At 40.5% G+C, this 57671-nt stretch carries 51 protein-coding genes (2 of these 51 only partly in view); 25 read left to right on the top strand and 26 right to left on the bottom strand.

The genetic code is table 11. The annotated features are described in order from the left end of the window. The 4 genes from AACU33_RS27350 to AACU33_RS27335 all read left to right on the top strand — a co-directional run. Positions 1-277, top strand: the 3' portion of a protein-coding gene (locus AACU33_RS27350; RefSeq protein WP_096595412.1) for an adenine phosphoribosyltransferase. It extends 242 nt beyond the left edge of the window; 277 of the gene's 519 nt are visible here — the last part of the coding sequence; its start codon lies off the left edge, out of view; its stop codon occupies positions 275-277. A gap of 139 nt (positions 278-416) precedes the next feature. Then, positions 417-1463: an ABC transporter permease gene (locus AACU33_RS27345; RefSeq protein ID WP_096592669.1), complete on the top strand. Its 1047-nt coding sequence runs from the start codon at positions 417-419 to the stop codon at positions 1461-1463. A 207-nt stretch (positions 1464-1670) separates the two neighbouring features. Next, positions 1671-1952 (top strand): hypothetical protein, encoded by a 282-nt coding sequence (locus AACU33_RS27340; RefSeq protein ID WP_096592667.1) that lies wholly within the window; start codon positions 1671-1673, stop codon positions 1950-1952. 136 nt (positions 1953-2088) lie between these two features. Beyond that, positions 2089-2724, top strand: a complete 636-nt coding sequence (locus AACU33_RS27335) for a hypothetical protein (protein WP_096592664.1) — start codon at positions 2089-2091, stop codon at positions 2722-2724. Between the two features lie 167 nt (positions 2725-2891). Here the strand turns inward: AACU33_RS27335 and AACU33_RS27330 are convergent, their stop codons facing one another. Beyond that, positions 2892-3428: a hypothetical protein gene (locus AACU33_RS27330; protein ID WP_339376320.1), complete on the bottom strand. Its 537-nt coding sequence runs from the start codon at positions 3426-3428 to the stop codon at positions 2892-2894. Between the two features lie 236 nt (positions 3429-3664). Between AACU33_RS27330 and AACU33_RS27325 the strand changes: the two genes are divergently transcribed. The 5 genes from AACU33_RS27325 (at position 3665) to AACU33_RS27305 (ending at position 11139) form a co-directional block, all read left to right on the top strand. Beyond that, the gene (locus tag AACU33_RS27325; RefSeq protein WP_096592659.1) at positions 3665-4744 is read left to right on the top strand and encodes an AAA family ATPase; all 1080 of its coding nucleotides are present in this window, start codon (positions 3665-3667) and stop codon (positions 4742-4744) included. Further along, complete coding sequence (locus tag AACU33_RS27320) at positions 4741-7467, top strand: ATP-binding protein (RefSeq protein WP_096592657.1); 2727 nt, start codon at positions 4741-4743, stop codon at positions 7465-7467. The genes AACU33_RS27325 and AACU33_RS27320 overlap by 4 nt, the downstream gene beginning before the upstream one ends. 332 nt (positions 7468-7799) lie before the next feature. Then, on the top strand, positions 7800-7994 hold the full coding sequence (locus tag AACU33_RS27315) for a DUF2949 domain-containing protein (protein WP_096592654.1): 195 nt from the start codon (positions 7800-7802) through the stop codon (positions 7992-7994). 25 nt (positions 7995-8019) lie between these two features. Next, positions 8020-9096, top strand: coding sequence for an ATP-dependent 6-phosphofructokinase (locus AACU33_RS27310; protein ID WP_096592652.1), 1077 nt, complete (start codon positions 8020-8022; stop codon positions 9094-9096). A gap of 459 nt (positions 9097-9555) precedes the next feature. Beyond that, entirely contained in the window at positions 9556-11139 is a 1584-nt protein-coding gene (locus AACU33_RS27305; RefSeq protein WP_096592650.1) for a multicopper oxidase family protein, read from the top strand. 5 nt (positions 11140-11144) lie between these two features. Here the strand turns inward: AACU33_RS27305 and AACU33_RS27300 are convergent, their stop codons facing one another. After that, positions 11145-11486, bottom strand: a complete 342-nt coding sequence (locus AACU33_RS27300) for a hypothetical protein (protein ID WP_096592647.1) — start codon at positions 11484-11486, stop codon at positions 11145-11147. A gap of 614 nt (positions 11487-12100) precedes the next feature. Here AACU33_RS27300 and AACU33_RS27295 point away from each other — a divergent pair. From AACU33_RS27295 to AACU33_RS27280, 4 genes are all read left to right on the top strand, one after another. Beyond that, positions 12101-12937: a DUF2382 domain-containing protein gene (locus AACU33_RS27295; protein ID WP_096592644.1), complete on the top strand. Its 837-nt coding sequence runs from the start codon at positions 12101-12103 to the stop codon at positions 12935-12937. A 300-nt stretch (positions 12938-13237) separates the two neighbouring features. Then, positions 13238-14143, top strand: coding sequence for a DUF2382 domain-containing protein (locus AACU33_RS27290; protein WP_096592642.1), 906 nt, complete (start codon positions 13238-13240; stop codon positions 14141-14143). A 250-nt stretch (positions 14144-14393) separates the two neighbouring features. Continuing rightward, positions 14394-15302, top strand: a complete 909-nt coding sequence (locus AACU33_RS27285) for a YsnF/AvaK domain-containing protein (RefSeq protein WP_096592639.1) — start codon at positions 14394-14396, stop codon at positions 15300-15302. A 119-nt stretch (positions 15303-15421) separates the two neighbouring features. Continuing rightward, positions 15422-16345: an ion channel gene (locus AACU33_RS27280; protein ID WP_096592636.1), complete on the top strand. Its 924-nt coding sequence runs from the start codon at positions 15422-15424 to the stop codon at positions 16343-16345. A 3-nt stretch (positions 16346-16348) separates the two neighbouring features. On the opposite strand, the gene AACU33_RS27275 is transcribed toward AACU33_RS27280, so the two are convergent. Both AACU33_RS27275 and AACU33_RS27270 read right to left on the bottom strand, forming a co-directional pair. Continuing rightward, positions 16349-16534 carry a hypothetical protein gene (locus tag AACU33_RS27275; protein WP_096592634.1) on the bottom strand — a complete coding sequence of 62 codons (186 nt, stop codon included), beginning with the start codon at positions 16532-16534 and terminating at the stop codon, positions 16349-16351. A 210-nt stretch (positions 16535-16744) separates the two neighbouring features. After that, positions 16745-17848, bottom strand: a complete 1104-nt coding sequence (locus tag AACU33_RS27270) for a PstS family phosphate ABC transporter substrate-binding protein (RefSeq protein ID WP_096592631.1) — start codon at positions 17846-17848, stop codon at positions 16745-16747. Positions 17849-18071: 223 nt separating this feature from the next. Here AACU33_RS27270 and AACU33_RS27265 point away from each other — a divergent pair, with 223 nt between their 5' ends. After that, positions 18072-19319 carry a serine/threonine-protein kinase gene (locus AACU33_RS27265; RefSeq protein ID WP_096592628.1) on the top strand — a complete coding sequence of 416 codons (1248 nt, stop codon included), beginning with the start codon at positions 18072-18074 and terminating at the stop codon, positions 19317-19319. A 7-nt stretch (positions 19320-19326) separates the two neighbouring features. Here AACU33_RS27265 and AACU33_RS27260 read toward each other — a convergent pair whose 3' ends face one another. Beyond that, positions 19327-19530, bottom strand: coding sequence for a hypothetical protein (locus AACU33_RS27260; protein WP_096592626.1), 204 nt, complete (start codon positions 19528-19530; stop codon positions 19327-19329). 169 nt (positions 19531-19699) lie between these two features. Then, positions 19700-20599, bottom strand: coding sequence for a beta-carotene hydroxylase (gene crtR / locus AACU33_RS27255; RefSeq protein WP_096592623.1), 900 nt, complete (start codon positions 20597-20599; stop codon positions 19700-19702). A 502-nt stretch (positions 20600-21101) separates the two neighbouring features. On the opposite strand from crtR, the gene pyk reads away from it, so the two are divergent. Further along, positions 21102-22868, top strand: coding sequence for a pyruvate kinase (gene pyk / locus AACU33_RS27250; protein WP_096592621.1), 1767 nt, complete (start codon positions 21102-21104; stop codon positions 22866-22868). A 51-nt stretch (positions 22869-22919) separates the two neighbouring features. Here the strand turns inward: pyk and AACU33_RS27245 are convergent, their stop codons facing one another. The 10 genes from AACU33_RS27245 to AACU33_RS27200 all read right to left on the bottom strand — a co-directional run bounded on the left by AACU33_RS27245 (position 22920) and on the right by AACU33_RS27200 (position 33070). Then, positions 22920-23387 carry a nucleic acid-binding protein gene (locus AACU33_RS27245; protein ID WP_096592618.1) on the bottom strand — a complete coding sequence of 156 codons (468 nt, stop codon included), beginning with the start codon at positions 23385-23387 and terminating at the stop codon, positions 22920-22922. Continuing rightward, positions 23384-23779, bottom strand: coding sequence for a hypothetical protein (locus tag AACU33_RS27240; RefSeq protein ID WP_339376319.1), 396 nt, complete (start codon positions 23777-23779; stop codon positions 23384-23386). The genes AACU33_RS27245 and AACU33_RS27240 overlap by 4 nt, the downstream gene beginning before the upstream one ends. 89 nt (positions 23780-23868) lie before the next feature. Further along, positions 23869-24939 (bottom strand): glycosyltransferase family 4 protein, encoded by a 1071-nt coding sequence (locus tag AACU33_RS27235; protein ID WP_096592615.1) that lies wholly within the window; start codon positions 24937-24939, stop codon positions 23869-23871. A 17-nt stretch (positions 24940-24956) separates the two neighbouring features. Continuing rightward, on the bottom strand, positions 24957-25874 hold the full coding sequence (locus AACU33_RS27230) for a glycosyltransferase family 2 protein (protein WP_096592613.1): 918 nt from the start codon (positions 25872-25874) through the stop codon (positions 24957-24959). A gap of 46 nt (positions 25875-25920) precedes the next feature. After that, positions 25921-26901 carry a glycosyltransferase gene (locus tag AACU33_RS27225; RefSeq protein WP_096592610.1) on the bottom strand — a complete coding sequence of 327 codons (981 nt, stop codon included), beginning with the start codon at positions 26899-26901 and terminating at the stop codon, positions 25921-25923. 19 nt (positions 26902-26920) lie between these two features. Continuing rightward, positions 26921-27358, bottom strand: a complete 438-nt coding sequence (locus AACU33_RS27220; protein WP_096592607.1) for a methyltransferase domain-containing protein — start codon at positions 27356-27358, stop codon at positions 26921-26923. Between the two features lie 206 nt (positions 27359-27564). After that, a complete protein-coding gene (locus tag AACU33_RS27215) occupies positions 27565-28785 on the bottom strand; it encodes a rhamnosyltransferase WsaF family glycosyltransferase (RefSeq protein ID WP_096592605.1) in 1221 nt (406 codons plus the stop codon). Next, positions 28782-31505 carry a glycosyltransferase gene (locus tag AACU33_RS27210; protein ID WP_096592602.1) on the bottom strand — a complete coding sequence of 908 codons (2724 nt, stop codon included), beginning with the start codon at positions 31503-31505 and terminating at the stop codon, positions 28782-28784. The genes AACU33_RS27215 and AACU33_RS27210 overlap by 4 nt, the downstream gene beginning before the upstream one ends. 20 nt (positions 31506-31525) lie before the next feature. After that, a complete protein-coding gene (locus tag AACU33_RS27205; protein WP_096592600.1) occupies positions 31526-32263 on the bottom strand; it encodes an ABC transporter ATP-binding protein in 738 nt (245 codons plus the stop codon). After that, on the bottom strand, positions 32264-33070 hold the full coding sequence (locus AACU33_RS27200; protein WP_096592598.1) for an ABC transporter permease: 807 nt from the start codon (positions 33068-33070) through the stop codon (positions 32264-32266). Positions 33071-33571: 501 nt separating this feature from the next. Here AACU33_RS27200 and petP point away from each other — a divergent pair. The 4 genes from petP to AACU33_RS27180 all read left to right on the top strand — a co-directional run bounded on the left by petP (position 33572) and on the right by AACU33_RS27180 (position 36489). Then, the gene (gene petP / locus AACU33_RS27195; RefSeq protein ID WP_096592596.1) at positions 33572-33766 is read left to right on the top strand and encodes a cytochrome b6f subunit PetP; all 195 of its coding nucleotides are present in this window, start codon (positions 33572-33574) and stop codon (positions 33764-33766) included. 71 nt (positions 33767-33837) lie between these two features. Further along, entirely contained in the window at positions 33838-34938 is a 1101-nt protein-coding gene (locus AACU33_RS27190; RefSeq protein ID WP_096592593.1) for a Get3/ArsA fold putative tail anchor-mediating ATPase NosAFP, read from the top strand. 131 nt (positions 34939-35069) lie between these two features. Further along, entirely contained in the window at positions 35070-36110 is a 1041-nt protein-coding gene (gene chlG, locus AACU33_RS27185) for a chlorophyll synthase ChlG (protein ID WP_096592591.1), read from the top strand. A gap of 91 nt (positions 36111-36201) precedes the next feature. Next, on the top strand, positions 36202-36489 hold the full coding sequence (locus AACU33_RS27180) for a hypothetical protein (RefSeq protein ID WP_096592588.1): 288 nt from the start codon (positions 36202-36204) through the stop codon (positions 36487-36489). 77 nt (positions 36490-36566) lie between these two features. Here the strand turns inward: AACU33_RS27180 and AACU33_RS27175 are convergent, their stop codons facing one another. The 4 genes from AACU33_RS27175 to AACU33_RS27160 form a co-directional block, all read right to left on the bottom strand. Beyond that, on the bottom strand, positions 36567-37520 hold the full coding sequence (locus AACU33_RS27175; protein ID WP_096592586.1) for an MDR/zinc-dependent alcohol dehydrogenase-like family protein: 954 nt from the start codon (positions 37518-37520) through the stop codon (positions 36567-36569). A 133-nt stretch (positions 37521-37653) separates the two neighbouring features. Continuing rightward, a complete protein-coding gene (locus AACU33_RS27170) occupies positions 37654-38241 on the bottom strand; it encodes a hypothetical protein (protein ID WP_096592584.1) in 588 nt (195 codons plus the stop codon). Between the two features lie 151 nt (positions 38242-38392). Beyond that, positions 38393-39199, bottom strand: coding sequence for an inositol monophosphatase family protein (locus AACU33_RS27165; protein WP_096592582.1), 807 nt, complete (start codon positions 39197-39199; stop codon positions 38393-38395). Positions 39200-39288: 89 nt separating this feature from the next. Further along, positions 39289-40722 (bottom strand): BCD family MFS transporter, encoded by a 1434-nt coding sequence (locus AACU33_RS27160; protein WP_096592580.1) that lies wholly within the window; start codon positions 40720-40722, stop codon positions 39289-39291. Positions 40723-40929: 207 nt separating this feature from the next. Here AACU33_RS27160 and AACU33_RS27155 point away from each other — a divergent pair, with 207 nt between their 5' ends. Further along, a complete protein-coding gene (locus AACU33_RS27155) occupies positions 40930-41877 on the top strand; it encodes an aldo/keto reductase (RefSeq protein WP_096595410.1) in 948 nt (315 codons plus the stop codon). Positions 41878-42204: 327 nt separating this feature from the next. Here the strand turns inward: AACU33_RS27155 and AACU33_RS27150 are convergent, their stop codons facing one another. Continuing rightward, on the bottom strand, positions 42205-43743 hold the full coding sequence (locus AACU33_RS27150) for a DEAD/DEAH box helicase (protein WP_096592577.1): 1539 nt from the start codon (positions 43741-43743) through the stop codon (positions 42205-42207). Positions 43744-43822: 79 nt separating this feature from the next. Then, entirely contained in the window at positions 43823-45142 is a 1320-nt protein-coding gene (gene rimO, locus AACU33_RS27145; RefSeq protein WP_096595409.1) for a 30S ribosomal protein S12 methylthiotransferase RimO, read from the bottom strand. Positions 45143-45809: 667 nt separating this feature from the next. Between rimO and btpA the strand changes: the two genes are divergently transcribed. From btpA to AACU33_RS27125, 4 genes are all read left to right on the top strand, one after another. Beyond that, positions 45810-46658, top strand: a complete 849-nt coding sequence (gene btpA / locus AACU33_RS27140) for a photosystem I biogenesis protein BtpA (RefSeq protein WP_096592570.1) — start codon at positions 45810-45812, stop codon at positions 46656-46658. A 118-nt stretch (positions 46659-46776) separates the two neighbouring features. Further along, on the top strand, positions 46777-47763 hold the full coding sequence (locus tag AACU33_RS27135) for a vitamin K epoxide reductase family protein (RefSeq protein ID WP_096592568.1): 987 nt from the start codon (positions 46777-46779) through the stop codon (positions 47761-47763). Between the two features lie 571 nt (positions 47764-48334). After that, positions 48335-50536, top strand: a complete 2202-nt coding sequence (locus AACU33_RS27130) for a CHASE2 domain-containing protein (RefSeq protein WP_096595408.1) — start codon at positions 48335-48337, stop codon at positions 50534-50536. Positions 50537-50641: 105 nt separating this feature from the next. Next, positions 50642-51811, top strand: a complete 1170-nt coding sequence (locus AACU33_RS27125) for a PAS domain S-box protein (protein ID WP_096592565.1) — start codon at positions 50642-50644, stop codon at positions 51809-51811. Between the two features lie 319 nt (positions 51812-52130). Here the strand turns inward: AACU33_RS27125 and AACU33_RS27120 are convergent, their stop codons facing one another. Beyond that, the gene (locus AACU33_RS27120; protein ID WP_096592562.1) at positions 52131-52373 is read right to left on the bottom strand and encodes a DUF7219 family protein; all 243 of its coding nucleotides are present in this window, start codon (positions 52371-52373) and stop codon (positions 52131-52133) included. A gap of 1423 nt (positions 52374-53796) precedes the next feature. Between AACU33_RS27120 and AACU33_RS27115 the strand changes: the two genes are divergently transcribed. Beyond that, complete coding sequence (locus AACU33_RS27115) at positions 53797-54063, top strand: hypothetical protein (RefSeq protein ID WP_096592560.1); 267 nt, start codon at positions 53797-53799, stop codon at positions 54061-54063. A gap of 224 nt (positions 54064-54287) precedes the next feature. Here the strand turns inward: AACU33_RS27115 and nadB are convergent, their stop codons facing one another. The 3 genes from nadB to AACU33_RS27100 form a co-directional block, all read right to left on the bottom strand. Beyond that, complete coding sequence (nadB, locus tag AACU33_RS27110) at positions 54288-55967, bottom strand: L-aspartate oxidase (protein WP_096592557.1); 1680 nt, start codon at positions 55965-55967, stop codon at positions 54288-54290. 153 nt (positions 55968-56120) lie between these two features. Next, positions 56121-56549, bottom strand: a complete 429-nt coding sequence (gene psbU, locus AACU33_RS27105; protein ID WP_096595407.1) for a photosystem II complex extrinsic protein PsbU — start codon at positions 56547-56549, stop codon at positions 56121-56123. Between the two features lie 475 nt (positions 56550-57024). Then, positions 57025-57671, bottom strand: the 3' portion of a protein-coding gene (locus AACU33_RS27100) for a DUF3120 domain-containing protein (protein ID WP_339376318.1). The gene runs 133 nt beyond the window's last position; 647 of the gene's 780 nt are visible here — the last part of the coding sequence; the start codon falls outside the window, past its right edge; the stop codon is at positions 57025-57027.

The following is a 57671-nucleotide window of genomic DNA, read 5'->3' as shown; positions in this document are numbered from 1 at the left end:
AAAAGGTAAGTTACCAGGAGCAGTGCATTCAATTGAGTATGAGTTGGAGTATGGTACAGACTCCTTGGAAGTGCATCAGGATGCGTTACACCCAGGTAGCCGAGTTTTAATTGTGGATGATTTAATTGCCACAGGAGGAACGGCGAGTGCAACTGCGAAGTTAGTCCAGAAAATTGGCTGCGAATTAGTGGGCTTTGGGTTTATTATCGAGCTACGGGATTTACAAGGACGTAAACATCTGCCAGATGTGCCGATTATTTCCCTGATTGAATATTAGTCAAGAGTCCAAAAGTCGATATGACATAGTCAAAAGTCTCGATTACAGACTTATGACTCTTGACCCTTGAACGCCAGTCATCTCAAGCCGGGAAACCCGCCCACGGTGCTGGCTCCCTTTGACCCTTGACTTACTGCATATGACATCTACAAGAATTTCTCTGGAGACAGGTCGGGATTGGCTAATTAGGCTAATCACGAGTGAGACTTTCATTTATGTAATGAAAAGGCTACTACAGGCATTGTTGACTTTATTTTTGGCGTCGGCATTGTCATTTTTCATTATTCAACTGGCTCCAGGGGATTATGTAGATACATTGCGGCAAAACCCCAAAATCTCTCCCGAAAGGATTGAGGAAATCAAGCGACAGTTCGGTTTAGATAAATCTTGGCCAGAGCAATTTGGATTATGGCTGTGGCGAATCTTTACAAAAGGAGATTTTGGTACGAGTTTTGTTTACCAACGCTCTGTGGCTTCGCTGTTGGGAGAGCGAATACCGACGACTTTGCTGTTAGCGATCGCTTCTTTAATTATTACCTGGGCGATCGCTATTCCTTTGGGGATTATCGCCGCAGTTAAGCAAAATAAGTTGGTTGACCGCGTATTGCAGGTAATTAGTTACACCGGACAAGGATTTCCGAGTTTTATCACTGCTCTATTTTTGCTGATCTTAGCTCAAGTCACCTCACCTCTGTTCCCAGTCGGTGGGATGACTAGCATTAATAACTCTGAACTTTCCTGGTTTGGCAAACTCCTCGATCTTGGTTGGCACATGATTTTACCAACGATCGCACTTTCGATTACCAGTTTTGCTGGCTTGCAACGCATTATGCGTGGCGAATTATTAGATGTTCTGCGTCAAGATTATATTCAAACGGCTCGTGCTAAAGGATTGCCAGAAAATCGAGTGATTTACGTTCATGCTCTGCGTAATGCTATCAACCCTCTAATTACCTTATTAGGTTTTGAGCTAGCTGGTTTATTAAACGGTGCATTCATTGCCGAACAGTTCTTTAACTGGCCTGGTTTGGGTAGGTTAACTTTACAAGCTTTACAAGCTCAAGATTTGTACTTATTAATGGCAAGCTTGGTGATGGGAGCAGTACTCTTAATTATTGGTAATTTAGCTGCTGACTTGATGCTGAAGCTTGCCGATCCACGCATTCGCTTAGAGAATTTGAATTAGTCATTTGTCATTGGTGAACCAGTGCGTTGCGGAGGTTCCCTCCGTTGTAGCAACTGGTGAACCCGAAGGGTCATTTGTCATTTCTTCCCTTCGGGTACTCTTCGAGAACTCCTTCGGAGAACGCCAGTCGCCTGCGGAGGGAAACCCTCCCGCAGCGCTGGTCTCACCTTGTCTCCCCACACTCCCACGTTTCCCCACCTGTTCGCCATGCTGTCGGAAGTATATTATCTGGTGCGCTCAAAATCTGATGGTCGTTACCTTACAGCTCGTCCTAACGCTGAAGCATCGGGTTATCTGTTGTTGTTTAAGGAAAACTTTGATGCTCTGAGCTATTTAAACACCCATGCCGCAGAGGTAGCAAACCGCTTTGCTGTAGAATCGATTCCTGGTACACAGGTGAGTAGTTTGCTCAAACGCTGGGGTTTTTACGGTATAGGGATTGTGACCGATCCTTTATTACCCAAAGTGGATTTTTTACAGCATGGTTAATATTTTTTAGGCAGTGAATTATGCTGTTTTGAAAAATAGCGATCGCTACTTAAAATATTGCTGTAATTAAAGCGAGTTGATATACCCAAGTGTTAGAAAAGACTTCAGAAACAATCTTGTCTTGAGGTGACAGGGTATGGATGAAGTTGTCAAAAAAGTTGCGGCTTTGGGTTTACCAGGTGTAATTTTGGTAATAACAATGGCTGCTACAGGCTTTACGGGTGCTGCTGCTATTACCGCAGCTTTAGCTTTTTTGGGCGGACCTGCGGGGATGCTGGGTGGAATTGCTGTGTTGGGACTGACGGGTTTAATTACTGATGCTTTAGCGAAAGTCAGCCTAGAAGATTTTCTCACAGCGGTTTATTGCCAACGCCGACAAACTGAACCACATGGCAAACTTTTAGAAGAGATTGATTCTTTATCGCTGTTTGACGGTGATATGAAAGACAGACTTAAGACGACTGTAACTGATGGATGCGGTTGTGCAACGGTAGTTACTGAGAATACAACAGATGATGCTAAAGAAGCGATCGCTATTTTAGAAAATGTCCCCGGTATGACTCGCGCCCACCACAGAGATTTTAAGAGTTCCAACCCGATTATGAGGCTAAGGGATGGCAGCGCCGTGAGAACTTGGAAAAATCCTCTTGGCGTTGACCATGTTTTTATTAGCGATCGCCATGACAGAATGATTTATGGTGGCTTTGTCGGCTGGATTCACAGCGAAGGTTTAAACCAAGCCCTAAATCGCATCAGGCGAGATTTTACTTAGCATCAGTCTTGACAACCATTTGAGAAGAGAATAAATGATCGGGCTAATAGCTAAATTCATCTAAAGACCACTGCTAAAGTTTTCAGTCCACTTGAGTGGACTTAGGCTATTAGCCTTGGAATTCATTCCAAGGCGAACGATGGTGCTAGTTGAGAATCTTGCAACATTTAAGAGCCAACATCCAAAGTAAAGTAGAAACTCTTATCAACAATTCTATTGCTGCCATCATATTTGATGATAGGAATCATGGCTTGATGTTGTCCTGGCTCAAGTTTCCAGCTTTTTTGAAAGTTACCGATATTGTGACAAACACCTGTATTAATTGGAAAGTTACTAGGAGTTAGCAGAACATCTTTATAACTCTCAACTCCATGTTTGAAAAGATAAGCTTTTGCTTCTACTTTATTAAGGCTGACTTCAGAATGTATGCAATAGCTAATATTCAACACCTTTAAACTATCCCCAGCTTTCAGAGAAATCCGTTGATGATTATTTACTTGCAGGGGTTCATCGCTATTAATTTGTACAGTGAGATTAGCAACACAAATTTTAGATGCAAGATTTGGGTTGCATTGTGATGTAGGAGGCTGAATTTCTGGCTTATTATGAGGGTTTGCAGTAATCCAGGCAGCACCCAAACTACCTGCGAAGGTTATCAGGGCAACTACCACGGGCACGATTACTTTATCCATTGATAATCTCATATTAATTTCTCTCCTCCAACTTACTTCTTAAGCAAAACTCAATATCTTTAGCATCAAAATCATAAAATTTTGCTTCGATAATGTCCCAGAAAGAGCTTTCCGGTTATTCTGAAAAATACTGGAAAAATTTTTCCGCATTTTCTCATAATCGGAAAAGCGCTATATTTAAATTCAGTTAAATTCAGCCTTGCGAGTGAAGAATCGTTTGCCAAGATGTTGGGGAGTATGGCAGAAATATGAACTCTTGGGAAAACTTTCTGGTCATGGAGGTATATCGTAAGTGGGGTTTAACTCCCAAAGAACAGGCGATTCTTTTGGCGAAATTTCCCGATGAGAATACTGTAAATGATAATAATCAGGTTGCAGAGCAATCATTAAAAAACCCTGAACTTCCCATCTCGGCTGAGACTGTGAGGCGGCAGATGTGGACAATATATAATGAGCGATTTTCTCCTCAGATAGACAGGGAAGGCTTCCCTGATTACGACCTGAAAAGTCGAGACAAAGATGTCAGATTTATAGCTTGGCTTAAACCTCAATATTTGGAATGGTTGAGAATCCAAAACAATAATATTGTTCCTCCTGTTATTGCTTACACAGATAACCCATTTATTCCCCTCAATGACATCATCACCGAACAGCATCTATTGTTCGGTCGGGAAAGAGAGATTACCAGAGTATTTGAAACCTTAAACAGTGGCAGTAGCGTAGCGCTGATTGGAGAGAAAAAAATTGGCAAGTCTTCTCTACTCAAAGCTATTTACCAACAGGCAGAACATCGGCTGCTCAAACCACGTAAGACAATTTATCTCAATTTAAGCCTACTTTTTAATGACGATGACTTTTATGATGAACTCTGTAATAAAGTGGGAATCGCTGTTAGCAAGGGTCGGCAATTAATTCGTGAGTTACAAAAACAGCAATTATTGTTGTTATTAGACGAAGTACAACAAATGACTTGGGATGGTTTCACTAGGGAATTACGCCAACAACTGCGCGGTTTAGCTGACGGACAAGCTAACCCACCTCTGCGCTTGGTGATTGCAGCTAGCGAACACCTGGATGTTCTGTTTCCTGATAGCCGAGATAATCCTTCACCGTTTCAAGGCGTTTGCATTGAAGAACTTATTCAGCCTTGGGACGAAAATATGGTTCGTGGGTTTATTGACAGTCGTTTAGCGAATACTCAGGTTAGTTTTACAGAAGAAGAAATCATTCAACTAATCCAAGAAAGCGGCGGACATCCCCAGCGACTTATGTATTTGTGTCATCGAACCTACTCGCGGTATATGGAGAGGATGAAAACTGTATTATGAGTCTACACCAGCCTGTACCGCGCTTAGACTTAGCACCCAAGTTGCGTCGTCCCCTCTCTCTATGGAACCCCTTGGATTATCTACGCTTGTTGTACTGGGTGTTTTTCTTTCCCCAGGCTTTGCGGTGGTATGTGGATACTTTCGGGGGTGTGAATATCGCTGAAAGTGAAATGAATTGGCGAAAGTTGTGGGAGTTGTTGCGCCAGAATCCTATCCAGCGTCAGTTACTTTACCAAGGATTAGTGTTAACAGTAGTTACACCAGCGGCTATATGTCTAATTATTGACAAAATAGGAAATGTTTACATTGACTGGTTCCAATTGGCGCAAGGCGTGGGATTCAGCGTGATAATAGGCGCGTGGTTCAGTATGGGGGGAGGTGCGTTGTTTGGCGTGGGGGGAGGTGTCTCAAAAGGCGTAGTGGTAGGTGTGGGGTATAGTGTTGCAGGAGGTGTAATGCGAGCCTTGATGGGAGGTGTGCCAAAAGGTGCTGTAGGAGGAGTGACAGGAGGCGTGGTATTCGGCTTGCTCCTCAGCTTGCTTTTTGGTTTGAAGGCAGGCCTGGCGAGAAGCATAGCAACAGGTGTAGTACTAAACGTCGCATTAGGTGTGGCAATAAGCTTGGCGGAAGGTGTGCTGGGAAGTGTGGGGTTTGGCGTAACGCTAGGCTTGGTGGGAGGCTTGGTATCAGCTGTGGTGGGAGGCTTAGCGTTAATACGTCCAGACAATTGGTTAATTGGCTTATCTTTAAGTTTAAAAAATATTCCCAATAGTAGTTGCCTACTTCCTCACATCACTCCGATTCCCATACTTCAGCTCCAAAAACGATTGCAGAATTGGCTACAGCAAGATTGGGAAACAGGCCTGCATAATACCAATGAATTGTTAGCATATACCCTACAATTTATTCCTGTTGTAAAAGCAGTTAATACAGTACTTGCCAAAACCTCATCAGAGCAAATTATTTGGTGTGTATCTCAACTTGCAGAGGCTCCTTTTGATTGGGAACTAGTACGTTTTGCCTCAGCTTCTCTGGATGAAGAACTAAAGTTAAAAGCTCAAGGTATACATAATGTTTTCTCTTTTTATCTTCAATTTAGACTCGAAAGATTCCCAGCAAGTTTCCTGACAGACATCCGCTTAGATTCTCCGGCTCGTGCATCTGCTGCTGGTTTTTGGTATCTCTATGAAAAACGACCAATACAGGCAAGAAAAGCTTTTGCTGTAGTGCGTTCTCTTCTATATGGTGAAGAGATGTACACTCTTGCCCAAACTCTAGCAGCATTTCACGAAGCTAAAGATGCACTCTCGATTGCTGCTGTGCAATTACCTACATTTCCAGCAGAACCGCTTTTACGTCCAGTCACTTGGAAAGCAATTGCTAGCCTACGTCGAGTTGTTGAGGATGTTCAGTTTGTTAATAGCAGTGTATCTCGTTCGGCTAAGTCTATGGCTTTCAATCGCGCTTTAGGTGAACTCGCTAACATCCTCAACCAAGCTGACAGTTTGCCGCAAGCACAAAAAGAGCTAATTAGAGAAATCGTTATAAATTGGGGAATGAGCCTCTTACAAATCGCTGGTGAGGTGGGGGAAATTGCCATCACTAAGCCTGTGCTTAATCCTTATATAGTAGGCGACCCGGTTCAAGGTAATCTCTTTGTCGGGCGAGAAGATATCATCAGACAGTTAGAAGAACTCTGGGTGACGGGTTATCAACTCCAGTCTGTAGTTCTCTACGGTCACAGGCGTATGGGTAAAACTTCTATCCTAGTAAACGCTGCTAATTCTCTAGGTGCAGGGATACAGCTAGTTTATGTCAACCTGCTGCGGTTGGGAGATACTCCGCAAGGGGTTGGCGAGGTGCTAATGGCAATTACTGATGAAATTTCCCAAGCTGTGAAAATTCCACCCCCAGCTGATGCAGATTTGCTCAATCTTCCCTACCGGACTTTTGAACGCTATTTGAAACAGGTAGAAGCACAGTTAGAAGGTGGGTTAATCATCGCCTTAGATGAGTTCGAGAAAATTGAAGAATTAATTGAAGCGGAAAAAATCCCCCAAGATTTTATGGGTTTTCTGCGGGGGTTGGTGCAAATGAGTTCTAAAATTGCCTTTGCTTTTGCTGGTTTGCACACCTTGGAGGAAATGACGGCAGATTATTTTCAGCCTTTCTTTGCTAGCGTCATTATCATTCATGTAGGCTTTCAGGAACGTGCAGCTACTAGACAAATTCTAGCTAACCCAGATGATGACTTTCTCCTCGACTACACCCCGGAAGCGCTAGATGAAATTTATAATTTAACATCTGGTCAACCTTATTTAGTCCAACTTATGGGATTTCAGCTAGTGCGCCGCTACAATGATTTTGTGTTTGAGCAAGGACGCTCCCGCAGTCCGGTTTTTACGGTGGAAGATGTAGCAGCAGTTATCAACGATCCTGAGTTTTTTAAGCGGGGACGCTACTATTTTGATGGGGTTTGGGGTCAGGCGATGCGGGGTGCTGATGGTCAGCAAGTGATAATACAGGTACTTGCACCGCACCCAGAAGGATTAAGTTTTGATGCTTTAGCTGAGTCTACGGCTTTGGGTAGCGAACAGCTACAAGCAGCGCTCGATATGTTAATGCGCCATGATGTAGTTGCACAGACTGAGGGATGCTGGCGAATTATTGTAGAACTGTTTCGCTGTTGGGTTTTGCAAAATCATCCACTGTCGCGAGAGTAAGGCAGAGGGCAGGAAGCAGAAAGTGTGAAAATTCTTGTTAATTTGTTGGATGATATCATGTCCGGTTGAATACTTGTCATTGCGAGCGAAGCGAAGCAATCCTAAAGGTGTTGGGATTGCTTCGTTCCCCTCGCAATGACATATTGCAACTAATTTAGCGGATATGATATGAGACATTCATCCCTTAAGTTAGCAACACTGAGAAATTCTATAAAACCAAAATTTAAAATTGATATGCGTTACGATCTCCTGTAAATAAAATTATCCAGTCCTCACAAGTTCCTCAGATTTTTTACCTAATCTCTTCCTATAGCCAAAACAGGGTGATAACTATGGAAACCAAAAGGTTGGCAAAGTTCCTCCGCTTTTTGCAAGAAGATTTGGCAATTCCGGCAGATGGTTTGCAACTGGCGTTGCGACATCCCGAACAAAATCCTAGTGTATTACCCATGATTCTTTGGCAGTATGGGCTGGTGACATTAAGCCAGTTAGACCAGATTTATGATTGGTTAAATTCGATTCGTTGAAGAGAAGCTTTTTAGCTGAAGTCCGATGAAAACACAAAAACGACTGGGTATTCTTACCAGTGGCGGTGACTGTCCGGGACTGAATGCGGTAATTCGTGCTGTTGTCAGCCATGCTACCTTGACCTATGGCTGGCAGGTAGTGGGGATTCCTTATGCTACAAGAGGCTTGTTAGAGGTAAAGGCAATTCCGCTTTCTCTCCACGGTTTAGACTTGCGTGGTATAGATCCTTTATTAAGCATGGGTGGTACTATCCTGGGCAGTATCAACAAAGGCGATACTCTGGCTTATGTCGATGAACTTATGGCTGGCTACCAGGCCTTAGAACTGGATGCTTTAATTGGGATTGGGGGAGACGGTAGTTTAGCTATTCTCAACCAGTTGCGAAACAAGGGAAATTGGCAATTCATTGCTATTCCCAAAACTATAGATAATGATGTGGCGCTTACAGAAAGAGTAGTAGGGTTTGATACTGCTGTTAATACAGTTGTGGATGCCCTAAATCGTCTTACCTTTACCGCTTCCAGCCACGATCGCGTGATGATTGTAGAAGTGATGGGACGCACAGCTGGTCATTTAGCCCTACATTCTGGTATTGCAGGCGGTGCTGATGTAATTTTGATGCCGGAAATTCCCTATACTATTAAGGATACTTGCGCACATCTAGCAGAATTACGCGATCGCTGGGGACGCAGATTTGCGATTGTCGTGGTTGCAGAAGGCGCTCATATTCCCGAAGATTCATCTAACTATGCATCCTGTGAAAAGCCATCCTGCGGTATTGGACAGTTGATTGCCGATGAACTCAGCAATTGCAGCCACAAGCAAATCGACATTCGAGCTTCAGTTTTAGGACATATCCAACGTGGTGGGATTCCTTCAGCGTTAGACCGTTTAGTAGCCACAGCTTTTGGTAAAGCCGCTGTAGATTTAATTGCTAGTGGGAAAACGGGACAGATGGTAGCTTGGCAAAATGGCGAAGTTGTAGCCGTTCCTTTAGAAGCCGTTTTAGCTAAAAGTCCGTCACTTGTAGATCCTCATAATTATCTGGTAGAAACAGCGCGATCGCTTGGTATTTATGTTGGGAATCATGCTGCTGCATAGTACTTATATTTGATTTGTAAACTTATTTATAGATGTAGAAACAACGGAACAAGCTAAGGGCCATTTCTTTAAAAATAAAGCAGCAAAGTACTTCTAAAGCTAAAAATAGCAGTGTTTAATGACTACTAAATTACCTTCAGAAATGATATGACCTACTAGTAGTGTTAATTTTTTATATTTATATAAACTAATTTTTAGAAAAAATCATAAATTACTTTCTATATTCAGTAAATAGATATTCAGATCTATTGTTGGCGTACTCCTGAATGCATCAAGGAAGACAAGATTAAGTATAGTCAATTCCAAGTGTAGATCAGCCCTTATTTACACCAATTAAGAATTGGCTATACGGGCAACCTTAACATCTTCAGTCTTCCTAATGGCTTGATTGCTTTAGTTAAGAGCGAAATTTTCTCTGAGATGCAGCGGAAATGATGGGTCATTTATGGGAAAAACAATATGAATATTACCAGACGCGAAGCGATAAAACTTAGTTTAGCTGGTGGTGGAGTTTTACTCTCACCCTTTGGATTTCCAAGTATTGCTTCTGCACAATTGAGTCCGCAAATTCTGCGTTTTCAGCTTCCTTTTAAAGTACCGCCAGTACTTAAACCGCAACGCAGCGATGACACCACCGATTATTATGAAATCAAAATTCAGAAGTCTGCAATTGAAATTTTACCTGGGCTGAAAACAGAAATTTGGGGGTATAACGGTATCAGTCCAGGCCCAACAATTAGACAACGAGGCGGTAAGCGCAGTGAAGGCGGACGCTTCTCGAAAGTTCGGTTTATTAATCAGCTAGATAGAGATGCTCAAGGGCGGTTAATTAATCATGTTATCCATTTACACGGCATGGCATCGTTGCCACAGTACGATGGCTATGCGATTGATTATATTCCTCCCCAATACTTCAAGGATTACATTTATCCCAACGATCGCGCTGCTACTCTGTGGTATCACGACCACACTCTCGATTTCACTTCCCGCAACGTGTATATGGGTTTAGCAGGGATGTACATTGTGGAAGATGAGTACGAACTCAATTTACCTTTACCTAAAGGCGACTATGATGTCCCGCTAATTATTCAAGATAAGCGATTAGCTAAGGATGGCAGTTTAATCTTTGATGACAACAATCAAAGAAGCGTTTATGGAGATGTAATTCTCGTTAATGGAGTACCTTGGCCGCAAATGCAAGTGGCTAATCGTAAGTACCGCTTCCGTGTTTTAAACGCTTCTGCATCTCGGAATTATCGACTGATTTTAAGCCAAAAACCAGATGCACAAACTAGCGGTGAAAGGTTAATTGTAATTGGTAGCGATGCAGGTTTACTAGACGCGCCTGTAGAGTTGGTTGCGCCATTGCAAGGTCTACAAATTGGCATGGCAGAACGCTACGATATCGTCATTGATTTTTCTAAATATCCGATCGGTTCCCAAGTCTACTTACGAAATGTTGGCTTCTCAGGCACTATTGATAATGATGTGCGCACGCACGCTATCATACGCTTTGATGTGGTACGCCAAGAACAAGATGACAGCATTATTCCCAATCAATTACGCCCTGTAGAATCCTTAAGAGATAAGCCTATTGCTAGAACCCGAAACTTCCGCTTTGAACGCAACAACGGACAGTGGAAGATCAATAACCTGACCTGGGATTCTCAACGAGTAGATGCTAATCCCCAACCAGGTGATGTGGAAATTTGGGAATTGGTTAATCCTGGAAGTGGCTGGGTGCATCCCGTCCACATTCATCTAGTTGACTTGCAACTCCTTGACCGCAATGGCTTACCTCCTCGACCTTACGAACGGGGTTGGAAAGATGTTTTCTTGGTTGGTGAATTTGAGACAGTCCGCGTAATTGCTCAGTTTCGGAGCCGAGATCAACGGGATATTAAAGGTAAATTTATGATGCATTGCCACAATCTCGTTCATGAAGACCATGCAATGATGACTCAGTTTGAAGTTGGTCAAGGTGGCCCTGACCCAGTGACAACAGCACCTGCACTACCGATTTCGCAGATCGCAGCGCTGTAGTAACCCTAGTTTCCTGCTCCATAAACTTGCTGATTATATTGCTCGATCGCTTCTATATCGTAAGGATTAGGAGATTGAGGACGAACAGTATTAACAGCCGATCGTTTTTCTGGAGCAGGATTTCGATCGTCTGTTTTGGTTTGGGTGGTTTCGCGATCGCTCTTTAATTCATCAACTTTCGGCTGTGGTAATTCTGGAGATGGAGTTACTTCAGGTGAAACAGCGTTCACAGTATTTTCAGCAACCCATGCATTCCCTTCAATCCAAGTATTAGCAAAGGTTGTTTCAGCAATCAGTAACACTGATGCAATCAAGAATATCAATGTTAAAAACACAGTCTTCCACATACAACATTTCCTACCTTGATGAGTAAGGTTTTATCTTCACTCTAAACCAACTGCCAATTTAATCAATCAGTAGAAATAAATCAACACAACTTTGTTATATATTTCCGTTAAAAATCATCTCTTTATGAAGTTGGCGATCGCCAATATTCCTAAGATTAACCGCCTAGTGTATGATTGCGTGAATTAGAAACTTCAATACAGTTCAGATAAACCTTTTACTCTTTCCTGACTTACCCTACTTGCCTCAAGCGGTCAATTCTCCGAGCTTCAAAGAGAATGCTTTGTAATCTGTCTGCAACAAATTGATGAAAATCTTTACTGTAATGTTTCCTTACTTCTATTTTGTGGTTAGTTCCCAACTCATACACTACGGCGTCAATCAAGCCCTTGATAATTCAGACTTTTGCTAGTAGCCTCATACCAGAGTTAGAGATAGATTTAATAAATTAAATTTATATATAACTTAAGCTATAGATCGAGTTCGCTTTCAGTTCTTAAGTATGAAGTATAAATCCTAAATTTGATGAATAAACTTCAGTCGCCAGCAGGAGGAAAATAACTTCAATACTTCATAGGCTAATGCATAGATATTTGCAGCCATTTTGGAATAACTTATGCCTCTCTACAAACTTGAAGATTTTGAACCTAACTACCGAGAAATTTTTGGTGGTGATGATGTTAAAGCTTTAGAACTCTACACCCAAGGAGGAGTAAGAGTTGGATCGGTTGCCGATGCTTTAGTTGACGATAATGGTCGTTTCCGCTATTTAGTAATTGATAGCAGCTTTGATGGTAGTAATAAGAAAATCTTACTGCCTATAGGTCTAGCTCATATTAATTATCCTGAAAACCGAGTATATGTTGATGGTTTGAGTAAAGAGCAGGTAGAACATTTACCTGAATATAACGAAAACATTGTAGTTAATGAAGACTACGAACAGAATGTCCGCAATATTTACCGTTCGCCTAACAGCCAATTAACTTCTGAACAGGGAACATTTAGTTACCAAGCACCAGAATTATATGAATTGAACGCTCAAGATCAACAAACTATCAAACTATATGAAGAGCGATTAATTGCTAATAAAAATCGGATTAAAGCCGGAGAAGTTGCAATTGGTAAGCACATTGAAACAGAAACTGCACAAGTTTCCGTCCCCATACAAAAAGAACGCGTAGTAATCGAGAGAGTGACGCCAACGACTGAAACTGTAGTAAATGCAGAAGACTTACAGTTCCAAGAAGGAGAAGTCGCTCGCATAGAAGTTTACGAAGAAACACCTGAGATTCGTAAAGAAACTGTTGTGCGCGAAGAAGTCCGAGTTAGGAAAGTAGTAGAAAGCGATACTGTTGCAGCAGAAGAAACTGTGCGGCGGGAAGAGTTAGATATTAATACTTCCGGTAATTTGGATGTGAACGAAACAAATCCGCCGAGAGATACAGCTATTTAATTAGCTAGATTACTGTTTGATAATTTAGGCGATCGCTGCAAACTAAAATCTGTGAATATTCAGGGGTATCTATTCCCACTTATCGTAATTATTGCGCAGGCAAAGTAGATGATTATCTTTGCCTGCCTTCTTGGCGTGTTAAATAAAATTAAAATAAATAATTGGCAAAAATAATTAAAAAATAATGTATCTACTTCTTCAGACTAAATTTAATTCAGTCGTGAGAAAGATGAAAATCACTTAATAAAAATCTAGTTTAGTTATTAGCGGATGAAAGTAAAAATTTGAGGGAAAAATATAATGGCACTTTACAAATTAAATGATTTTGATCCTAACTACCGCGATACTTTTCAAGGTAGCGATATTAAAGGGCTTGGTGTTTATGCAGAAGGCACCGATGAAAAGATTGGTACTGTCAACGATGTTTTAGTAGATGATGAGGGACATTTCCGCTATCTAGTTGTTGACTTAGGCTTCTGGATTTTTGGTAAAAAAGTATTGCTACCTATTGGACGCGCTCGGATTGATTATAACGTTGACCGCGTCTATGCCATTGGTATGACCAGACAGCAAGCTGAAGATTTACCAGAATTCAACGAACGCTCCGGAGTTGATTACGACTATGAAGAACGGGTACGTGGCGTATACCGTCGTCCTCTAGATGCAACAGGCTCTGTAGATACAACATCTGCTGTAGACACAACAGCACCTTTAGATACAAGCTATCAGCCATTGACAACACCAACTTATCCTACTTACAACCGCGATACTTACACTTACGACAACGAGCCTGGTTTGTTCAACATCAATGAGCGTGACAACCAAACTCTAAAATTGTATGAAGAACGGCTAATTGCGAATAAGAGACGCCAGAAAGCTGGAGAAGTAGCAATTGGTAAGCGCGTTGAAACTGAGACTGCAAGTGTAGAAATTCCTTTGGAAAGGGAGCGCGTAGTAATTGAGCGTGTAACACCAACAGATGCAGGCCGTCCTGTTGCTCCTGGCGAAGCTAATTTCCGTGAAGGTGAAGTAGCTCGCGTAGAAATTTATGAAGAAACTCCTGACATTCGCAAGGAAGCAGTTGTGCGTGAAGAAGTCAGAGTCAAAAAAGTTGTAGAGCAAGAAACTTCGGAAGCTCAAGCAACTGTGCGTCGTGAAGAATTAGATGTAGATACTACTGGCGGACTGCCAATTGATGAACGCTAATCTACATAGTTATTAGCTAATAACTAATAACTAATTAGACATAGTACAGGTAAAGCTGGCAATAGCTTTGCCTGTACAGATAATTAAACAGTAATAACTATTCTTTAACAACCAGCAACAAATTCGACCTGGAAAAATTAAAGCAATCAGACTTTACTAAGTATGAATTACAGATTGCTATAGGATAGATTTTTAATTTTTCTTGTTTTTAACAAACAACGACTAAAAGCAGTTAGTAAATTTTGCCTGTATGAATAGCCAAACTGTAGCCAGAAAATCCGAGCTAGCAAATCCAGCAGATATTAATAAACGAGTGAGCAAACTGCTAGATAACTTAGGAAGCAAAGTCAGAAATTTTGCTGTGCTTGATAAACGGGGTCAACTGATAGGCGAAGTCAGAGAGCTAACTTTAGATACAGAAAATCGACTAAACTTAGTTATATCTCAACGGTTAAATCAATACAATGTAGAATTTAGTGACGCGCAATTGCATGATAAATATAAGCTTTTAAAATTGCGAAGTCAAAGAATTCAAAAAATTGATAATCCTACACAATCGATTTTTGTAGATTTAGAAAAATCGGAAATAGAGAATATGCCTGAAAATTCAGAATCTAACCAGCCAGTTGGGCAGACGTTATCAGATAGCTCAAATGGGCAAATAATTAATCATCAAACTGTAAATGGCAATCTAGAGAATAGCAATTTAACAGAGGTTACTGAAGAGAAGATTAAATTACTAGAAGAAAGATTAGTTATTAATAGTAGTAAACGTAAAGTTGGCGATGTAATTGTTCGCAAAGAAATTGAAACTCGGATGGTGCAAGTTCCTGTCCGGCGTGAAAAACTGATTGTAGAACAAGTCAGCCCAGAACACAAACAACTAGCAGAAATAGATTTAGGGACAGAGGAAATAGCTGGTATTGATTTGACTGGAACAGAAATACCTGAAACAGCAAACCTGGATAATGGTTTAACTGTCAGCGGCTTGTTTACCTCTCCTAAAATTGCTAGCTTACTTTTGAATGCGATCGCTCTGGAAAAGCAACCTGGTTGTCAGCAGGTAAGAGTGTCAATTGTTGTAGACAATGAAGAATATCGTCAACAATACCAAGAGTGGTTCGATCGCTGTTCTCAAGGTCAACCACCAAAATCATAAAAATTAGCTTTTATTTTAGTCAGCTAGTATTAGGGTGAGGAATGCTCATCCTAATTTTTTATTAAAGGACTGCCAAACCTAGTTATATTAACGGAAAGCAGTTCTTTTGGCTACTCCCAATGAGATTTCGATTGCAGAAACTTTTTCGGAAGCACAAGCCGCATCGCTCCCAGCGAGTTTATATCAAAGTCAGGGACGGACAATTCCATATTGTCGGCTTGGGTGCTTGGTATTCTTACTGGCGCGATCCTTATCATCTGCTGTTAACAATTCCCTGGACTGGCTTTTTATTACTAACTGCTGTTGCTTATATAGCTACTAATGCCATATTTGCTTTAGCTTACCTTGCAGGCGGAGACTGTATTGAAAATGCTCGACCCGGCTCTTTTTTAGATGTCTTCTTTTTTAGCGTACAAACCCTAGCATCTATTGGCTACGGGGCGATGTATCCTAAAACAGCTTACGCTAATACAATTGTCACCGTTGAAGCGATGGCAGGTTTGATGGGAATTGCCGTCACCACAGGACTAGCGTTTGCTCGATTCTCCCGTCCCACTGCGCGCGTGCTGTTTAGCCGTGTTGCTGTCATTACACCCCATGATGGCGAGCCAACTCTCATGTTCCGCACAGCTAATCAGCGTCGCAACCTAATTCTGGAAGCACAAATGCGAGTGTACCTCATGCGGGACGAGATCACAGCAGAAGGACACTATATACGTCGGATTCACGATCTCAAACTGCGCCGGAATCAGTCACCTAGCTTTACATTAACTTGGTTAGCGATGCATACAATTGATGAGTATAGTCCTCTGTATGGGCTGACTGGAGAATCGTTAGTTGAGACTAATACTACGCTTGTAGTTACAGTAAGTGGGATTGATGAAACAGTGGCACAGGTTGTTAATGCCCGTCATACCTATAGTGCTACTGAGATTCTATGGAATTATCAGTTTGTGAATATCATGCACGACACAGAGGATGGGCATCGTTATATTGATTACCAGAAATTCCACGAGGTTTTAGCGCTGGATGAAATGAGTTGAAGGTTAATCAGCGGTTTTACTGGGTAACGGCTTGACAACAACTCGACCATTTTCAACCACAGTACAATTTTTAACTACACTTTTGCTGTGCTTGTCTGGAGTATCTTGGCACTGCTTTTGATGAGAAATATTTTGCTCCTGTTGTTGATTAAGAACAACGACACAACAGGGGCATGGCGTTGAAGACATATAAATTATATTGAATTCTTACTCTCTATATTAATTATCGCCCTACTAATAGCATTTAGCATAAAAATTTGCTAGCTAGAAACGATGCCTTGGGTTGCCCTAGATAATGCTGGATTTTCCCATGTAAATTATGGATATTTTGCGGCACAATTTCCGATGGTTAGCCTTTATCTTATTGTCGTGAACAAACGAAAAAATACTACTTTAAATTTACTTGCTTTTGGCTATTGGCTCCTGCTTCCTTTCTGGAATTAAGCCAGCTTGCTCAATTGCCTTTTGCCCCTGTTCAGTGGCTAAAAGTCTGAGATAGGCTTCTCCTACTTGTTGTTCTTTACCCTGATTCTGCTTAATCACTACAAATAATTTAGAGGTAATGGGATAACTACCATTTTTGATTGCTTCCGTGTTCAGTTGATTGCGCTTTTGCGGACACTCGTTTAGCGGTACAAAGGGTTCTTGATAGGGAGAAATTAGCTGTGCAGTATTTATACCTAAAGGTAGCGGCTTGACCGTACATTGATGCACCACTCCCCGCGCAGAAGCGTAATATATTCCTCCAGGAGTTTGGTTGAGACGGCGCAGTGCTTCTGTTGTGGAGTAAACATACTGAACATTAGAGCCAAGGGTTTGCTTATCTAAAGCCTGCTTGCCAGATATTAATACTACATCAGCATTTTCTGGATGTTGAGAGAACGGAGTAATAGCCAAGTCTGGCCCGCCTACTTGTTTCCAGTTGGTAATTTGTCCCAAATAAATTTGTTGTAATTGCTCGACAGTTAAGCCTGATACTTTGAGTGCTGGGTTGACTACTACTGCTACCCCATCAATCCCAACTTGATGTTCTGCAAGTATGAAGCCTTGCTTTCTAGCCCGATCTTTTTCTTCATCTGTGAGAGGACGGGAAGATTCAGCAAAATCCAATTTTCCATCAAGCAACATCTGAATTCCAGAACCAGACCCAGGACTGATAGTAGTAGGGTTAACGTAGCGCAACTGTAGCTCCGGACGAGCAATTTGAATCTGAGAGTCTACAAGCTGCCTAATTGGTGCCCAAGCCGTGCTACCACCGTAGTTGAACGATCCTATAGGAATATTAGTGACAGTCTGAAAGTTTGAAGTTGCAAGTGCAGAAGTAGTTGCTCTACCTCGACCAGAGGCAGCGAAAGCATCGTTATCGACTTGAAGGCGTGGTCTGAGCCATAACCACAGTCCACCAATGATGGCAACCGTCACCAGTTCGCCAATAATCAAACCTCTAATTATCTGTACGGCATCTTGGCTGAGTGGAACGCTTTTTTTGCTATCATTAGTCATCTTGCTTATCTTCCTGTCATTTAGCAGATTTTCAGTAAGATAGAATCAGGATTATCTCCTATATTTTCTAATTTTCTGCCAACTGCTAAATGCACTCTTCATAAAGTTTAGATAAGACTTCTGGTAAATTACGGTGAATTTCCTTAATAGAACTATATATTAATTTATATAAAGATACTTTTTACGTAAAATCACTGAACACAACCGTCAGGGATACCGTAACATGTTAAATAGCAAGTTACTAGGCGATCGTTACCAGGTTGTTGAAGTTTTGAGTCAAGGAGCGTTTTGTCAAACCTACAGAGTCCAAGACACCTATCTTCCCAATCATCCTACCTGTGTCGTCAAACATTTTTTACCTAGCAGTAAATATGCAATTCCAATCGAAATTCGCAGACGGCTATTTTCGCGAGAAGTAGAGGCCCTGAAAAAACTGAGCAATTATGATTTAGTGCCTCATCTTTTAGCTAATTTTGAAGACAACTTTGAGTTCTACTTAGTACAAGAGTTCATTGAAGGACATCCCCTCAGCGCGGAACTTTCACCAGGTCATTGCTGGTCGGAAACCAAGGTTTTTCAACTTTTGTATGAAGTCTTGACTATTCTCAATTTTGTTCACAGTCAAGGACTAATTCATCGAGATGTCAAACCGAACAATATTATTAGGCGGAAGCAAGATAATCGTTTAATTCTGATTGATTTTGGTGCTGTTAAGCCAATTTGGAATCAACTGATTAGAGGTCAAGAAGAAACTGCGATATTTACCCCTATAGAACAATACACTACGATCGCGATCGGTACTCCTGGTTATATGCCGTCAGAGCAACAACGAGGCAAACCGCGCTTAAATAGTGACATTTACGCTCTGGGAATGATTGGTATTCAAGCGCTGACAGGGGTACATCCAACACAATTGCCAGAGGATTCTAATTCAGGTGAGATAATTTGGCAAAACTTGGCACAGGTTAGTAGTGGATTGGCTTCAGTACTGAATAAAATGGTGCGCTACCACTTTCAAGACCGATATAAGTCAGCTAAAGAAGCATTAGAAGCACTCTTAGAACTAAGCAATTTTTATGTTTCTCCAGCATCAGTCAACATTCAATTAGAATATCAACTAGCCTTTGGTGCGCAGGAACACGATCGAGTTTCTGGTGATGAGATATTTACACCATTGATTAACGACGAATCGACCGATATTACACTATCAGATACGCTGTCACCGACAACTAATATCTACTCGCAAATAAAAAAATCACAAAATTCCTCATTAGTAAAGGATCGTAGTACCCAGATTAGCAATGCTACTGTTTCTCTTTTTTCTAGAAAACCTGCTTTGTTAATTGGCTTAGTAGTAGGCGTGTTCTCTGGATTAGTTCTCATGATTGTTAGCTACTGGTCTTTACAGCTAGTTAATCCTGAGCCTCAAGTCCAAGATTTGCGTCTACAAATACCAGAGGAACAGCGTTAAGCTTGATTTATTGTTGCCTTTGTTGGCTTGCAGGTTGATTAGGCTGATATTGCACGCTATCTCTGTGGATCAAAAACGCAACAATCCCAACTACAACTAAGTTAGTCATTAGCAGACCAATAGCGCTCCATATCCAAATTTTTATTTTTGAGCTATTTCTCAAGTCCGTTGGCTTATCTGCTAAGTCAGTTGAGGAAGATTTGCGGTTCATGGTTTTGTCCACAACAACCTGTTTTATAGTACCTTATTTTACATCCATTTTAATGGTAGAATCTCAAGCCATAAATCAGCATTGAGTGGAAAAATTAATTATGAAGTCAGACAATGGTTAATTGATTGATTAACAGTCCTTTAACCATTAGTCTGTCTGTGATATTTTGTTAGTTCTCAGTTGGTTTTTGATGGTGAAACCGAATGCCTAAAAATATGTCGTAAACAAACTCAAAAAAATCTTTTCTTTGTAATAATCCTGAAGTTTGATAACAACCTTTTTCATCTAACAGCGGTTTCATTAAATGGTATGTAGGTTGGTAATTATACCAGGGAATGGAAGGCCATAAATGATGAATCAGGTGATAATTTTGCCCCAAAATCAAGATATTGAGAATGGGGTTAGGATAGACGCGAGCATTTTTCCAGCGATCGCGCTCGACAAAAGGACGATGGGGCAGATAATCAAAGAATAATCCCAGTGCTATGCCCACAATAAATGCTGGTATAAACCAAAAATTGAGAATATAGCCCAAAAAGTGGTACTGGACTGAAATATAAACAATTGACACAACAATCAAGCGGCTAATAAACCATTCTAGTAGCTCATATTTACGCCACAGTTGCCGTTGAAAGAAAAATACTTCATGGTACAGAAACCGCACCGCAATCAGCCACAGCGGCCCGCCAGTTGAGACATAATGATCTGGATCGTCTTTGGGATGATTAACATGGGCGTGATGCTGCAAATGCACTCGCGTAAACACTGGAAAAGCAAAAGCTAGCATCAACGCACTACCATGCCCTAACATCGCATTGATGACTCGGTTGCGATGGGCAGCTTGATGACAAGCGTCATGAATCACCGTCCCAGAACAATGTAACGCTAGAGTATTAATGCTAAAGCAAAGCCAGTGCGGCCATTCCCACAACCAGTAACCAAAGTTAGATAACACTAGCATCGTCACTGCTGCAAAAAACAGTAGCAGTGTAGGGTTAAAATCACCGGGAGGTGCTAAAAATTCCTTGGGAGGGACTGTCAGTGGCTTCCTTGCCTCCGACGTAAGCATTCTAATCTCCTTCTTTATCAAACATTACGAATATACGACAAAGATTAGTAAAAGATAAACTTTTATAAAATTTTGTATAGCAACCTCAATCGGCAGTTTTGCGGATACTGTAGATAAATCAGGCTATGATTCCAAACATAACTTGAGTATTTGCGAAAAGTAGTGGTGTAGCAATACCAAGAATTGGAGAGCAGGATATCATCCCTGAGATGGATGGAACCAAGATTAGTGTACGATAACTAGTCTATCCCACTGCTTTGAAGCCTCCGCTAGAGGAAGTCTTTAGAGTTTCACTACTAATGCAGCTTGGCGCAAATAAATATACTATTCAAAACAGGACAAAAACTGATAATAAAAGGTTTTTGGCTTTTGAATTCGCGCCGCAGTATTAGCCTTTATTCCCCTTTCTAACTGCTGCCATCTGATTGATATAGCAGTGACGGAAATGAAAATGCCCCTTAATTTACGATGGTTTCCTAGATAGATCCTAGAATCAGCCCCTATGCAATTAAGAGATTCTCTACGCCGCACAAAAATTGTCGCTACTATTGGACCTGCAACTAGCAGTCCAGAAATGCTCAAAGCAATTATTGAAGCGGGTGCAACGACACTAAGGCTAAACTTCTCCCACGGAACTCATGCCGACCATCAGCGCAATATCCGCTTAATTCGGCAAACTGCTTTTGAACTAAATCAGCCAGTGGCAATTCTCCAAGATTTGCAAGGGCCAAAAATTCGCTTGGGGCGGTTTGAAAATGGGTCTATAGTTGTAGCAAAAGGCGATCGCTTTACCTTGACAAATCGCCCAGTCATCGGCACCCAAGAAATTAGCTGCGTTACCTACGACTACTTAGCAGAAGAAGTCCCTGTAGGTGCCAAAATCCTCCTCGATGATGGACGAGTAGAAATGTTAGTCGAGGACATCAACCGCGATAAAGGCGATCTGCATTGTCGTGTCACTGTAGCTGGTAAACTTTCTAACAACAAAGGCGTCAACTTTCCGGGAGTTTACTTATCTATTAAAGCTATGACTGACAAAGACCGCGAGGATCTAATGTTCGGTCTAGATCAGGGCGTAGACTGGGTAGCACTTTCTTTTGTTCGCAATCCTCAGGACATCATCGAAATTAAAGAGCTAATTTCCAGCACAGGTAAGAATGTGCCAGTAGTAGCCAAAATTGAAAAGCACGAAGCCATTGAACAAATGGAAGCAGTTCTAGCTTTGTGTGATGGTGTGATGGTGGCTAGAGGCGACTTAGGGGTTGAACTACCAGCAGAGGATGTGCCGGTGCTGCAAAAGCGGCTAATTGCTACAGCAAATCGCTTGGGGATTCCGATCATTACCGCTACGCAAATGCTGGACAGCATGGTGAGTAACCCCCGTCCGACTCGTGCCGAAGTATCAGATGTGGCAAACGCGATTTTGGATGGTACAGATGCAGTCATGCTTTCTAACGAAACGGCTGTAGGTAATTACCCAGTAGAAGCTGTAGCAACGATGGCTAGAATTGCCGAACGTATTGAACAGGAAGAACGGCAAAACGCCAATCGTCTTTTGAGAGATACCAGGCGTTCTATTCCCAATGCCATTAGCCAAGCTGTAGGACAAATTGCCGAACAGTTGGGTGCGGCGGCAATTATGACCTTAACCCAAACTGGAGCAACAGCTCGTAATGTGTCTAAGTTCCGTCCCCAAACACCGATTTTAGCTATCACACCCCACGTCAATGTAGCGCGACAATTACAAATGGTATGGGGAGTCAAGCCGCTATTAGTTTTAGAACTACCTTCTACTGGTCAAACTTTTCAAGCTGCTATTAATGTCGCTCAAGAAAATAAGCTATTAACTGAAGGCGATTTGGTGGTGATGACAGCTGGTACACTGCAAGGCGTTTCCGGATCGACAGATTTAATTAAAGTTGAAGTAGTAACGGCGATTCTCGGCCAGGGAATTGGACTGGGACAAGGTTCTGTCAGCGGTCGTGCAAGGGTTGCCCACACGGGTCTGGATGCAAGTAACTTTAATCCTGGAGATATTTTAGTTGCATCCCGTACCAGTGCGGATTTTGTCGAAGCGATTCGCAAAGCTTCAGGAATTATTACAGAAGATGAGAGTCTTAGCAGCCATGCAGCAGTAATTGGCTTGCGTCTTGGTGTACCAGTAATTGTTGGGGTGAAGAAGGCGACGCAAGTAATTCGCGATGGGGCAATTTTAACGATGGATATGCAACGGGGTTTGATTTACTCTGGCGCAGTGGGAACACCTTAGAAGTGTAAAGGATGAAGGATGAAAAAAGATTTCATCCTTCATCCTTTCAGTTTACAGGCTAATATCTCTCCAGATTTTGGCCTCAGTAAAGCGGCTTAAATGCTTGACATTAGTAGTGGCGATCGCAACATAACGACCAGGAAATTCTTCTTGTAACATTTGCCAGTGGCTACAAATAATCATATCAATATTAAGGCTTTTGGCATCCGCATTAGGAAGACCTTGACTACGAGCAACAGCCCAAAGAGCAGATACTTTTTTCACTAATTCAGCAGTTATTGGTAGGAAAGTTATAATTTCTTGCAGCCGATCTAAATTGGGAATGTGATTAAAAAAAGGTTTTATCTGAGATTCCAGTATCATGCTTCTTCTCACTTCAAAATCACAAATTTGAGAAGAACAAACATAGACACCTTTTGCCAGTAATCTATAAAGCCATTCCCGACAGTCGCGCACTTCACCAGCCCTATTTGGGTTAGCGAGAATCCCTAGCACCCCTGAATCTATAAAAACTATCATGATTCTGAATATAGCTTCTGTCCCTCTGGCCTTTCAGCATCCATTATTTGTTTAAACCTTTCAAAAAATTCCTGTCTCTCCATAGCTTCTGAGTCAGATATATTGTCGTCATGTTCCATGCGTTTTGCTAAAAGTTCCATAGCTCGTTGATTTTTCAGTATTTGTTTGTCTTTGTCCCATACTGTTTGATTAGTGCTAGCTGTATTGTCTTTATCTAATTCCAAAAATTTTTTCAAAGCCTGAGCATCTGATGATTCTAAATTGATATGGTGAGGATATCCTTCTAAAATCAGGTGATAACTGCTATCGGCACTATTGGTAACTGGTATCAGCGCAATAAAACGAGCAATATTCAAGATTTTGCCAGTAGGTAGTTCTATTGATGTAGTCATACAGCATATTTTGAACGTTTACATATTAATTTTACTGTGCGATCGCTTGTGGATTTTCTTCAATGCCATTTCTATGAATCCGCAGCAACTTATAAATAGCGAGATAAAACTTCAGCGGTGGCTTCTCCGGTTTTTTCCCAACTAAATTGCTTGGCTCTAGCGATACCTTGAAGTGAAAGATGCGATCGCAAATTTGCATCATTCGCCACAGCCTGCATAGCTGCTGTAATTTCCCCTGTATTGTAAGGATCGATCAAAATCGCCGCATCACCAGCTACTTCTGGAAGGGAGGAGATATTAGAAGTAATCACTGGAGTACCGCAGGCCATTGCTTCTAAGACAGGTAAGCCAAAGCCTTCCCAGAGGCTAGGAAAAACTAATGCGATCGCACCATTAATAATTTTTGGTAATTCCTTGTAAGGAACATACTCCAGAAATTTCACCCGATTTGTAATACCCAGTTCCTCAACTTGTACTTTTAAAGTTGGGGTGTAACGGCGATCGCTAGGCCCTGCTAACCAAAGTTCGTAATTACTATTGTTAGGTAAAGCAGCAAATGCAGCAATTAATCGAGCAGGATTTTTGTGAGGATTATGTCTACCTAAATAAAGGAAATAGTTTTGCTTTGGTAAATTTAAAAAACAAAAATTTTTGCTGTCATATCCTAGTGTAATAGCACTAATTCTCTCTTCAGAAACTTCTAAAAAACTAGTTAAATCTTGAGCCGTAGTTTTGGAATTACAAATTATATGCTTTGACTGTTCGATAACAGCAGCAACATAATAACTGCAATAGATTCTTTGACTTAAAGAAAAATATTGTGGAAACCTTAAAGGAATTAAATCATGAACAGTAACAACATAAGAACAGGATGAAAATAAAGGAGCTTCTGGAATAGGAGAAAATAATAATTTATACTTAAGCTGTTGATAAAACTTTGGCAAATGAAATTGTGTCCATAGTAAGCGTTTTAAATGCCCTTGTATCCCAAACTCCGTTGTAATATTTGCTGGAGATTGGTGACATTTGATTCCTGCAATTTCAATTGGGCTTAATACCTCTATATCTAAAGCTTTTAAGGCTGGTAATAAATTAAAACTATAACTTAGCCAACCTGTTGGTTGTGTAGGAGCGAAAGATAAATTGGCTAATATAGTCATAAAAACAAAATCAATTATTAATTAGGTAAAGATACTTTAAAAGTAGGTTTCTTGAATGTAAATAATAAAATAATAATTTTTAAACAATTAGGATTAGCTGTAGCGATCAACTCTCCAAAAAATTTATAAAAAAGATATAGTCGCAATACTAACTGCTCCCATAAAGGACGATGTTTTTGATAAAAGTAAATTTGACTACGCCTATATTCAACAGCCATTAAGTTGGCAGCTTTTTGTATTGAGTATGCTTTTAAATGAATCAAAGATACATGAGGCGTATAGATTATTTTATATCCTAGATACTGCGCTCTTTGACACAAATCTGATTCTTCAAAATACATGAAAAAGTTTTCATCAAACCCGCCTAATGCTTGAAATAAACTGGCTCGGATAAAAAAAGCGGCACCTACAACAATATCTACCTCTTGTATTTCTTGAAATTTCTGCTCAATAAAATTTAAGTTAGAAGCTTTTTGATAAGCTTGGTGCATCTGACGAGCTTGGTATTCACCTTTAATTCCCAACGCTGGTGACACAGAAATTTGCAAACTTCCATCTGGATTTAGCAGTTTCGGCCCGATAATTCCTACTTGGGTATCTGCCTGCATTAAATCAATTAGATGTGGCAGAATATTGCTAGTAAGTACCGTATCAGTATTTAATAAAAATAAAAACTCGCCAGCAGCAATTTTAGCACCAGCATTATTCCCTGCTCCAAAGCCAAGATTTCTGGTCTGTCTAATTAAGCGAACTTGAGGATATTTTTCTGAAACTAATTCCCAGCTACTATCAGTAGAGGCATTATCCACAAGAATAATTTCGTAATTAGGCGGTTGAAGAAGTTTTTCTAAAGAGCTTAAGCAATTTGGTAAAACTTCTATTCCATTATAGTTAACTAAAATAATAGATACTGCGATCGCTTGTGGCTGTGTCATTTATTTTAATTCTTATTCTTATTGACTGAAAATACTGGCAATAAAATCAATATATATTTATATATTTTAATTTTTTTATATCAAATAAAAACTTAAAGATCCAAATTCGCAGCGCTATACCCTCAGCACGATAACCTGTTTGTAAACTTTGGTAGCAAAGCTTGAGAATACTTAAGCCAAAATCTAATTTCTGTTCATCAAATGGATTAGACCAACTTGCATCTAATTGTTGATGAAATCGAGTATAAAATGCTTTATTCAAGTTACAATGTGTGAAATAACTTTTACCAGTAATGCGATATTTTTTACTAATCCATAGCATTATCTCACTGTGCAAATTTCCTGCGTTTTGCATAGCTCCTACTGTATTCGTACCGTGAAGCCGATAACGAACTAAAGGTTGGCGAATATGAATTATTTTTCCCATTTGCATAGCAGCTAGTGCTATCCACCAGTCATGGTGTAAGCCAACTTCATTTTGTTGGGGAAAAGGCAGAATATAAGGTATAAGAGAAGTACAAAATAACAAAGAGCATCCTGTGACAACATTGCGAAGCAATAATAACTCCACCGTAGCTTTTTCAGGATTGCGTCCTTCAAAATTCCAAGTAGAAGGATTGATAGTTTCGTCATCACTGTTTATTAGCTTCATATCGGAATGAACTAATAGTGCGTGTTCGCAGCGTAATTTCTTTTGCAATACTTCTAGCTTCTCTTCAATCCAAATATCATCTTGATCGGAAAAAGCGATCGCTGTAATTGTAGGGTCTTGAATACAGTATTGCAAACCACGCTCAAAATTATAATAATGTCTAACATTACGGCTGTGGAAATGACAAATGAAGCGTGAATCATTTCCGACCGTGTTTTGGATTACAGTTTGATATTCAGGCTCAGAACAGTCATCAACAATATGACAAATCCAGTTTTGCCAAGTCTGGTTTTGAATAGACTGAATTTGTTTTTGGAAATACTCTATTTGCGGATTAAAAGTCGCTAAAATAATACCTATTTTCTCTTTTTTCATCCATTTTATGTAAGTAAATTTATAAGTTTAAACAACGAAATGTTGTGCTTAGATAATCCCCTACACGGAGTTTATTGTAAGCATTCTCTAAAGCTAATAAAACATTGCTAACATATTCAATTACATGACAAGCAACTATAAAATCTAGGCTATTATCTTCAATTCCTTCGAGTTTTTCTAAATCAGTAATCAAAGTTGGTTTAATTAAATTATGAAAATTTTGTCCAGGATATAATATATCTTTAATTGTTGTTTGAGGACATATATCTGCATATTCAACACTACAATGTAAAGGTATAGGAAAAGGAGAGGCAGCTGCTCCAACTTCAATCCCCTGATCAAAAAGCCTAGATGCAGCTATTTCCCGCATCTGTAAATTACTGTTTTTTGTTGGATTTTGCCAGTCTGCAAATGACCAAAAATGTGGTGTTGAGCGAGCAGGCAGTAAATTGAGCAAAGTTTTATCACTGACTATTTGAATATCATCAGGCCAATTATAGCCATGATCATTTATCCAATCAATCTATGTCTGGCACATAGTGACGATATCCATTTCTTACATAAAAGACCATTGAGCCGAAAATACTGCCATTAGATTGCATTAAAACGCCATTAGATTTAATTTCGCTCTTGTTAGGTTTAGTTTCACGATTGAGGATAAAATTATAAATTTTTTTCAGGATGGAGAATAAAATTATAAATTTTTTTGATTTCAACATCCCAATCTTCATGATTATTAATGATTTCTTGAACAGCACTAATTCTAATATGTTCTAAATCTTTATAGCGTTCAATTGCTTCTGAGATTGTTTCAGTTATGCATGTAGCACTTGGATAGGATAAAAGACAATTTTGCCTATCTTTTAATAACCATTTTGTACTATTATTAATATTTGAAACAACTAATACACCACATGCCATCATCTCCAAAGGCAAGTAAGATGGATGCTTAGTCATCATCATGGATAGTCCAATATGACAGGAACGATATAGATCTCCTGTCGCTTGATAACTTAGTAAGCCAAGATTTTCTATCACTCCTTGTAACCCGTAGTCTTTAGGGTTCCAGTTTGCACCAGCAGATAATATTTCGATACCAGAACCGTAACGATTTTTGAGTTGACGCATAGCTGTAATGGCTAGCTCAAAAGCGTTCCGAGGATGTCCGGGACGACCATAAAAAAAGATACGTTTAGGATGATCTTTTCTGTAATTCTTATCTGCATAGAAAACTTTAGTATCTACACAAGGAGTAAAATGAATACATTTTCCTCCATATTCACTTTCGTATATATTTTGTAAACTGATAGTATTGGCAATTCCATAAAATCCAAATCGATATGTTGCTTCAGCTTGAGCATAGGTTGAACCAGCTGGATAAAATAAAGGTTCAAAATCTTGAATAAAATAAAATTTCAATCCCGTATTTTGAACTTTTAGCAATACATAAGCAGTTGTCCAAAGTGTAGCTATAGAAAAGTCAGCAGGCTGTATATTATTGAGTGCTTCCGCGGTGTTAAGAATTATTACTTCACAAGTTTTTAACTCTGGAAATGCTTTAATAATATTTCCGAAAATAACATCAGCTTTTGCATCCCCACAAATTAAAAATCTTTGATGCATTCCTCCTTTTTGAAGTAAATAATCAGCTGTACGTAGTATTGTCATCACTCCGCCATAAAAAGCGTTTTCAAAAGATGGTAAATACCAATTGACAATATGTGCTCCAGATGAAATAACCCTTTCTGGATGTTGTTGAACTTGAGAAATGTCGCTGGATGAAAAGTCCATGACTGCGGCTAATGCAGTCGAATCTTGAGTAAACTTATCTAAGGGAATTAAATTTTTTTTAATTATGTTCTTGGTAAATCTTGGAAATTTCATGATAATCTTTCATATTTTACTTTTAATTTCAAAGGTACTACAGAGCCAAATGCAGGATGAAAATAAGGATCATCTGTTAATGAGTCATCAAACTTTGGCGTAATGTTATCCGGTAAATCTACCAAGAATGCTCTCGCATGGGGATTTACCAAACCACGTTTATTAGTAGCCCGACTAGCTTGACAAAGTTTGATCATTGCATCCTGAACAGAATAAGAATCTGTGGATAATCCTCCTAATGATAAGTAATGTTCGTAACTGAAAGCTAATGCCCAAGGAGAGCTAGCGCTACAGTTCCTATACCATAATGCTCCACCAAATATTTCCCAAGAATATAACGTATTACCATAAAATAATGGAGAGCCATTGCCATGTTTATCAACAACCAATCCAGCTTCAACAACTATATTTTGATTGGTCAGAATAAGAGCTGAAGCAAATCCAATATCTGGATGATTAAAAACCCAACCACTTAATTCTTGTATCCATCCCTCTTGAAATCTAACGACTTGACCTGATACAAATAAAACTACATCAGCAGTATCCTGTCTCGCCGCATCTGCTAAAGTTGCTAATTTAGAATTACCTTCACTTACTGGTAGCCAATCAATAGGTAAATTAATTTGTTCTGTAAGAATTCTTAGTTCATTTGCTTGTGAATAATAATTAGATTCTGGTAAAACGATTTTGGCTTTATGTAAATTGGGGTCAGCAAATTGCGAAATAGCACTTATGCAAGCTGATAAACAGTCCCAAGAGATTTCACCATCAACAATAATTGATACTTTTGCAGGTGGGGTTGTCCATTCTAATCGAAAACCACATTCTGGATGTGGTGAAATTGTTGCTGGTAGTTGTATTCGACTCAGATGATCTTGAAGAGACTTCATCTGTGCTTCAAGTGCATAGGGTTTAGAAGCTATACCCAAAGAAGTTGAGCCTTGTATAATGCGCCAATGGTAAAGTACAGAATTAATTCGCGCAATACGTGATGTTTGTTCTGTAACACGTAAAAATAAATCCCAATCTTGTGCCCCATCAGTTTCTGGACGAAATCCGCCTATACGATTCACAAGATCTCGCCGAATGACACACAAATGGGTCAAATAGTTAACGGAATATAAAATTTCTGGACTCCACTCTGGCTTGAGTAAGAGTCGAGACCTAACCATACTGTTTGCACTAATACAGTCTTTATCTGAATAAATAAAATCTAAATCAGGCTGCTTGTTTAGTTTATTTATTACTTCATAGAATGCCCAAGGTGATAATATATCGTCATGGTCAAGTAAAACTATAAATTCTCCAGTAGCCATTGCTAGAGAAACATTAGAGTTGCCAGAAATTCCCTTATTTTCTGAGATGATATCTAGCTTGAACCGTTTATCTTGCAAACTTAATTTTTTTAAATATTGAATTGTTTGTATGTTACTATCTGCATATGTAACACACAACTCCCAATTGCTATAAGTTTGTTGAAATACACTATTAATTGTTTCTTTTAAGATACTTAAAGGTAATTTATAAACTGGAAGTATTACACTTAAAACAGGTTGACAATCAAAATTTGAAACTTTAATTTTTTGTTGCTTTAGTTCTTCATCTGTAAATTCATAGTTTTTAATCCATTGAGTATATTCTGAATAATCAGACAAATTCTGTAAAACTTTTGCTATAACTGTATCTAGGAAAACAATCCTAGTCTGGAAGCTCATAAGTTGAGGTTGAAAAAAATTTAATGTACGTTTGGAAAATTCCCGATAACCTTCTTTTTTGATTAGGGCAATACTTTTAATTGCAAGTTTAAATAAAGGTAGATTTATAATATCCGTGATTTTTTCTTTTAAATTCAGATATATTGTTCGTAACTTCCAAAATTTACTAGTCTTCATCCAAGATACAAGATTTTGCAATTTTCCTAAATCTGCTTGAGTTGCTTGTAGTTGAGATTGAGTATTTTCTAATTTTGCTTGAGTTGCTTGTAGTTGAGATTGAGCACTTTCTAATTCTGCTTGCAAATAATTCACTTTTGATTGGAGAATTTTTCTATTGTTAATCTCAGTTGTTAAGCTATTACAATGCAATTCGTTTAGTTCTATAAGCTTATTAATTTCGTTAATTTTATTTTCTATTTTGCGTAATAAAATACCATGAGGTATTAAATCTAACATGTTAAAATTGTAGTCAGGAATAAAACCATGTTCTAAAAATATTTTAAGCCAACTAATACGAGGTAAAACTGTTAAATGAGATGGTTCCGCGAAATCATCAGCACTAGAAGAAAAAAATATTACTTTGCCATATTGACACATATTTTTAATTGCATATAATGCCTCATCTCGTGGCATATGTTCAACTACTTCAATACATGTTATTAAATCATAAAGATCTTGATTTTTATGGAAAGCACTTGAATCAGTAGCAGAAGCAACAAACACAGAAGATTTTAAATCTTCTCTCACACAAGATATTGCGTATTCAGAATAATCAAAACCATGTACCAAAACACCCCGGTTGTAAAATGCTTCCACCAAGAAACCTTTGGCACAACCGACATCTAACACAGAAATTGGTGACACATAATTTACTAACTTATCGGCAACTGCATTAAAAAAACGTAGCCAATGTCCATCTTTGGCTGTTCTATCATAAGGAATACCAGGAACCATATGTAGATAATAATTTTGATCGTAAAAATTTTGATAATTCAATTTGGTCATCTTGATTGGTTCCTATATACTTATTTATTTACTGTATTTAAATAATGTTGGACTGCTTCTTCAGGATTACCGATAAATTTGACTCTTCCTTTATCCAACCAAACTAAACGGTTGCAATATTTTCTCAGAAATTCTAACTCGTGTGACACTACAAGCACTGTTGCATTTCCATTCCAAAAATTATCAATTCTTTGCTTACACTTATTTCTAAAACTTTCATCCCCTACCGATAGTACTTCGTCTAATATCAAGATATCCGGTTGTACATCAGTAGCGATCGCAAATCCTAATCGCGCTATCATACCTGAAGATAATCCTTTCACTGGTACTAATGCATAATCTTCTAATTCTGCAAACTCTAATATTGAAAGCGTTCTTTCTCGCATTTCTGCTCGAGAATATCCCAGCAATACACCATAAAGGATAATATTATCTATCACAGAAATCTCCGAATCAAACCCTGCTCCCAGCTCTATCAGAGGCGCAATTTTTCCACGCACTCTTACAACGCCATGTGTCGGTTGTAAAATCCTACAAATTACCTTAAGCAGTGTTGACTTCCCTGAACCATTAGCTCCAATAATACCTAATTTTTCACCCGAGTTTACTACTAAATTCAGGTCATCTAGTACTAATTTCTTTGCCGACCTGCGAAATTTACCTTCAACAATAGACAACAAAGTTTTCTTAAGATCGTAAGAAAACTCTTCTTGTGTTCGTCGCCAAAGCGAGACTCGATCGAGACGAATTACTTCCATTTACAGCAAATCCATAAAGTGATGTCGCCACAAGTGAAAACAAGTCCATCCTAGTGACAAAATAATTATGCCACTCAATAATGAATAAGAGATTAAACTTAAGTCTGGTGAACTTCCTGATAAAGTAATCTGACGTAAACTTTCGATAATTGGCGATAATGGATTTAATCCTAAAAATTGCTTTACCTGCGGTGGAACAATAGCTGCTGGATAAAATACAGGGCTACTGACCCACGTTACAAACACAACTAACTCATAAAAATAGGGTAAATCTCTAAAAAATACGTACAAAGCGCTTACTAAGAAGCCCACTCCTGAACAAACTAAAACTAGTGCTAAAAATGGAAAGCACAGGGCTAAAACATTTATTACACTTTGAGACTTAACTAAAGTAATCACTACCAGTAATGGAAAAGTTCCCACTGAGAACTGAAAAACATTGGCTGCAATCATCGATACCGGAAAAATGCTGATTGGCAGATGAATTTTATTCAAAAGTGAGCCATTGCCAACTACACTAGTTAAGGCCTGGGTAGTCGATGCTGAGAAAAAATTGATTACAACCAGCCCTGTGAATGCTGCTAATACATAGTTGATTAATGAATTACCATAATAGGACGCAAACGTCGCACCAAAAATCGCAGTATACAACCCTGTCATAATTAAAGGGTTTAACAGTGACCAATAAACTCCCAAAAAGGAACCACGATAGCGCACCTTTAAGGTTCTGGCTACTAAAACCTGTAACAATTCCCCGTATCGCTGTACTTGGAACCAAGTTATATTACCTTTAAGCGAAAAGTTCATCCCCGAACACCACTACATATTACTAGGCAGGTTAACCGCGAATTCTATCTTATCGGAGCGCAATTTTCGCATATATGTCAAGCTAAAGGTTGATCTTAATATTTTAAACTCATAAGCATACTTTACTCTTCATGCAAGACTAGTTGAGTTATCAATTAGTTCCTAACGCTCTGTAGCTACAAATAGGTAATCTGTGTTATCTACTCTATTTACCATGAAAAGTCAATAATATTTTTTGGCTTTTAGCTAAGTTCATCAAGTCTAAATATCTAAGAGTCTAAGCCTTAAGTTTGTCTCACTTCAAAATATCAGAATCAATTCCTAGCGAGCGCACAAAGTCTGCCCATCTCTCTGCCGCTTCTGCTTGGGTTGCTACCTAGCAATCATAAACCTGTTGTCTTGTGAATTTTGAATTGTTTGTTCCCCCGAGCGCAAATCTATTACAGGTAAGTCACGGATTCAGCTAAACTTAGACTTGGTTTATTGCAATTGTATCTAGGCATGGAAATCGGACAGAAGGTTAAGGTTTATCGTTTGCGCGATCGCGTATCTCCCCCTGTTGTCAAAAGATTAGGACAAGTTGGCACCATTCTCGGCTACAAAATGACAGATGGTAGCGGTGTTGGTGTAGTGGTGCAATTTGATGATAAATTCTCCACTTGGTTTTTTGAAGATGAACTTAAACTCGTACAGTAGGCGGAAGCTGAGAAGATTTGCCGAGTGCTAAGTTGGAATTGACAACATCGGCGGTAACTGGAAATCAAGTAATGACCCTAATATTGACATTTTTGGGCAAAGGCGGCATTGCTCGTACCAAAATTGCGATCGCCGCCGCCAAGCTATTAGCTAGTCAAGGCAAGCGCGTACTTCTAGCAGGACATGCTGAACCAGCATTACCTCTCCTGCTAGAAACGACTCTGACTTCCGATCCGCAAGAAATCGCCCCTAATTTACAAGTAGTACAGTTTCAAGCTTCTGTACTACTAGAGCGTAACTGGGATGAAGTCAAAAAACTGGAAGCGCAATACCTCCGCACGCCAATCGTGAAAGACGTTTATGGTGAAGAATTGGTGGTATTACCAGGGATGGACAACGCCCTTGCTCTCAATGCAATCCGTGAATATGATGCCAGCGGCAAATATGATGCGATCGTCTACGATGGCACAGGTGAAGCTTCTACCTTGCGGATGCTGGGATTGCCAGAGTCTCTAAGTTGGTATATGCGGCGCTTTCGGCAATTATTTGTGAACTCCGATTTGGGGAGAACAATTGCAGAATCGCCCTTGATTCAACCGCTGATTAGCACTTTGTTCAACTTCAATTGGACAGCAGATAACTTCGCTCAACCTACTAATCAAGTTAATAATTTTCTAGAAAAGGGTAAAGCTGCCCTGGCCGATCCTCAGCGCGTTGCTGCCTTTTTGGTAACTACTCCAGAACCAATTGAGGTAGCAAGTACCCGTTATTTGTGGGGTAGCGCACAGCAAGTCGGTATTACAGTAGGCGGCGTTATCCTCGTCTCTTCTCAGTCTCACCACAGTCTCGCAGAGGAATTTATTCCTTTACCTGTGAGTGTAGTTCCGGATGCACCAAGTGGTGATTGGCGATCGCTTATGGATGCTTTACCCAACTTTGCACAGCAAGCATTACAAGCTCCCAAACCCATTGAAATAGATACCCACAACCGTCAGGTACGCTTATTCCTGCCTGGATTTGACAAAAAGCAAGTCAAACTCACCCAGTACGGGCCAGAAGTGACAGTCGAAGCTGGAGATCAACGGCGTAATATTTCCCTACCTCCGTCTTTGAGTGGCAAACCCATTACTGGAGCGAAGTTTCAGAATAGTTATTTGATAATTTCGTTTTAAATTCTAGGTAAGGGAGACTAGGGAATAGGGGCTAGGGATTAGGAATTTTAGATTGACATCCAATCCAAAATTGTTTCCAATGCCCCACACCCAATCCCCAATGCCCGATGCTCAATTCATAAGTATTTCTTATGTCTGATTCAACTCCCATTACCCCCAATTCCAACCCAGAGGAAGCACTAAACGCGGTTAATACCAGCGAAGAAATCACAGCAGTTGCCGATCGCAGTGCGAAAACTAGGCAGTTGCTGGGGATGAAAGGTGCAGCACCAGGAGAAAGCTCCATTTGGAAAATCCGGTTGCAACTGATGAAGCCGATCACTTGGATTCCCCTGATTTGGGGCGTAGTTTGCGGTGCGGCTTCTTCTGGAAACTATACTTGGACATTAGAAAATGTGCTGAAGGCAGCAGCTTGTATGTTGCTTTCGGGGCCGCTGCTGACGGGTTACACTCAAACGATCAATGACTTCTACGATCGCGAAATTGATGCGATCAATGAACCTTACCGTCCTATTCCTTCAGGAGCCATTTCAATACCTCAAGTAGTGACGCAAATAGTTGTATTGCTGTTGTCAGGTATTGGTTTAGCTTTTGTGCTAGATTTATGGGCTGGACATGACTTCCCCAATGTCACAGTACTGGCTATTTTTGGGACTTTTATTGCCTACATATATTCCGCACCACCGCTGAAACTGAAGCAAAACGGTTGGTTAGGAAATTATGCCTTAGGAGCAAGCTATATTGCTTTACCTTGGTGGGCAGGTCATGCTTTATTTGGCGACCTGAATTGGAAAATTATTGTTCTCACCCTAATTTACAGCTTGGCGGGATTAGGTATTGCCATTGTCAATGACTTTAAGAGTGTAGAAGGCGATCGCCAACTCGGATTACAATCGCTACCTGTCATGTTTGGTGTCACCACTGCGGCCTGGATATGTGTAGTAACGATCGATTTATTTCAAGGATTAATTGCTGCCTATCTAGTTAGTATCCATGAGAATTTGTACGCAGCAATTCTCGTATTATTAATCCTGCCGCAAATTACTTTTCAAGATATGTATTTCCTGCGCGACCCTTTAAAGAACGATGTGAAGTATCAAGCCAGCGCCCAACCATTTCTAGTTTTAGGAATGCTTGTGACTGGTTTAGCGCTGGGTCATGCTGGGATTTAGGTTATATTTCCTGAGCTAGAAGTTAACAGTAGGGGGTTAGGAGTTAGTATTACTTCTAGCTCCTCATTTTTAACTATTATCAGAAATTGCCATGTTAGAACTTATATCTTCCCTGATTCATGGAATTCAATTTTTCTTAGTACCTATTTGCTTTGTCACAGCTTGGTCTGTAATCATTCTCTGTGCTTGGAGTTTATGGTCAGCAGCGAGAGATAGTGTTAGCAAAGCCAAGCATATGCATCAAATTCCCTGTACTGGTTGCCAATTTTTTACCGCCGATTACCGCCTGAAATGTACTGTACATCCTTCCCTAGCAAATACAGAAGAAGCTATTAATTGTTCTGATTATCAACCCAAAACAAACCCCATGCTTTATTAAACAGATCGGGGGATGAGCTAGCAGAGGAAGCAGCGCAGACAAATGACTATTGACTGTGGACTTTTGACTAATAACTATTAACTAATTTCTAATAAAACTTTTAAAACACCTCGACTCTGGGCATATTGAAAAGCTGCAAGACCATCGCTGAGGTGATAGCGTGCGTGAATTAGTGGTTCTACGTCCACTTTTCCTGCTGCAAGCAATTCGAGTGCAGGTGCAAAAGGGCCACAACGGGAACCAATAAGAGTGATTTCATCTACCACCAAAGATGAAGCATCTAGACTGAGATTGCCTGCATAAGTACTTTTAAGCACCAACGTACCTCTAGGACGGAGGGCGCGATGGGCGATCGCAAATCCTTCGGGATTACCAGTACACTCTACTGAGATATCGAAATATCTATCTGTGACAGCATTGGCTAAACCCGTTTGAATACCACGTGCTTCTAGGTTAGCAAGTTTATCTGCATGACGTCCCACCACCAAAAGTTCGCAACCTGTGAGCGCTATTGTTTGTGCTACTAGTTGTCCTAGTTTCCCATCTCCAACAACAACTACGCGATCGTTAGCACCTAACTCTACTTGTTGCTGAATTTCTAGTGCTGCTGCTAACGGTTCGGTAAATGTTGCTACTTCTGTTGGTACATTTTCGGGTACGGGATGTAAGTTCTCTATTGGCAAACAGAGATATTCAGCAAAGGCTCCGTGGCGATTAACTATACCAAGAACGGTACGGTTTTCACAGTGTGTAGATTGATTGTTACGGCAAAATCGACAATATCCACAAACTGCATTAATTTCTCCCACTACCCGCTGGTTAAATAGGTTATCTGGCCCTTGTTCCACAACACCAACAAACTCATGCCCTAAAATACCAGTGTAGGGATAGTAGCCTTTTAGCAGTTCTAAGTCAGTATTACAAATACCAGCACGCAAAACACGCACAAGAGCTTCTCCTAGCGGCGGCTCTGGAGTTGGTATATCTGTGCGTAATTGTAATTGGTTGTTTTCGAGCCAGAGTCCTTTCATGAGTCTTTGACGAAACAATACGATTCCAGAGGAATAGCGCTCTCACTACAAAGCAGTAAAAACTATAATTTTACTTTTGAGTTAGCATAAAATATTGGTATATAATATTACACATTAATAACTAACTAGAGAATTACTCGATATTTGTCTCAGCAATGGCAATGGGAGTTGTATTTTTGGAATCTGGCTGAGTTTTGCTTAACCATGTTACTAGGTCATCTGCGTGTACTGCTATCTCATTCCCTAGCGTTTTAATATAGAGAAGTCCGTCACTAATAGTTAAATCTCTGATGGGATACCATGCATTTCGCGTGCGAATCAGTAGCTCCAAGGGAATCCCTAATTGTAAAGCATATTTACGATATTTCCACCAAGCACGCCATAAGTAAACCGATTTGGTGCTATGCATCTTATATCCGTTCGGTACTTGGCAGTAACGATATTCATAGAAACCCCGACGATCGATTTCACCTGTGAGAAGGTAGCTATAGTCTGCTAATACTTCATTCATGACGTCCCAGTAAGATGAAGTTGCATTCACAGAGAATACTGATGGTGCATGAGAGAGTTCTGAAGTAGCAATGACACCTTCGATTTTGGCAATTACTTGATTACTTTTATATACTGTTTGCGCCGTCAAAAAAGGGTTTGACAGTAACACTTCTTGTTTCTGGATGGAGCTATAAACAAAAACTCGCATCAAATCTAAATTGGACAACATAGCTATTTTATACTCAGTGCCCCACTGCGACATGATGGGGTGCCAACATAGTATAAATTAGCTGTAAATAATTAACTCAACTTTCAACATAATGAAACCCTTGTTAGACATGGGTTTCATGTGTATATTTTATTACATTTTTTTGATTTGTTTAAATTTTTACACGTTCTAAAAACGGTGTAAACACTGGAACCAATTCGGAACGGCTAACTACAAGGGTAGGAAAAGAGCGATCGCTATAATCTTCTCCTGCTACTAAAGGAAATGGCTCAGATTTTAGAGATAACCAAGTACCGCCAGCCGCTTGGACAATTACCCAAGCGCCTGCCAAATCCCAAACTTTGGGTGTCGCTTCAATACCACCCAAGGTAGCCCCGGTTGCGACTGTTAGGAAGTTATAGCTAGCTACACCTAGCATCCGAATTTTACAGGGAAAGTCTGGTTGTACAGCCGCCGTACTGCGGGAACAGAGATTAAAAAAGTGATTATTGCTAGGAGCATCAGGACTGGTGTGGATCGGATGATGGTTCAGAAAAGCCCCAGTGGGTGTTGCTAATCCAGAAGAACCTGCCCAAAATCCATGAAATGTTTGGTTAAGTGGTGGCGCGTAGACAAACCCAAAAACTGGTGTTCCTTGATACAGTAATCCTAAAGAAATCGACCAGATAGGAATGCCCCGTGTAAAGTTAGTTGTACCATCCAAAGGGTCAATTACCCAGCACCATTCTGTACCAGGAAAAATCCGATCCGCCTCTTCGCTTAAAATGCCATAACCAGGGAAAGTAGAAGCGATCGCATCTCGTAGTGTTTGGTCTGCCCATTTATCAGCTTGAGTTACCAAGCTGCCATCAGCTTTTTGTAAAGCCTGCACTTGGCCAAAATCCTGCATTAGTTGCTTACCCACTCTGGTAGTGGTTGTTTGGGCAAAATCGAGAATTGTCGTCCAAAAGTCATTCATTTGATTACTAGGGAGTAGGGAATAGAGAGTTGGGAGTGGGGATGGAACTTGTAACTTCTAGCCCCTATTACCCATACATCAAATATTACTTAGTCTAGATCGCTTTCTAAGACAGAAGCGATCGCTTGTTTGGTATTAGTTTGAAATTCTGTAACGTTGACGCGGTTAAGGAACCAAATTGATACCAATATTCCTATAGCTTCTAAGACAAATACTAGTCCATAGGCTAATTCTAGGCTAGGTAGTAGCTTTTTACCTGTATCTAAGACAGCACCACCAATGACGACAGCCAAACCTCTAGAGATAGATTGTGCTAGTCCCCATGCACCAATAAATGTACCTGCGGCTTCCGCAGCGGTCAAATCTAGCATTAAGCTAACTGCGGCTGTAGTTAAGACACCTGTAGCTAAACCAAACAAAACTAAACCAAGTTTGAGAAAGGCTGGATTAGCGGAAAATCCTGATATTCCTAGAAGTAAGGAAGCAAATGCTACTAAAATGCAGCCCAAGCGTGCAGTTCTGCGCTTACCTAAGCGGGGCACAATCGCAAAGCCACTGACTGCGTAGGCAATCAGAAGACCTGTGCCATAAAAAACATTTAGCTTGGTGCTTTCAGCTAAAGGCATCTTAAAAACTTGACCTGCATAGGGTTCCACAATTGGATCTTGCATAAACAAGCTGATGGTCATCACAAATAAAAATGTGAAAAACAAGCCTGTTTGCGGACTAGCTGTGAGAATTTCCCATGCTTTCGATAAGGTAATGCTGTCTTCGCGATTAACTACTTGAGAACGTTTTGTGTATAGGGAATATTTTTTTTCTACACCTAAAGTCGCGGCGATCGCTAGTCCGAATACAATAGCTGGCACAATCATAAATAGTCTATTGACTGCGGCCTGCAAAGTTTCTAGATTGGCTCCTGGCGTTAATTGCTTGAGTAAGCTAGAGCTAATAATCGCCCCAACAATAATCCCTACCATCAGCATCGACCAGACAACACCAACGACTTTGGAACGGTTATCTTCTTCCGATACATCCACCAACAAAGCAGCAAAAGCGGTACCACTGGCACAAAGGGCTAAACCGTAGATAGCAAAAACTAAAGATAGAAGCGCAGTCCAGCCGATTGTTTGCGTTGTCCATACCCAAGCACCTGTCTTCTGGGCGGCTAAATCTAGCTGCCACATTATTTGTACAGATAAAAAGGATGCGATCGCAAATATTGCTGCTCCTACCCAAACATAAGCTGTCCGATGATAACCCCACATGGGCTTGGCATCTGATATTTGACCAAACCAAATACGCGAAGGCGCAACAAATGCTGGTAGCGCCAGCACTAATGACACTAAGGTTGCTGGAATTGCTATTTCCTGAATCATGACTCTGTTAAGTACCCCCAGAGTCAAGATAGACATCATACTCAACCCCATTTGAAATAAGCCTAGCCTAAACATGGTCAGCAGATTGACCCTTGGCACAGCTGAGGAGTTACTTGCGGAATCAAATGCTTCACTGCTTGCCATAGCTACTTTATTATTTATCTGGAATTTTATTTTCCTATTAACTCAAGATAAACCCTGGCGATTCCCTATTTTTGTCAAATATTGGGTATTTCTCCTTGTTCATTTGTTTCTCGCACTTCATCCCCTACCCCCCGATTGATTACCCGCCAGGTGTGTGACGATACACTAGAAATGTAAATAAATGTAACAAACTCAATGTTTACAAACGTGGAAACCGTCACTTTGGGGAAAAATGGCCCAGTTGTTACACCCCTTTGTCTAGGAACTTGGGCATGGGGTGATAAACTATTTTGGAATTATGGCGATGGCTACGGCCCAGAACAGGTAAAAGAAGCCTTCACAGCCGCACTAGAGGCTGGTGTTACTTTCTTTGATACAGCAGAAGTTTACGGACTGGGAACCAGCGAAACTCTTCTGGGGCAATTTTTACAGCAAACTCAACAACCTGTGCAAATTGCGACAAAATTTGGGCCTCTACCTTGGCGCTTTACAGGTCAATCAGTTGCCGATGCTTTAACAGAAAGTCTCAAGCGTTTACAATTAGAGCGAATTGATCTATATCAAGTCCATTGGCCTTTTACCTTCTTTTTGAGCCAAGAAACACTGATGAATGCTCTAGCAGATGAAGTGCAGCGGGGTAGAATTGGCGCAATAGGTGTCAGTAATTACTCAGCAGCACAGATGCGAGAAGCGCAGCAAATTTTGGCGGCTAGGGGAGTACCTTTGGCAGTAAACCAGGTACGCTACTCTTTGCTATCTCGCCAAATTGAAAGCCAAGGCATTCTGTCTACGGCTCGTGATTTAGGTGTAACAATTTTGGCATATAGCCCTTTAGCTCAGGGATTACTTACAGGTAAATACACGGCTAATAGTAGCGAAACTCCCACTGGTGCGAGAAAACTAGACCCAAGATTTAGTAAAGAAGGGCTACAAAAAATTACACCCGTAATATCTTTGCTACAGCAATTTGGCGAGAAATACGATCGCACTCCTGCCCAAGTTGCTCTTAATTGGTTAATTGCTCAAGGTAACGTCATTCCGATTGCTGGGGTGAAAACTGCTCAACAAGTCAAACAAAATGCTGGCGCTTTGGGCTGGAGATTAAGCGATGATGAAATTAGCGAGTTAGAACAAGTTAGTCGCCCTTGGTTGTAAGATTTTTGTTGCAAATAATGTAGTTGGAGTTGAGGTTTAGATCCCCAACTCCAACTTAAGAATATTTTTCATGAGACTACAGAGAATCGATCTCGATCGTTTTCTGGCAAAAAGTCCAAAGTCAAAAGTCAAAACTGTGAAGTACAGACCACCCAGTGAGGGGTGATATTAGAGAACTGTTTGAAGCAGTGACGGATACGCAGGGTTGCACCCAAGAGGAGTAACTGCTGTGCTGACTTCAGTTAAATTCTAACTCTTGACTCTTGACTCGTGAATGCCAGTTTCCTCAACGGGGTTAGCCCCCGCACATAACTGGCTGTTCTTGTCTTAGGAAGCAGATTCTCTAGCTGAAGATGAACCTAGCTTGTGATTAACAGGCGCAATGGAAGCATCACGACGACCTGTGCGCAATTTTGGCTTAGGAGTACCGCGTCTTTCCTCATCCCCAATGTTGTTGTCTGATTTGCTCCAAGAAGAACGGGTACGTTCTCCAGCATCACGACGCTTAACGAGTTTGGGTTTGGGAGTGGGGACATTTTCCTCTTGGGGAATTTCAATGTCTGAACTTAACCAAGCGGGACGAGTTTGATCGTAAGCGATTTGCAGTGCTGCAGCTGCGATCGCTTGAGCATCATATTTTTCGGTCAGTTCGCTGACTATCGGTAAAAATGAAGCTAAACGTTCGCCTGCTAAAGCTTCTCTCACTTGCTCTTGCAATTTATTGATGTGCCGAGCTTCAATTTGTGCCCTGGTGGGAATTGAGAGCAATTGCCAACTTTGGCGGTTATGACGTTCAAATATCTGCTGCTTGCGGCGCTCAAATGGTTGGACTAGTGAAATTGCCGTTCCTTCCTTACCAGCCCGACCAGTACGACCAATGCGGTGGACGTAGGTTTCTACGCTATCAGGTAAGTCGTAGTTGATCACGTGTGATAGTTGATCTACATCTAATCCTCGTGCAGCAATATCAGTGGCTACTACCCAGCGCACCTGACGATTGCGGAAGCGGCTTAACAAGCGTTCTCTGGCTTGTTGCGATAAGTCACCGTGATATTCATCAACACTATGTCCGGCTGCTTGCAGTTGGCTGGTGAGTTCAGCAGCAGTACGTCTGGTACGGACAAATATCAAAGCTGATTCTGGATCTTCCATTTCCAGAATTGGTTGTAGCGCTTTGGCTTTTGTCCAGTGGCGGGGAATGAGATAAGCTACCTGATTAATTTTTGTCGGCGCAGCTTTTGGCTGTTCGACGGTGACAGTCACAGGCGATCGCAAAAACTTATTCACCAATTGCCGAATTGATAGCGGCATGGTAGCAGAGAATAAAGCTGTTTGCCGATCTTCGGGTGCTTGGGAAAGAATTTTGATCACATCATCGATAAAGCCCATGCTTAACATTTCATCGGCTTCATCCAAGACAAACCATTTAACTTGATCGAGTTTGAGACTACCTCTATCTAGCAAGTCAATTACTCGTCCTGGCGTACCCACAACTATATGTACGCCGCGTCTAAGTTGTAAAATTTGGCGATCGATTGATTGACCGCCGTAAATTGCTAACACCCGTAATCCGCTGTCGCCGATAAATTGGGTAATAGCATCATGAACTTGCATGGCTAACTCACGGGTAGGAGTCAAAACCAGTGCTTGCACGGCTCTTTGACTAATATCTAGCCGTTCTAGAATTGGTAAAGAAAAGGCTGCGGTTTTCCCAGTTCCGGTTTGGGATTGACCGACTACATCACGACCTGCTAGCAGTTGGGGAATTGCTTGGCTTTGAATATTAGTTGGTGTAGTGAAACCAATTTTTTCCAGATGCTCAACACGTTCTTGTGAAATGCCTAGTTCTTGAAACGAAAGATTCATTAACTCTCCTAGATGGTATTTTGGATTTTTGGATTTAGTCATTAGTCTTTGGCTATTAGCCAACTGAACTTTTGACAAATTAGTTATTGACAATTTGACCGTAGAGGTCATACGTATCAGCACTTTGGATTTCTACTGGCACGATTGTTCCTAATTTTGCCTTGCCAGCCACATAGACCTGCCCATCAATTTCTGGGGCAAATCTCGCCGAACGACCAATTAATTCTCCAGTTTCAGGATTTTCTTGCTCGATCAGGACATCAACAATTTTGCCGACTTCCTGTTGATTTTTTTGCCAAGCAATTGGTTGTTGGAGTTCCATGAGGCGGTTCCGGCGCTCATCCATTAATTCTTGAGGCAACTGATTTGGTAACTTGTAGGCTGGAGTTTCCTCTTCCGGGGAAAAGGTGAACGCGCCCACATGATCGAATTCGTGCCGCCGAACAAACTGTAGTAGATGTTCAAAATGCTCATCGGTCTCTCCAGGAAAACCAACAATAAATGTTGTTCTCAGCACCGCCGATGGTAGCGCCATCTTGATGCGCTCAATAATTCCATCATTTACCCGTCCTTGCCAGGGACGGTTCATGGCGCGGAGAATTTCCGGATGAGAATGTTGTAAAGGCAAATCTAAATAGGGAAGGACATTGGGTATTTCTTGAATAGCTGCTATCACATCATCTGTCAGTCCGGTGGGATAAGCGTAGTGCATCCTGATCCACGGTACATCTACTTCTCCCAAAGCGCGGAGTAATTCGCCTAGCTTTGGCTTACCGTAAATATCCAAACCATAATTAGTGGTGATTTGGGAAATCAGAATAATTTCTTGTACCCCTTGAGTTGCTAACTGCTTGGCTTCAGTGACAATCGATTCAATAGTACGCGATCGCTGGTTTCCTCGCAGATGAGGAATAATACAAAACGCACAACGATAATCACATCCTTCGGCCACCCGCAGATAAGCTACGCCTTCGGTTGTAGTGCGGTAGCGCGGTGTAGTTTCATCGGCAATATAGGTTGGTTCAATACTAACCTGCTTGACCCGTTCTCCTTGTTCTACCCGCTCAATTACATTTACAATTTTGTGATAATCACCTGTACCTACTACGGCCACTGCTTCGGGCAACTCTGCCAATAATTGCTCTTGGAAGTGCTGCGCCATACAGCCAGCGATCACGATTTTTTTATTAGCCTCTGCCAACTCTACCAAAGTTTTAACAGATTCTTCTCTGGCTGCTTCAATAAAACTACAGGTATTGACAATAACGTAATCTGCTAACTCTTCATTACTATCTACGCCATAGCCTGCTTTTACAAGCAGTCCTAGCATATGCTCTGTATCAATTCGGTTTTTCTCGCAGCCCAGGTGAGAAATTGCAATCGTTGGCTTGTCACCCATATTTTGCCAAAATTTTCCGTTTTTTCTTTTCTTCAAACACAAACAGCGCTGAATTGGCTCTGTTTTATCTGCACCCATACGCGGACAGTACTCAAGTGGAAGAGTAGCATTGCCCGTCGCTGTCCGCAAACCTATGACCTTAATCAGGTTCAGGTCATGCTATGATGCTTTTATTAATCCGTTTTCCCAGGGTAAAATGGAGTGTCTTGGGTACATTTGACACTTTTTATATTTTTTAACAATTCGCCTGTTGGTATTTTACATTACCGAGAGCGTGTGCGTTGTTAATTTACCCATCGGGAAGCCGCCCAAAGGGCTGGTTGTGAGAAGTCGCTACCCTCAGGGAAATCGCGCTCGCGACTATGCCTAATCTAGCAGTAATGCTACCCTTCAGATCGGGTTTTGCCTACGAAGTTGCGCAGGTGAGAAACCTAAAATCTTGGGAAGCTGCCTCGCGTCTTGTGAGTGGCAAACTCCTCTTTGTAGTCAAGTTTTATCTTAACATATCTTATGGAAGCTTTGACGCCAATTTCCATCTTAAGGGGGAGGCGGAAAACCGACCAACATAAAATCAATTAAACATTTAATCATTGGTCCATTAGTTATTGTCAAACAATTCTAGACTCTAGACTAATGGACTGTGGACTCCGCGAAGCGGATTAAAGACGTGGACTTAGATCAGCTATTTAAAACTCGAACACCGATTATTGGAGTGGTTCACCTATTACCACTGCCAACCTCACCCCGCTGGGGAGGCAACCTGAAGACAGTAATTGACCGCGCCGAACAAGAAGCAACAGCCCTGGCAAGTGGTGGAGTAGACGGGATCATTGTAGAAAATTTTTTCGATGCGCCGTTTACCAAAAACCAGGTCGATCCAGCGGTTGTGAGTGCCATGACTGTGATCGTGCAACGAATACAGAATATGGTGACATTGCCTGTAGGTTTGAATGTTTTGCGGAATGATGCCAAAAGTGCAATGGCGATCGCCAGTTGCGTGCGGGCGCAATTTATTCGCGTCAACGTCCTCACAGGAGTAATGGCAACCGATCAAGGATTGATTGAGGGAGAAGCCCATCAATTACTCCGCTATCGGCGGGAATTAGGCACTGATGTGAAAATTCTTGCCGATGTTTTGGTCAAGCACGCTCGCCCTTTAAGTTCCCCCAATCTCACGGTTGCTGTCAAAGATACAATCGAAAGGGGATTAGCAGATGCAGTAATTTTGTCAGGCTGGGCTACTGGTAGTCCGCCTAACATAGAAGATTTGGAACTGGCTTGTGGCGCAGCCAATGGCACGCCAGTATTCATAGGCAGTGGAGCTAATTGGGAAAATATAGCTACACTAATGCAGGCAGCAGATGGTGTAATTGTTTCCAGTTCCCTAAAACGCCACGGTCGGATTGAGCAACCAATTGACCCAATTCGTGTCAGTCAATTTGTCGAAGCCGCACGTCGGAGTTGGAACTCTAAGGGTGAAACTAAATCAATTTCCTCGGTAACTATACGATCATAGGGCATGGGGAATGGGGCGTGGGAGACAAGGAGGACAAGGAGATTAATCCCCAATCTCCAATTCCCAATGCCCAATCCCCAATTTCCCATACCCACTTCCTCATTCCCAATCACAGTTTATGATTCGCCGCCGTTCTACTCCTTGGATTCACAAATGGTCGCGGCCATTGATTGCCGCGATCGCCGGGCTTGGTGCCTTAACAACAGGTTATCTCACTATCGAAAAGTTAACCGGAGGTAGTGCAGCTTGTGTAGCACAAGCTGGTGTCAGAGGTTGTAACGATGTACTTTCCAGCCCTTGGGCAACGGTGTTTGGTCAGCCATTGGCTTTATTTGGGTTTTTGGCTTACACCGGGATGCTGATATTTGCTTTGACTCCCTTAGCATTAAAATCTGGGGAAAACAATAACCGCAAACAAATAGAAAACTTGACTTGGTGGCTGCTTTTAGTAGGGGCGATCGCTATGTCCATCTTTAGCGGCTACTTAATGTATTTGTTGGCAACGCAAATTAAAGCTGTTTGTCCTTACTGTATTGCCTCAGCTTTTTTCTCTGTCAGTCTTTTGGTACTGACGATTATCGGACGTACTTGGGAAGATGTGGGGCAGATTTTCTTTACTGCCATTATTGTGGGGATGATTACCTTGATTGGCACTTTAGCAGTCTTTAGTAATGCCAATCAATTAAGCACTACACCTGAACCAACTTCTGGTAAACCAGTACAAATCAGCTTTACTCCTAAAGAAAATCCTAACCCAGCATTTGGTTGGGAAATCACTACTACATCTGGGGAGGCGGAAATAGCCTTAGCAAATCATCTTGTCAAAATAGGTGCTAAGGAATATGTTGCTTATTGGTGTCCACACTGCCACGAACAGAAGTTGATATTTGGTAAAGAAGCTTACAAGATTATTAACGATAATATTAAGGTTGAGTGCGCTCCTGATGGATTAAAGGCTCAACCAGATCTGTGTAAAGCTGCCAAAATAGAAGGTTTCCCCACTTGGATAATTAACGGGAAAAGCTATAGCGGAGTTCAAAATTTAGAAGAACTAGCTAAAGTTTCTAATTATACAGGTTCTCGGAACTTCAAATATTTCAAGTAATGAACTTCAGCAAGTTACTTGCTAGCAAATTAAACTGAGGTTTGATACTGAATAGTCAACTGGTTGCATACAGCAAATTTGCTTCCGGTTGACTTATTCATTTTGAGTAATAAATAATATAAAACATCAGCTATGACCCTATGTATTATTTTTTAATTAGTAGTTTTTGCGATATGTTTGCTTTTTAATGGCAATAAGCAAATAAATTCAAGACATTACAAATTTAATTATTCAATTAGTTTCCAGTGAATTTACCATAACTAGCAATTTTTTTATACTCTTAACAAGATTTAATACACAATTATGCAAATATTCAATTTTAATACTTTCGATAGATATACTACTGTACTTAAAAAACACTATTTATACTTAACTTGTGCTAAGAAGCGCAAGAGTTCCAATTGCTATTTCAGTAGATAATGAATAGCCAAGATTCATCTTGAGAAATTCAATCTATCTGAATAGACTCTGAAAAAGCTAGTGTAGCTCGACCTTTAAGCTACATTCGCCCCGTACTGGATAGAGATCGCAAATAAAAAATATTTATATTTCTCCCCACTAGGTAATGGGAATGAGTAAGCAGCTAGGCAAGCGTCTTGTAAGGTTCATATCTGGACTCAAAAAACCGCTTGGTCGAGGTCACAGGGAATTAATTACCGCCTCCAGCGTTGCAGTCTGCATTTTGCTTATACGCTCTATTGGATTATTCCAATCTTTAGAATTAGCAGCTTTAGATCAATTGTTTCGCTTACGTCCACACGAACTACCAGAAGAGCGCATTACTATTGTAGCGATTGATGAAGCTTCTTTACGCCAAGTAGGTTCTTGGCCGATTCCAGATGATGCGATCGCCCAGTTATTACAAAAATTAAACGCTTATCAACCTCGCGCTATTGGTTTAGATATTTACCGGGATTTACCAGTAGAGCCTGGTTATGAAAATTTGGTGAAGGCTTATAAGTCAATACCAAACTTGATAGGAATTGAACAACTGGCAAATAATAAAAATGCTAGTGTTTTACCTCCACCAGTGCTAAATCAACTCGATCGAGTTGGTTTTAACAATGTTTTATATGACCCTGATGGCAAAATCCGTCGTAGCTTGTTGTATTGGCATATTGATAATAAAGCACACGAAAGCTTTGCCTTGAAGCTGGCTTTATTGTATTTGAAATCATACGGAATTACTCCTCAAACCGCAGCCAATAACTCTGATTACTTGCAGTTGGGTCAGGCAGTGTTTACTAGATTTGAGGGTAATGATGGTGCTTATGTTAGGGCCGACGATCGAGGCTACCAAATTTTATCCAACTTTCCCAAACCCAGTTGTCCTACTTCATCCGCAGCACCTTGTAGTTATCGCCAAGTAGCGATGAGGGATGTGCTAGCAGACAGAGTATCAAAAGAATGGTTCAGCGATCGCATTGTACTGATTGGTTCTACTGCACCTAGCTTGCAAGATTTTGTTTTCATCCCGCAATCTAGCAGGTTGATGGGTACAGCACAACCTATCGCGGGAATTGAACTGCAAGCTCACTTTATCAATGAATTGATTGCTGCTGCGTTAGAAGGACGACCTTTACTGCAAGTCTGGCCAAAGCTATTAGAATACTTATGGATTTTTGGCTGGTCTTATTTGGGAGCCACAACAGCATGGCGCATCCGCCAACCAACAAAGTTATCTGTTAGTATTATCCTCTTTTGCTTGTTGTTAGCTCTGGTTTGCTATATTGCTTTTTTGTCTGGTTGGTGGATTCCTTTGATTCCACCACTACTTACGTTTGGTATTTCGGCTGTTTGGACTACCAATTATCTTGCCTCAATGCAAGAAGAGTTAAAACGCTCCAAAGAGTTTTTACATCAAGTTATTAATACAATTCCCGATCCTATTTTTGTCAAAAACGAACAACATCAGTGGATTGTGTTAAATGAAGCTTATTGCCGATTGATTGGTTATGCCAATCAGTTGTTAATTGAAAAGTCAGACTATGACTTTTTTCCTAGACATGAAGCTGATGTATTTCGCCAGCAAGATGAGAAGGTTTTCCAGACTCAGCAAACTCAGGAAAGTGAAGAAGAATTTACCGATGCTTATGGTTCGACTCATTTAATTTCTACTAAGCGATCGCTTCATAAAGATGCTGCGGGTAATTACTTTTTAGTTGGGGTGATTCGAGATATTACGCAGCGCAAGCAAATGGAAGAAGAACTTAAGCGTACTGCTGCCGAACTTTACCGTTCTAACACCGAATTAAAACGTAAAGAAGACCACTTGCGTTATCTGGCATATCACGACCCTCTAACTGGCTTATCAAATCGTAAATTTTTCAACGAAAAACTTCTTGAATCTTTAGACTGGGCGCAGGATAACAATTTATTATTAGGATTATTATTTATCGATCTAGATGGGTTTAAACAAGTAAATGATACTTTGGGGCATGAAATTGGCGATCGCCTTTTGGTAACAGTGGGACAAAGACTGAGTAATTGCTTACGCGGTAGCGATACAGTTTCTCGCTTAGGCGGCGATGAATTTACAGTAATCCTACGGGCAATTCCCAACGTCCAAGTAGCTGCTAAAGTCGCCGAAAAAATTCTCAGTACTATTACCGAACCGATTGTTTTAGATGGGTATACTACTAAAGTCTCTGCTAGTATTGGGATCAGTATCTACCCTCTTAACAGCCGCGATAGTGAAACTTTGATTAAACAGGCAGATACTGCTATGTACCGTGCTAAAAACTTGGGTAAAAATCGCTATGAGTTCGCTTAATTGAATCGATTAATTCCGCAGATCCACACCTTAAGATAGAAGTTTTGTACTCCTAAAAATAGTTACTTTCAAAATGAACCTCTGTAAGAAGGTAGGAAATTCCTCATGAATCTGGAGCTGTTTTTCCAACGCACAGAAGTGTTGCACAAACGTTTAGCAGATTTATATCAAACTGCTACTGTCTTACCTTGGGTACCCTCAGAAATGCTACCTCAAGCTTTTGAGGAACTCCATAACAGTTCAAAAACTTTGCAATTAGCGGTAGAGGAACTATATCAGCAAAATGAGGAATTAATACGAACACAAAATTTTTTAGAAACCGAATGCCAACGCTATCAGGAGTTATTTGATTTAGCACCAGATGCATATTTAGTTACTAATGCATCAGGGACAATCCACGAAGCTAACCAAATGGCAGCTAAGTTACTTAATGTTTCTAAACAATTCTTAGTAGGTAAACCAATTACCAACTTTGTCCCCATCGAAGAACGTCAGCAAATTCGTACAGAAATCAACCGATTATCTGAATCAGATCTAGACACTGAATTATTAGTACACTTGCAGCAACGTCATGGCGATACTTTTAATGCTGGTTTAACAGTAGCGGCTGTCCGCAATCAACAAGGTCAGGTAATATCTTTGCGGTGGTTAGTACGCAAGATCACTGAACGCCAGCAATGGGAATCGCCAGAAACTAAGAGCGTCAGCAGCGTTATTCGCGATCGCCGCATCTATAAATATTCTAAAGGAGACAATATTTCTCTCAATCCGCTACAAATTTTATATGTTTGTCGGGGTTGGGTAAAACTCAGTACTTTCTGTGAAACAGGTGAAGAAGTGCTGATCGGTTTGGTAGGAGCAGGGATGATTTTTGGCTCCAATATGACATCTTTGAAGATTTATCAAGCAATAGCTCTATCCGATGTGGAAATAGTATCAATTCACGTGTCAGAGATAGCTGCTTCTCCTAGCATTAGCCATAACTTTCTACCAAAAATCAATCAACGGTTACAGCAAACAGAATCCTTGTTAGCAATTTCCGGCAAGCGTCAAGTACAAGAACGCTTGCATTATCTTTTGGAATTTCTCAAACAAGAAATTGGTGAACCTGTACCAGGGGGAACGCGTCTAAGCGCGCGTTTGACTCATGAAGATATTGCTAGCGCTTGCTGTGCAAATCGAGTCACAATTACACGTTTTCTGAGCAAATTAAAACAACAAGGTTTAATTAGTTTTGATGCTCAAAAGCACATGGTTTTGAAAAATGTTAATTAACAACAGCTTTAAATAGAAATTCAAGCAATCTTTAGTTGGATAAATTAGATGATAAATATCCAGTTTTTTATTGATAAATTTCGATTTAGCGACACATGCATTGCCATGATGGACAGTAAAATTTCACCGCTACAATTTATCTGTCGCTTTCTTTTTGCAATTGGTATTAACTTTATTATGACAATATATGTAAGAATGTTCAGCAGATAGGCATCTGATAAACGATGCCCACCCTACATACAGATATTACGTTTAAATTGTTATAAGATGTATACATAGCCCTAATAATTGAGGCTATATAACACCAATTTTTAGCTATTTATTGACCAATTCCTAATTCTTTTTTGCTTTGCTTTAACTGTTTCCAAAGTTCTTTAATCTGCCTATAGGCTTCTTCTGGAGAAAGTTTGCCCGCTGTTTCTAAAACACTGATATAACCAACTTTCTGTGCAAATTCTTGGAGATTTGCATTAAAGGCAAGGCTTTCTGGCTTGAAAGACCCATAATAGCGATATTGAGGATAGAGAAATCGATCGAGATGTTCTTGATTAACCTGTGTCATCAGTACACTCCTGATAAAATTTTGGTAGGGTGAAAAGCATTTATTGTTGATTAACCATTAGCCCTGAGCTAAACAAACTCAAAAACATATAGCATTCCGATTTTACTCCTGAAATTATTTGCGTAGAATTGCAACAACTACAAGAGTAATCTAGTTATCTAATTAGCGAGCTTTTATATAGGAGTAAATCAACAATATTACTTTCTTAGTAAAAAGAACTATTAGATTAAATATCACAATTAATTTCGTATATTGAAAATATATATTTTATTGACTTTTATATAAATACTTCATTAGAACTATTTAAAGTTAAGAATTTATGTAATCTCCATTACATAAATCCAAATTTGCGTGAGTTTTCACATTAACGCCCTCAGAATAGAACTTATCAGAGCTAATTAAAAATTTTACCAACTCAAGCTTATTTATGCATTTTCATATCGAAATCCTATCAGGGAAATTCAAACAATAAATCATCTCATTTACGCAAGGTAATTTATATGCCTGTTACATGAGTTCTGCGTTGAAAAGTGATTGGGTATTATAACAATCCAATTTAATTCCTGAAATGATTCCTAAAGCTAGGAAGTGAGCCACCACGCAGAAAGAGTATTTCCACACTCCTATGTGAAAATAAGCAGCCTAGAGGGCTTCTATATACAGGAATGTCTAAATAGCGAACAAGAGATGGTGTGCAATTAGGTTAACTGTCGTTTGCTTGTGAGAAAAGACTCGCTCACATTAATTCTTTTTTAGCTCTAGCAATAACTTTGTCATATTAACCGGAATGTGGTGTGAAGAATCTGTATTAGTAATGTAAGGATGATAAAATAGGTAGTTTGTCAATAAAATTAAACTTTTCTTTAGAATTAATGGATGACTTTTGGGAGCTTTTTTGCATAGTTTATGCGAGCAAAGCACTAGATATTGGCAAATTTTCAGCATATATACTTAAGCAAGCTTTTATATCTGCTAGAATTTTGACTAATTTTGCTTATCTAGCAATGAATATAAAAATACCAAAGGGCAACTTTAAACTTTAAAGTTTAGCAATCCTCTCTGCTATGGACTTCTTAACATTCCAGAAATTCAGGTTGATTTACCTAGATTTGTAGTCCAGCCAACATAGTATTTATGCACTACAATATTAAAATTGTGTTAAGGAATAACAATTTAGTAAATACACGTGTTTAAGGAGTGTGTGAAAATCTCTAACTTTAGACCGATGTTATAAACGCAACCTAAATTGTATTTCTATATTGTCCAATAATTTCTTCCCAAATTACTCCAAGCCAAACCAGCCAGCTAATAAAGACTGTTTGTTTCCCGCAAAGTTCATTTATTTGTAGTAAAAAATTAATAAAAATTTAATGTTTATCTGGGATAATGAGCATATTTACTGTTAGTAACATAGAGAAAAAGCATGAAAACCGAAACAGCAGATTTACCTAAGTCTATAATTAATCATTTAAGAATTACTAGTATTGCAATATTGTTGATCGGTGTTTATTTAGTAATGCCTAAAACAGCTAATACTACTGTAGCTTTTAATACTTTGCCTATGGATAATCTTGGCACAAGTAGCGAAAACTTAACCAAATCTCAGCCTAATTCTCCAGAGTTAAAGCAGACCTTTACACCACGAAATTATGGCGGCCCTGATAGTCGGCATGGTAGTGGAACTCGTTAAGATATGGAAAATTCACAGAAAATATACTGAACAAGGATTTATACTATAAAAATTCATGACATCAGACGGTATAAGTCTAAGTAGTTGCTGATTCTAAACTGTTTTACCCCCTACTAACAACACACTTTTAAGATCGCTACAGATAGGCAGCAGGGGAGAATTATTTTACCAGTGATAGAGATTTTTAGATTGATGACTTAAATTCTAGATTCAAACGAGGACAATCAAGAGTTTAATATGGGTGATTTCCACCAATTATTTTTTTGTACAAGGGTGTGAGCTTGCCAATCAGATTCGGTTTCTGGATAATCTAAGCGGTAGTGTCCGCCTCGGCTTTCGGTTCTAAAAACAGCACTTTTGAGAATTAAATCCGCCACATCTAGTAAATTACGAGTTTCTGCCCAAAGTCGCAATTGCCGTTCTACATCTGGTAGATTTAAACGAGCTGGTTCTGCTGCTTTTAAAGATAGAAGAAATTTACTCAAAGGTAAGACAGCAAAGTCTTTCTGCCAAGATTCAACAGTGGCGATCGCTGCCTCTAATCCTGATTGCGATCGACAAATACCAGCACTTTGCCAAACTAGACGCGGTAACTTCTGTCGCAGTGTTTCTATTTGTGCTTGCTGTCTTTGCCACTCGCTAACATCACTGTGAAATTCCCGTAATGGCAACATAGGCAACTCTGCATCTAACTCAGCAACACGCAGATTAATATTTGCCATCTGTGCGCCAAATACAATACATTCTAAAAGAGAATTACTTGCTAACCGATTTGCCCCATGCACTCCAGTACTGGCAGTTTCGCCGACAGCATATAAACCAGGAATATTTGTGCGATTCATTAAATCTGCAACAATTCCACCCATCCAATAATGGGCAGCAGGGGCAACAGGAATAGGTTCTATAAAGACATCAATACCCCAATGTTGACAAACTTTGATGATGTTAGGAAAGCGATGACGAATCTTTTCCGGGGGGATGGGGCGCATGTCTAACCAGACATGGGCAGTAGCAGGATCGGCTGCGGTACGTTGCAAATGACTAAAAATGGCTCGACTAACTACATCGCGAGGTGCAAGTTCTCCCGCTGGATGGTAGTCAAAGACAAAACGCCGCCCTTCATTGTCAACGAGGTGTGCGCCCTCACCACGCACGGCTTCACTGATCAAAAAGCGATCGCTCCCTGGTTTGGTGAGAGCAGTAGGATGAAATTGTACAAATTCTAAGTCGCGGAGGATAGCGCCTGCACGGGCAGCTATGGCTACTCCATCCCCTGTACTCACAGCCGGGTTAGTAGTTTGAGCAAATACCTGGCCACCACCACCAGTAGCTAGTACTACAGCACCAGCTTTAATCCAACTTATTTCGCCTTGATAAAATAAACTAATTCCTTGACAGCTATTGCTTTGCGGTTCTATCCACAAACTCAAAGCTAAAGCCTGCTGGATTACTTGAATATTTGGGCGTCGCAATACCTGGGCGGTAAGAGTGGTAGTAACTTCTCTACCTGTGGTGTCAGCGGCATGGAGAACGCGGTTGCGAGAGTGGGCAGCTTCTAAAGTTAAAGCCAAAGCATTACCATGACGGTCAAAAGCTACACCCAAATTCACCAGAGATTGAATACAGCTAGGAGCGTGTTGCGCGAGGAATTCTACCGCCGCTTTGTCACACAAGCCAGCCCCGGCTCGGATTGTGTCTTCAATGTGTAAAGTAGGAGAATCTTCTGGGGCGATTGCAGCAGCAATGCCGCCTTGGGCCCAATCACTGGCAGATAAAGAAACTGTCTCTTTGGTAATTAAACCAACTCGTAATGATTCGGGTAGACAAAGTGCCGTATACAGTCCTGCGGCACCTGCACCAACTACTAAGACATCAAACTGGCTGGGAATATCTATTTCAGGCAAGGTAAGAGATTTGGGGAGAAGTGGGAGAAGAGGAGAGGGGAAAAAGAAAACGAGGGATAATTATTCCCTTGTCTTCTTATACCCATCTCTAATCTAAAAATGCTACTCCTTCAGATAAGGAGTAGGCTGTTATTCACTAAAGATAACTTGCAGTTATCTATAGATACCGTTGTTAAAGCGATCGTCTCCCTCGTTGAAGGCAGGTTCTAGTTCTGTGACTGTAAATTTCTCTAAGTTGGCTTGCAAAGTTTGTTTTTGGCGATCGCTTAATCCTGGAAGGTCGAGAACATCCTCTACCTTTTGGTAAGGAGCATTCTTGATAATTTTCTTAGCTAGGGTAGGATACAGACCTGGATACTGTTGAAAAGCGCGGACGTTGGTATTGTTCAAATCGATTTTTTTACCAAATTCCGTAGCTAATTTAGCGTCTGCCCGATTCTGACGCTCAATTGCCAGAACTGGGACTTGAGGAAAAGTCATGCTATTGAAACTGGCAGCTTGGGCTATCTGAGTAGTTCCCAGCCATCCCCAACTACCAAGCAACAAGCTAAACACTGTTAATAAACGCACCAATCCTTTCACGATTTTTCTACCTCTTTCCATCAAACTGAAATCAAAAAAGTTTTAAGCTAACAGATGTCAAAAGTCCCTAGGCCATAGTCTATAGTCAACAGTCCATAGTTCAAAAGCTTTTGAGCTTTGAACTCTGACTTGTGACCTTTGACCTGTGACCCTTGATTAAGAACTGTTTGCTTAATCAACACACAGCAGTCATCAGAAACTAATATACAGCTTATTAATAACCACAATATTTACTGTTACTAGGTTTGATGACAGTTTTGCAAAAACTTTTTTAAAGTTATCCTTGCAAGAGGACAACCAGAGGTAGCGAACTGAAGGATTTTTCCCTAAATGCCCAGGAGCAGGATTGAGGGTGCAAAAGCAAATGAGGGAGAGAGCAGAAGGAAGAGTTGGTTAAACTTTGATCCTTGCCTATCGACTATTAACCAATGCTCCATGACCCATTGTTAAGGTTTTGGGATTACACATCAAATTCTTAAGCCAAAACCGCCGCTAATAAAAATAAGCTATCTACCAAAATTGTGCTTAAAACTGCGCCGCTAAAGGCATACCAATGTCTTTGTTTGGAGCGTAAAGGTAAAATCCCAATGCTTAAAAGTGCTGAAGCGAGAATCACTGCCCAAGCTTGACCCCAAGGCGTTTGAACTTGAATGACAGCAGTTTGTAAGATTGGTGCAATATTCTCAGGCTCCACCTGCATAATTTGCCGCCAATAGGGCATTAAATCTACTAAATAAAAATACACATCGGTTAAGACTGTACCGAATAAAGAACCTAAATAAAACCAGTTACCGACTTTGCCCCAATTCCGCACTAGACACCAACAGGCAAAGGGTAAGCCGATAGATTCTACTGGCAAATGCCATAGGGGTTCCCAACGTAACCATCCCCAGTAAATTCCTCCGGCCAGCCAACTCCAGCTGAAACCCAACAGCAAATCACCCCAAATATAAGTAGCAGGACGTGACATTAACTTAAAACTCAGCCACACCCATAATCCTGTCATTGCCAAACTTACACTTGGCAGCGATCGCACTAGCGGTGCTTCTACAAACACTGGGACAGATACTAAAAACACCGCCGCTGCTAAGACTAGCCAAGCTTGTGGAGATGATGAAGATA

Origin of the sequence: Calothrix sp. NIES-2098 (assembly GCF_963875125.1) — a bacterium.
Taxonomy (GTDB): domain Bacteria; phylum Cyanobacteriota; class Cyanobacteriia; order Cyanobacteriales; family Nostocaceae; genus Aulosira.
Note: the sequence above shows the minus strand (reverse complement) of the source record. Positions and strands in the feature narration are given on the sequence as shown.

Coding starts and splice junctions, on each gene's coding strand:
- AACU33_RS27130 (WP_096595408.1), top strand. CDS start 48,335: ATGAGTAAGCAGCTAGGCAAGCGTCTTGTAAGGTTCATATCTGGACTC.
- AACU33_RS27125 (WP_096592565.1), top strand. CDS start 50,642: ATGAATCTGGAGCTGTTTTTCCAACGCACAGAAGTGTTGCACAAACGT.
- AACU33_RS27320 (WP_096592657.1), top strand. CDS start 4,741: ATGAGTCTACACCAGCCTGTACCGCGCTTAGACTTAGCACCCAAGTTG.
- rimO (WP_096595409.1), bottom strand. CDS start 45,142: ATGGGTGACAAGCCAACGATTGCAATTTCTCACCTGGGCTGCGAGAAA.
- AACU33_RS27305 (WP_096592650.1), top strand. CDS start 9,556: ATGAATATTACCAGACGCGAAGCGATAAAACTTAGTTTAGCTGGTGGT.
- AACU33_RS27190 (WP_096592593.1), top strand. CDS start 33,838: ATGACCCTAATATTGACATTTTTGGGCAAAGGCGGCATTGCTCGTACC.
- AACU33_RS27135 (WP_096592568.1), top strand. CDS start 46,777: ATGATTCGCCGCCGTTCTACTCCTTGGATTCACAAATGGTCGCGGCCA.
- AACU33_RS27335 (WP_096592664.1), top strand. CDS start 2,089: ATGGATGAAGTTGTCAAAAAAGTTGCGGCTTTGGGTTTACCAGGTGTA.
- petP (WP_096592596.1), top strand. CDS start 33,572: ATGGAAATCGGACAGAAGGTTAAGGTTTATCGTTTGCGCGATCGCGTA.
- AACU33_RS27345 (WP_096592669.1), top strand. CDS start 417: ATGACATCTACAAGAATTTCTCTGGAGACAGGTCGGGATTGGCTAATT.
- AACU33_RS27330 (WP_339376320.1), bottom strand. CDS start 3,428: ATGAGATTATCAATGGATAAAGTAATCGTGCCCGTGGTAGTTGCCCTG.
- AACU33_RS27275 (WP_096592634.1), bottom strand. CDS start 16,534: ATGTCTTCAACGCCATGCCCCTGTTGTGTCGTTGTTCTTAATCAACAA.
- AACU33_RS27285 (WP_096592639.1), top strand. CDS start 14,394: ATGAATAGCCAAACTGTAGCCAGAAAATCCGAGCTAGCAAATCCAGCA.
- AACU33_RS27300 (WP_096592647.1), bottom strand. CDS start 11,486: ATGTGGAAGACTGTGTTTTTAACATTGATATTCTTGATTGCATCAGTG.
- AACU33_RS27230 (WP_096592613.1), bottom strand. CDS start 25,874: ATGACACAGCCACAAGCGATCGCAGTATCTATTATTTTAGTTAACTAT.
- AACU33_RS27245 (WP_096592618.1), bottom strand. CDS start 23,387: ATGATAGTTTTTATAGATTCAGGGGTGCTAGGGATTCTCGCTAACCCA.
- AACU33_RS27175 (WP_096592586.1), bottom strand. CDS start 37,520: ATGAAAGGACTCTGGCTCGAAAACAACCAATTACAATTACGCACAGAT.
- AACU33_RS27210 (WP_096592602.1), bottom strand. CDS start 31,505: ATGACCAAATTGAATTATCAAAATTTTTACGATCAAAATTATTATCTA.
- AACU33_RS27270 (WP_096592631.1), bottom strand. CDS start 17,848: ATGACTAATGATAGCAAAAAAAGCGTTCCACTCAGCCAAGATGCCGTA.
- pyk (WP_096592621.1), top strand. CDS start 21,102: ATGCAATTAAGAGATTCTCTACGCCGCACAAAAATTGTCGCTACTATT.
- AACU33_RS27180 (WP_096592588.1), top strand. CDS start 36,202: ATGTTAGAACTTATATCTTCCCTGATTCATGGAATTCAATTTTTCTTA.
- AACU33_RS27165 (WP_096592582.1), bottom strand. CDS start 39,199: ATGAATGACTTTTGGACGACAATTCTCGATTTTGCCCAAACAACCACT.
- AACU33_RS27260 (WP_096592626.1), bottom strand. CDS start 19,530: ATGAACCGCAAATCTTCCTCAACTGACTTAGCAGATAAGCCAACGGAC.
- AACU33_RS27200 (WP_096592598.1), bottom strand. CDS start 33,070: ATGAACTTTTCGCTTAAAGGTAATATAACTTGGTTCCAAGTACAGCGA.
- AACU33_RS27290 (WP_096592642.1), top strand. CDS start 13,238: ATGGCACTTTACAAATTAAATGATTTTGATCCTAACTACCGCGATACT.
- AACU33_RS27280 (WP_096592636.1), top strand. CDS start 15,422: ATGAGATTTCGATTGCAGAAACTTTTTCGGAAGCACAAGCCGCATCGC.
- AACU33_RS27325 (WP_096592659.1), top strand. CDS start 3,665: ATGAACTCTTGGGAAAACTTTCTGGTCATGGAGGTATATCGTAAGTGG.
- AACU33_RS27115 (WP_096592560.1), top strand. CDS start 53,797: ATGAAAACCGAAACAGCAGATTTACCTAAGTCTATAATTAATCATTTA.
- AACU33_RS27235 (WP_096592615.1), bottom strand. CDS start 24,939: ATGACTATATTAGCCAATTTATCTTTCGCTCCTACACAACCAACAGGT.
- AACU33_RS27315 (WP_096592654.1), top strand. CDS start 7,800: ATGGAAACCAAAAGGTTGGCAAAGTTCCTCCGCTTTTTGCAAGAAGAT.
- AACU33_RS27310 (WP_096592652.1), top strand. CDS start 8,020: ATGAAAACACAAAAACGACTGGGTATTCTTACCAGTGGCGGTGACTGT.
- AACU33_RS27215 (WP_096592605.1), bottom strand. CDS start 28,785: ATGAAATTTCCAAGATTTACCAAGAACATAATTAAAAAAAATTTAATT.
- AACU33_RS27340 (WP_096592667.1), top strand. CDS start 1,671: ATGCTGTCGGAAGTATATTATCTGGTGCGCTCAAAATCTGATGGTCGT.
- AACU33_RS27120 (WP_096592562.1), bottom strand. CDS start 52,373: ATGACACAGGTTAATCAAGAACATCTCGATCGATTTCTCTATCCTCAA.
- AACU33_RS27265 (WP_096592628.1), top strand. CDS start 18,072: ATGTTAAATAGCAAGTTACTAGGCGATCGTTACCAGGTTGTTGAAGTT.
- AACU33_RS27150 (WP_096592577.1), bottom strand. CDS start 43,743: ATGAATCTTTCGTTTCAAGAACTAGGCATTTCACAAGAACGTGTTGAG.
- AACU33_RS27225 (WP_096592610.1), bottom strand. CDS start 26,901: ATGAAAAAAGAGAAAATAGGTATTATTTTAGCGACTTTTAATCCGCAA.
- AACU33_RS27240 (WP_339376319.1), bottom strand. CDS start 23,779: ATGACTACATCAATAGAACTACCTACTGGCAAAATCTTGAATATTGCT.
- AACU33_RS27160 (WP_096592580.1), bottom strand. CDS start 40,722: ATGGCAAGCAGTGAAGCATTTGATTCCGCAAGTAACTCCTCAGCTGTG.
- AACU33_RS27205 (WP_096592600.1), bottom strand. CDS start 32,263: ATGGAAGTAATTCGTCTCGATCGAGTCTCGCTTTGGCGACGAACACAA.
- AACU33_RS27170 (WP_096592584.1), bottom strand. CDS start 38,241: ATGTTGTCCAATTTAGATTTGATGCGAGTTTTTGTTTATAGCTCCATC.
- chlG (WP_096592591.1), top strand. CDS start 35,070: ATGTCTGATTCAACTCCCATTACCCCCAATTCCAACCCAGAGGAAGCA.
- AACU33_RS27295 (WP_096592644.1), top strand. CDS start 12,101: ATGCCTCTCTACAAACTTGAAGATTTTGAACCTAACTACCGAGAAATT.
- crtR (WP_096592623.1), bottom strand. CDS start 20,599: ATGCTTACGTCGGAGGCAAGGAAGCCACTGACAGTCCCTCCCAAGGAA.